The organism is Siccirubricoccus deserti, from assembly GCF_014283215.1.
GTDB lineage: Bacteria > Pseudomonadota > Alphaproteobacteria > Acetobacterales > Acetobacteraceae > Siccirubricoccus > Siccirubricoccus deserti.
On record NZ_JACOMF010000020.1, the window covers coordinates 1 to 56,849 of the forward strand.

The 56,849-nt window shown below is 70.4% G+C and carries 47 protein-coding genes, 1 tRNA gene and 2 pseudogenes; 16 read left to right on the forward strand and 34 right to left on the reverse strand.

Going from position 1 to position 56,849, the window contains the following annotated elements:
• Nucleotides 1-402: 402 nt before the first annotated feature.
• Together H7965_RS16325 and H7965_RS16330 are read right to left on the reverse strand one after the other, a co-directional pair.
• Nucleotides 403-765 carry a hypothetical protein gene (locus H7965_RS16325; RefSeq protein WP_186771659.1) on the reverse strand — a complete coding sequence of 121 codons (363 nt, stop codon included), beginning with the start codon at nucleotides 763-765 and terminating at the stop codon, nucleotides 403-405.
• Between the two features lie 10 nt (nucleotides 766-775).
• Nucleotides 776-922 (reverse strand): hypothetical protein, encoded by a 147-nt coding sequence (locus H7965_RS16330; RefSeq protein WP_186771660.1) that lies wholly within the window; start codon nucleotides 920-922, stop codon nucleotides 776-778.
• 121 nt (nucleotides 923-1,043) lie between these two features.
• On the opposite strand from H7965_RS16330, the gene H7965_RS16335 reads away from it, so the two are divergent.
• Complete coding sequence (locus tag H7965_RS16335) at nucleotides 1,044-2,189, forward strand: glycosyltransferase (RefSeq protein WP_186771661.1); 1,146 nt, start codon at nucleotides 1,044-1,046, stop codon at nucleotides 2,187-2,189.
• 10 nt (nucleotides 2,190-2,199) lie between these two features.
• Here the strand turns inward: H7965_RS16335 and H7965_RS16340 are convergent, their stop codons facing one another.
• From H7965_RS16340 to H7965_RS16375, 8 genes are read right to left on the reverse strand one after another with little or no spacing between them, the layout of a single operon-like run.
• Nucleotides 2,200-3,594 carry an alpha,alpha-trehalose-phosphate synthase (UDP-forming) gene (locus tag H7965_RS16340; RefSeq protein WP_186771662.1) on the reverse strand — a complete coding sequence of 465 codons (1,395 nt, stop codon included), beginning with the start codon at nucleotides 3,592-3,594 and terminating at the stop codon, nucleotides 2,200-2,202.
• On the reverse strand, nucleotides 3,591-6,365 hold the full coding sequence (gene treY, locus H7965_RS16345) for a malto-oligosyltrehalose synthase (RefSeq protein ID WP_186771663.1): 2,775 nt from the start codon (nucleotides 6,363-6,365) through the stop codon (nucleotides 3,591-3,593). Before treY ends, H7965_RS16340 begins: the two co-directional genes overlap by 4 nt.
• A complete protein-coding gene (gene malQ / locus H7965_RS16350; RefSeq protein WP_186771664.1) occupies nucleotides 6,362-8,389 on the reverse strand; it encodes a 4-alpha-glucanotransferase in 2,028 nt (675 codons plus the stop codon). The genes treY and malQ overlap by 4 nt, the downstream gene beginning before the upstream one ends.
• A 33-nt stretch (nucleotides 8,390-8,422) precedes the next feature.
• Nucleotides 8,423-10,186: a malto-oligosyltrehalose trehalohydrolase gene (gene treZ / locus H7965_RS16355; RefSeq protein ID WP_186771665.1), complete on the reverse strand. Its 1,764-nt coding sequence runs from the start codon at nucleotides 10,184-10,186 to the stop codon at nucleotides 8,423-8,425.
• The gene (gene glgX, locus H7965_RS16360) at nucleotides 10,183-12,288 is read right to left on the reverse strand and encodes a glycogen debranching protein GlgX (protein ID WP_186771666.1); all 2,106 of its coding nucleotides are present in this window, start codon (nucleotides 12,286-12,288) and stop codon (nucleotides 10,183-10,185) included. The genes treZ and glgX overlap by 4 nt, the downstream gene beginning before the upstream one ends.
• Before the next feature lies 1 nt (nucleotide 12,289).
• Nucleotides 12,290-14,446, reverse strand: a complete 2,157-nt coding sequence (gene glgB / locus H7965_RS16365) for a 1,4-alpha-glucan branching protein GlgB (RefSeq protein WP_186771667.1) — start codon at nucleotides 14,444-14,446, stop codon at nucleotides 12,290-12,292.
• On the reverse strand, nucleotides 14,443-17,694 hold the full coding sequence (gene treS / locus H7965_RS16370) for a maltose alpha-D-glucosyltransferase (protein WP_186771668.1): 3,252 nt from the start codon (nucleotides 17,692-17,694) through the stop codon (nucleotides 14,443-14,445). Before treS ends, glgB begins: the two co-directional genes overlap by 4 nt.
• Nucleotides 17,694-21,077, reverse strand: a complete 3,384-nt coding sequence (locus tag H7965_RS16375) for an alpha-1,4-glucan--maltose-1-phosphate maltosyltransferase (RefSeq protein WP_229682645.1) — start codon at nucleotides 21,075-21,077, stop codon at nucleotides 17,694-17,696. Before H7965_RS16375 ends, treS begins: the two co-directional genes overlap by 1 nt.
• Nucleotides 21,078-21,430: 353 nt before the next feature.
• Here H7965_RS16375 and H7965_RS16380 point away from each other — a divergent pair, with 353 nt between their 5' ends.
• Entirely contained in the window at nucleotides 21,431-21,622 is a 192-nt protein-coding gene (locus H7965_RS16380; protein ID WP_186771669.1) for an AtzG-like protein, read from the forward strand.
• Nucleotides 21,619-23,004: an AtzE family amidohydrolase gene (locus tag H7965_RS16385; RefSeq protein WP_186771670.1), complete on the forward strand. Its 1,386-nt coding sequence runs from the start codon at nucleotides 21,619-21,621 to the stop codon at nucleotides 23,002-23,004. Before H7965_RS16380 ends, H7965_RS16385 begins: the two co-directional genes overlap by 4 nt.
• A 20-nt stretch (nucleotides 23,005-23,024) precedes the next feature.
• Here the strand turns inward: H7965_RS16385 and radC are convergent, their stop codons facing one another.
• Nucleotides 23,025-23,867 carry a RadC family protein gene (gene radC / locus H7965_RS16390; protein WP_186771671.1) on the reverse strand — a complete coding sequence of 281 codons (843 nt, stop codon included), beginning with the start codon at nucleotides 23,865-23,867 and terminating at the stop codon, nucleotides 23,025-23,027.
• Nucleotides 23,868-24,057: 190 nt separating this feature from the next.
• Nucleotides 24,058-24,864 (reverse strand): type I methionyl aminopeptidase, encoded by an 807-nt coding sequence (gene map, locus H7965_RS16395; protein ID WP_186771672.1) that lies wholly within the window; start codon nucleotides 24,862-24,864, stop codon nucleotides 24,058-24,060.
• 408 nt (nucleotides 24,865-25,272) lie between these two features.
• Between map and H7965_RS16400 the strand changes: the two genes are divergently transcribed.
• A complete protein-coding gene (locus tag H7965_RS16400) occupies nucleotides 25,273-26,268 on the forward strand; it encodes a Bug family tripartite tricarboxylate transporter substrate binding protein (RefSeq protein WP_186771673.1) in 996 nt (331 codons plus the stop codon).
• A gap of 135 nt (nucleotides 26,269-26,403) precedes the next feature.
• Here the strand turns inward: H7965_RS16400 and H7965_RS16405 are convergent, their stop codons facing one another.
• The 4 genes from H7965_RS16405 to H7965_RS16420 are packed head-to-tail and all read right to left on the reverse strand — an operon-like array spanning nucleotide 26,404 to nucleotide 30,490.
• Complete coding sequence (locus H7965_RS16405; protein ID WP_186771674.1) at nucleotides 26,404-27,450, reverse strand: patatin-like phospholipase family protein; 1,047 nt, start codon at nucleotides 27,448-27,450, stop codon at nucleotides 26,404-26,406.
• Between the two features lie 53 nt (nucleotides 27,451-27,503).
• A complete protein-coding gene (locus H7965_RS16410) occupies nucleotides 27,504-28,298 on the reverse strand; it encodes a 3-hydroxybutyrate dehydrogenase (protein ID WP_186771675.1) in 795 nt (264 codons plus the stop codon).
• Nucleotides 28,299-28,332: 34 nt separating this feature from the next.
• Complete coding sequence (locus tag H7965_RS16415; protein WP_186771676.1) at nucleotides 28,333-29,787, reverse strand: dihydrolipoyl dehydrogenase family protein; 1,455 nt, start codon at nucleotides 29,785-29,787, stop codon at nucleotides 28,333-28,335.
• Nucleotides 29,780-30,490, reverse strand: coding sequence for a TVP38/TMEM64 family protein (locus tag H7965_RS16420; RefSeq protein WP_186771677.1), 711 nt, complete (start codon nucleotides 30,488-30,490; stop codon nucleotides 29,780-29,782). Before H7965_RS16420 ends, H7965_RS16415 begins: the two co-directional genes overlap by 8 nt.
• A gap of 248 nt (nucleotides 30,491-30,738) precedes the next feature.
• On the opposite strand from H7965_RS16420, the gene rpmH reads away from it, so the two are divergent.
• From rpmH to yihA, 5 genes and pseudogenes are all read left to right on the forward strand, one after another.
• A complete protein-coding gene (rpmH, locus tag H7965_RS16425) occupies nucleotides 30,739-30,873 on the forward strand; it encodes a 50S ribosomal protein L34 (RefSeq protein WP_186771678.1) in 135 nt (44 codons plus the stop codon).
• A 20-nt stretch (nucleotides 30,874-30,893) separates the two neighbouring features.
• Nucleotides 30,894-31,277, forward strand: coding sequence for a ribonuclease P protein component (gene rnpA, locus H7965_RS16430; RefSeq protein ID WP_186771679.1), 384 nt, complete (start codon nucleotides 30,894-30,896; stop codon nucleotides 31,275-31,277).
• Nucleotides 31,274-31,492 (forward strand): annotated as a pseudogene (yidD, locus tag H7965_RS31985) (membrane protein insertion efficiency factor YidD); the annotation flags it as partial. The gene rnpA and the pseudogene yidD, both read left to right, overlap by 4 nt.
• 151 nt (nucleotides 31,493-31,643) lie before the next feature.
• Nucleotides 31,644-33,461 (forward strand): membrane protein insertase YidC, encoded by a 1,818-nt coding sequence (gene yidC / locus H7965_RS16440; protein ID WP_186771681.1) that lies wholly within the window; start codon nucleotides 31,644-31,646, stop codon nucleotides 33,459-33,461.
• A 7-nt stretch (nucleotides 33,462-33,468) separates the two neighbouring features.
• On the forward strand, nucleotides 33,469-34,161 hold the full coding sequence (yihA, locus tag H7965_RS16445) for a ribosome biogenesis GTP-binding protein YihA/YsxC (RefSeq protein ID WP_186771682.1): 693 nt from the start codon (nucleotides 33,469-33,471) through the stop codon (nucleotides 34,159-34,161).
• A 238-nt stretch (nucleotides 34,162-34,399) separates the two neighbouring features.
• Here yihA and H7965_RS16450 read toward each other — a convergent pair whose 3' ends face one another.
• Nucleotides 34,400-35,539, reverse strand: a complete 1,140-nt coding sequence (locus H7965_RS16450) for a GGDEF domain-containing protein (protein ID WP_186771683.1) — start codon at nucleotides 35,537-35,539, stop codon at nucleotides 34,400-34,402.
• Nucleotides 35,540-35,721: 182 nt separating this feature from the next.
• Here H7965_RS16450 and argB point away from each other — a divergent pair, with 182 nt between their 5' ends.
• Complete coding sequence (argB, locus tag H7965_RS16455; RefSeq protein WP_186771684.1) at nucleotides 35,722-36,603, forward strand: acetylglutamate kinase; 882 nt, start codon at nucleotides 35,722-35,724, stop codon at nucleotides 36,601-36,603.
• Nucleotides 36,604-36,761: 158 nt separating this feature from the next.
• Here argB and panC read toward each other — a convergent pair whose 3' ends face one another.
• Nucleotides 36,762-37,586, reverse strand: a complete 825-nt coding sequence (gene panC, locus H7965_RS16460; protein WP_186771685.1) for a pantoate--beta-alanine ligase — start codon at nucleotides 37,584-37,586, stop codon at nucleotides 36,762-36,764.
• A 73-nt stretch (nucleotides 37,587-37,659) separates the two neighbouring features.
• On the opposite strand from panC, the gene H7965_RS16465 reads away from it, so the two are divergent.
• From H7965_RS16465 to H7965_RS16480, 4 genes are all read left to right on the forward strand, one after another.
• A complete protein-coding gene (locus tag H7965_RS16465) occupies nucleotides 37,660-38,859 on the forward strand; it encodes a class I SAM-dependent rRNA methyltransferase (RefSeq protein WP_186771686.1) in 1,200 nt (399 codons plus the stop codon).
• On the forward strand, nucleotides 38,856-39,248 hold the full coding sequence (locus tag H7965_RS16470) for a DUF3293 domain-containing protein (protein ID WP_186771687.1): 393 nt from the start codon (nucleotides 38,856-38,858) through the stop codon (nucleotides 39,246-39,248). Before H7965_RS16465 ends, H7965_RS16470 begins: the two co-directional genes overlap by 4 nt.
• A 412-nt stretch (nucleotides 39,249-39,660) precedes the next feature.
• Nucleotides 39,661-40,092 (forward strand): DUF2231 domain-containing protein, encoded by a 432-nt coding sequence (locus H7965_RS16475; protein WP_186771688.1) that lies wholly within the window; start codon nucleotides 39,661-39,663, stop codon nucleotides 40,090-40,092.
• The gene (locus H7965_RS16480; protein WP_186771689.1) at nucleotides 40,092-41,375 is read left to right on the forward strand and encodes a PQQ-dependent sugar dehydrogenase; all 1,284 of its coding nucleotides are present in this window, start codon (nucleotides 40,092-40,094) and stop codon (nucleotides 41,373-41,375) included. The genes H7965_RS16475 and H7965_RS16480 overlap by 1 nt, the downstream gene beginning before the upstream one ends.
• 421 nt (nucleotides 41,376-41,796) lie before the next feature.
• Here the strand turns inward: H7965_RS16480 and H7965_RS16485 are convergent, their stop codons facing one another.
• The 7 genes from H7965_RS16485 to H7965_RS16515 form a co-directional block, all read right to left on the reverse strand.
• On the reverse strand, nucleotides 41,797-42,216 hold the full coding sequence (locus tag H7965_RS16485) for a DUF6525 family protein (protein ID WP_186771690.1): 420 nt from the start codon (nucleotides 42,214-42,216) through the stop codon (nucleotides 41,797-41,799).
• 432 nt (nucleotides 42,217-42,648) lie between these two features.
• Nucleotides 42,649-42,724: transfer RNA gene (locus H7965_RS16490), tRNA-Lys, on the reverse strand.
• A gap of 203 nt (nucleotides 42,725-42,927) precedes the next feature.
• Entirely contained in the window at nucleotides 42,928-44,076 is a 1,149-nt protein-coding gene (gene rodA / locus H7965_RS16495) for a rod shape-determining protein RodA (protein WP_186771691.1), read from the reverse strand.
• Nucleotides 44,073-45,932 carry a penicillin-binding protein 2 gene (gene mrdA / locus H7965_RS16500; protein WP_186771692.1) on the reverse strand — a complete coding sequence of 620 codons (1,860 nt, stop codon included), beginning with the start codon at nucleotides 45,930-45,932 and terminating at the stop codon, nucleotides 44,073-44,075. Before mrdA ends, rodA begins: the two co-directional genes overlap by 4 nt.
• On the reverse strand, nucleotides 45,929-46,462 hold the full coding sequence (locus H7965_RS16505; RefSeq protein ID WP_186771693.1) for a rod shape-determining protein MreD: 534 nt from the start codon (nucleotides 46,460-46,462) through the stop codon (nucleotides 45,929-45,931). The genes mrdA and H7965_RS16505 overlap by 4 nt, the downstream gene beginning before the upstream one ends.
• 163 nt (nucleotides 46,463-46,625) lie before the next feature.
• Nucleotides 46,626-47,489, reverse strand: coding sequence for a rod shape-determining protein MreC (gene mreC, locus H7965_RS16510; RefSeq protein WP_186771694.1), 864 nt, complete (start codon nucleotides 47,487-47,489; stop codon nucleotides 46,626-46,628).
• A 33-nt stretch (nucleotides 47,490-47,522) separates the two neighbouring features.
• The gene (locus H7965_RS16515; protein WP_186771695.1) at nucleotides 47,523-48,566 is read right to left on the reverse strand and encodes a rod shape-determining protein; all 1,044 of its coding nucleotides are present in this window, start codon (nucleotides 48,564-48,566) and stop codon (nucleotides 47,523-47,525) included.
• Between the two features lie 257 nt (nucleotides 48,567-48,823).
• Here H7965_RS16515 and H7965_RS16520 point away from each other — a divergent pair, with 257 nt between their 5' ends.
• Entirely contained in the window at nucleotides 48,824-49,066 is a 243-nt protein-coding gene (locus tag H7965_RS16520) for a hypothetical protein (protein ID WP_186771696.1), read from the forward strand.
• 124 nt (nucleotides 49,067-49,190) lie between these two features.
• Here the strand turns inward: H7965_RS16520 and aqpZ are convergent, their stop codons facing one another.
• On the reverse strand, nucleotides 49,191-49,976 hold the full coding sequence (gene aqpZ, locus H7965_RS16525; protein WP_186771697.1) for an aquaporin Z: 786 nt from the start codon (nucleotides 49,974-49,976) through the stop codon (nucleotides 49,191-49,193).
• Nucleotides 49,977-50,155: 179 nt separating this feature from the next.
• Between aqpZ and H7965_RS16530 the strand changes: the two genes are divergently transcribed.
• Nucleotides 50,156-50,617, forward strand: a complete 462-nt coding sequence (locus tag H7965_RS16530) for a RidA family protein (protein ID WP_186771698.1) — start codon at nucleotides 50,156-50,158, stop codon at nucleotides 50,615-50,617.
• Nucleotides 50,618-50,631: 14 nt separating this feature from the next.
• Here the strand turns inward: H7965_RS16530 and H7965_RS16535 are convergent, their stop codons facing one another.
• From H7965_RS16535 to H7965_RS16560, 8 genes and pseudogenes are all read right to left on the reverse strand, one after another.
• Nucleotides 50,632-50,886: a GNAT family N-acetyltransferase gene (locus H7965_RS16535; protein WP_186771699.1), complete on the reverse strand. Its 255-nt coding sequence runs from the start codon at nucleotides 50,884-50,886 to the stop codon at nucleotides 50,632-50,634.
• A gap of 2 nt (nucleotides 50,887-50,888) precedes the next feature.
• Nucleotides 50,889-51,101, reverse strand: coding sequence for a hypothetical protein (locus tag H7965_RS16540; RefSeq protein ID WP_186771700.1), 213 nt, complete (start codon nucleotides 51,099-51,101; stop codon nucleotides 50,889-50,891).
• Complete coding sequence (locus H7965_RS16545) at nucleotides 51,098-51,829, reverse strand: metallophosphoesterase (RefSeq protein WP_186771701.1); 732 nt, start codon at nucleotides 51,827-51,829, stop codon at nucleotides 51,098-51,100. The genes H7965_RS16540 and H7965_RS16545 overlap by 4 nt, the downstream gene beginning before the upstream one ends.
• Nucleotides 51,826-52,341, reverse strand: a complete 516-nt coding sequence (locus H7965_RS31745; protein WP_315898696.1) for an FAD-binding domain-containing protein — start codon at nucleotides 52,339-52,341, stop codon at nucleotides 51,826-51,828. Before H7965_RS31745 ends, H7965_RS16545 begins: the two co-directional genes overlap by 4 nt.
• Entirely contained in the window at nucleotides 52,239-53,228 is a 990-nt protein-coding gene (locus H7965_RS16550; RefSeq protein WP_315898695.1) for a deoxyribodipyrimidine photo-lyase, read from the reverse strand. The genes H7965_RS31745 and H7965_RS16550 overlap by 103 nt, the downstream gene beginning before the upstream one ends.
• A 583-nt stretch (nucleotides 53,229-53,811) precedes the next feature.
• Nucleotides 53,812-54,108, reverse strand: a complete 297-nt coding sequence (locus H7965_RS30960) for a DUF2075 domain-containing protein (RefSeq protein WP_261394250.1) — start codon at nucleotides 54,106-54,108, stop codon at nucleotides 53,812-53,814.
• Between the two features lie 86 nt (nucleotides 54,109-54,194).
• Nucleotides 54,195-55,247 (reverse strand): annotated as a pseudogene (locus H7965_RS30965) (DNA/RNA helicase domain-containing protein); the annotation flags it as partial.
• A gap of 590 nt (nucleotides 55,248-55,837) precedes the next feature.
• Entirely contained in the window at nucleotides 55,838-56,680 is an 843-nt protein-coding gene (locus H7965_RS16560; RefSeq protein ID WP_186771702.1) for a DMT family transporter, read from the reverse strand.
• Nucleotides 56,681-56,849: the final 169 nt, after the last annotated feature.

The following is a 56,849-nucleotide window of genomic DNA, read 5'->3' on the forward strand; positions in this document are numbered from 1 at the left end:
CGCTGACCAGCGCCTTCAGCTCGGCCGGCGACAGCGCGTCAGGATCGGCGGGCGGGACCATGCGCCCGAGCGAATCAGACCAGCCGCCACCTGGGAAGGGCAAACTGCACCCTCGCCACAGGTTTTGCCCCTCTTACTGATTCCCGGCCTAACAGGCTGTGGAACAACGAGGGCGGGGTGCGAGCGTCACCTCTCCGTCATGGCCGGGCTTGACCCGGCATCGAGGGCGCATCGCCCTCTTCCGCAGCCTGCGAATACTAATGGCCTTTGTTCCTGGCCGATCAACCGCCCCCGCGATCGACGCGCGGCTTGCTCCGCAAACCTTGGCTACGCGCCATCCGGCGCGGCGCCCCTTCGGGTGCTCGGGATGAATGGAGTATCCATGCCGTTGGCATAAGCCGCTCAAGGCTCGCCGAGGATCGCCTCCAGCGGCCAGGGGATCGGTTCCCCCTCCACCAGGAATTCCACCTCCGCCTCATCCTCCCCATCCCAGGCGCGCGACAGCGCCAGGGCGATCACCGCCAGCCAGGCGGAGCCGCCGAGTGCGGCGGTGACATGCGCCTGCAGGGTGCCGCGGTCGTCATGCAGCCGGCGCACATGGCGGGTCCAGATCAGCTCACCCTGGCTGCCCACATTGTCCATGGCCTCGGCGGTCAGGATGCGCAGCATCTCCCGCACCCTCCCGTCGGTGCGGATCAGCCGGGCGAGGCGCCACGGCTCTTCCTCGGTATTGTAGGCGGTGTATTCGGGTTCGATCGGGACCATGCACGCCACCTCATTGCGACGGCGGGGCGGCGTCGAAGCCGTCCGCCAGGACCCCGCGAGGGGCGATGAACTCGTAAGGACCGCGCGGCAGGAACTGCCCGGTACCGGGCTTGGCCTGGACCAGGCCGCCCCGCCCCGCCAGATCGTATCCCGCCATGGCCTCGCCCCCACAACCAGGGCGATGATGCCGTCCTGCCGGCTCGCGCGCAAATCAGGAGATGCGCTGGGCACCCACTGCAACCGGCGGCAATGTGGCGTCGTCAAATCTGGAACGAATGATGGAAATTGCAGCGCAGCTTCTGGTCGGATGCTGGCTGGCAGCAAGCCTGCTCGCCACGCTGGGGTGCGCCTGGACGCTGCATCTGCTCGGCCGCAGGCAGCCGCAGCCGATGGCCGAGCCTCCGGTCCTGGTCGTCGTGCCGGTGCGCGGCAGGACTGGGCTGGCGAACTTCCTCGCCGGCCTGGCGATGCAGGACTGGCCGGCCTGGCACGTCGCCTTCGCGGTGGAAGCGGAGGATGACCCGGCCTGGGCCATGCTCGGCGCGGCGCTGCCCGGGCGGAGCACGGTGGTCGTCGCCGGCGCGGCGGAGCGGCGCAGCCAAAAGCTGCACCAGCTGCTAGCGGCGCTGCCGGCGCTGCGGCCGGAGGATGCGGCGCTGGTGACGCTGGACGCCGATACCGTGCCGCCGCCCGGCCTGCTGCGTGCCCTGCTCCGGCCGGTGCTGACCGGCCAGGGCGATATCGCCTCCGGCTATCGCTGGACCCTGGCGGCGCCGGGCGCCGGGGTGGCGGCGCGCTGGCTGGCGCTGATCGACAGCGCGATCGCCACCTTGCCGCGCTGCGCCCGTTGCAACCTGTGCTGGGGCGGCGCCACCGCCATCAGCCGCGCGGCGCTGGCACGGCTCGACCTGCCGAGGCTGTGGGACCGCGCGGTGTCGGATGATCTTGTCCTGACCCGGGCGGCGCGGGCGCTGGGGCTGGTGATCTACGCGCCGCTGGATGTGCGGCCGCCAAGCGCGGTGGCCCCGGGCCTGGCGGAGGCACTGGCGTTCGGCATCCGGCAGTACCGCCTGCTGCGGCTGCACGCACCCCGAACCTGGGCGCTGGCTGGGGCTGTGATGCTGCCGCCGCTGGCCGGCGGGGTCGCGGCGCTGCTCACCGGCAATGTCGTGGCCCTGGCCGCGGCGCTGTTGCTGCAAGCGGGGCGGGTCTGGCTGAGGGGCCGTATCGCCGCGCGGGTGCTGCCGCGGGATGCCGCGATGCAGGACGGCCGTTGGCGGCCCTGGCTGGCACCGGGCGCGCTGCTGCTGAATCTTGCCGCCTGGCTCGGCAGCGGCTTCGGTCGCGGTATCACCTGGGCCGGCAGGCGCTACCAGTTGGATGCGGCCGGCAATGTCGTCGGGCTGCGCCGCGCTCCGCGGTAGGCCAAGGCCCTCAGGCGTGGCCGGCGGCCGGCAGCGCCGCGAGTTCGCCCGGCACCAGCGCCTCCAGGAAGGCCTCGCCCCAGGCCTCCGGCGAGGTACCGGCGATCGCCGCCCAGGCCGCCTCCCAGCGCTCCCGCCGCTCGGCCAGCGGCATGTCGAGCGCCCGCTGTATCGCCTCCGCCATGCCCTCCGCATCATGCGGATTGACCAGCAGCGCGGAGGAAAGCTGCGCGGCGGCGCCGGCGAAGCGCGACAGCACCAGCACGCCGGGGTCCCGCGGGTCCTGCGCCGCGATGTATTCCTTGGCGACGAGGTTCATGCCGTCGCGCAGCGGCGTGACCATGCCAACCCGCGCCATCCGCATGAAGCCGGCCACCGTATCGCGGGTCTGCGACCGCGCCAGCAGCCGCAGCGGCAGCCAGTCCGGCTCGCCGAAGTCGCTGTTGATCGCCCCGGCGGCGAGGTCGATCTCCTGCCGCAGCCGGCGGTAGGCCAGGACATCCTCGCGTGAGGGCGCGGCGATCTGCAGCATTGCCAGGCTGCGGGCCGGCCGGCGGGCGATGGTGCGGCGAAAGGCTTCCAGCCGCTCCGGCAGCCCCTTGGTCGGGTCGAGCCGATCGACGCCGAGCACCAGCGCCTGGTCGCCGAGCGACCGGGCCAGCAGCCGGGCCGGCTCCGCCTGCACCTGCACGGCGGCCGTCCTGGCGAATTCCTGCGCCGCGATCTCGGCCGGGAACACTCCGAGGCGGATCGGTCGGCCGCCCAGTTCGAGCATTTGATCGGCCACCTGCGCCGCGCCGGCAAAGCCCTGCGCCGCGGCGGCGAAATTATCACGGTCAGTGGTGGTCTGGAAACCGATGAGGTCGGCCTTGAGCACATCCTCGACAAGACCGCGTATGCCGGGGGCGGTGGCCGCTGCATCGGGCGCCGGGAAAGGCACATGCAGATAGAAGCCGGTCGGCCCCCGCATCCCACGGGCGCGCAGCGCCGCCGGCAGCGACAGCAAGTGGTAGTCATGCACCCAGATCCGGTCATCCTGCCGCAGCAGCGGCACCAGACTCTCGGCAAACCGGCGGTTGACCCGCCGATAGGTGTCGAGATCCTGGCGGCGAAACGCCATCAGATGCGGGAGCCCGTGCAGCATCGGCCAGAGCACGCCGTTGGAATAGCCGGTGTAGTAGCCGCCGTGCTCCGCCTCGGTCAGGTCGATGGTCGCGTAGCCGATGGCGCCGCGCTGCACCACATCGGGTCCGCCGGCCTGTTCGGTCACCGCGCCGCTCCAGCCGAACCACAGCCCGCCGCGCTGCTGCATCAACCCGAGCAGCGCGACCGCGAGACCTCCCGCCTGCCCGGCATTGCCCGCCGGCACCGGGACCCGATTGGAGACGACGACGATCCGGCTCATACCCCCTCCAGCAGCGCCACCGGCAGACGGGAGAGCAGTTCGGCAACCGGCAGCCGGTCGCCGGAAGCCTCGAACCCGGCGCCGGTCAGCACCTCACACCACGCGCGCGTGGCAGTAGAAGGCGGCAATACGAGTTCGGTTCCGCGCCATTCCGCTGCCGGTACCAGCGGCAGCGGCGCTTCGCCGAGCAGCGACGCCGGTAGCCGCGTGACAATGGCGATGGCGCAATCGCCGCGATGCCGCCGAGCGAAGGCCAGGACATGGGCGGCTTGCGGGCCTTCGACCGTCAGCGGCAGGTAGTCGCCCTCGGCGAAGACCGCTGGACGGGCCTGGCGCAGCGCCAGGGCGCGGTGCAGAATCGCCTGCTTCACCCTGCCATCCTGCCACTGCGGCATCAGCGCTGCCGGATCACCGGCCTCCGTCAGGGCTTGCACCCGCGCTGCCCAGTCGACCGGCCGCCGATTGTCCGGATCGACCAGGCTGAGGTCCCAGAATTCAGTGCCCTGGTAGAGGTCCGGGATGCCCGGCGCGGCGCAGCGCAGCACCAGCTGCGCCAGCCCGTTCACCGCCCCCGGCAGGGCGATGCGAGCGGCGAAATCGGCGATGTCCTGGCGCAGATGGCTTGGCCGGTCGGGCGCCATACAGGCGAAGAGGAAGTCGCGGCAGGCGGTCTCGTATTCGGTGTTGGGCACCGCCCAATCGGTCCGCCGCTTGGCCTCCCGCAGCGCCTTCAGCTGCCAGTCGGCGACGCGCTCCAGGAAGGCCTGCACCCCTGCCTCGTCCTGGGGCGAAAGGCCCAGCGGCCAAGCCGAGACCAGCGTCTGGTAGAGCATGAGCTGGGCGCTCGGCCCCGGTGCCGGGCCACCGGCGATGTCACGCCGCAGCGTGGCGTTCAGCCGCATCCAGCGGTGGACCGCCGTCGCCCAGGCCTCCGGCAGTTCAGACAGCACCGCCAGCCGTGCCCGGCAATCCTCGCCGCGCTTATGGTCATGCGTCGCCGTCGCCAGCAACGACGCCGGGAAGTTCTTCGCCCGGGCACGGGCCGAGCCGTGGAAGGATTGCGGCGTCACCGCGAAGCGTGCCGGGTCGCTGCCCACCTCATTGCGCGAGATCAGCCTGCCGTAGCGGTAGAAGGCGGTGTCCTCCACGCTCTTCGCCGCGGTCGGCGCCGAGAGCTGCTGGAAGCGCACCGCCGCCGCCAGCCTCTCCCGCCGCAGTGCCGGCGGCAGGCTGCGCAGGGCCTCGCCACCGAGCCAGCCGTCCAGCAGGTCGAGCAGCGGCAGCTCCGTCGCCCGCACGGTTCGGCGCGCCCCGGCCAGCGCCCAGTCCAGGATGCGCTTGTCATCGGCGCTGCGACCGGTGCCGGCGACATAGAGCCGGTAGACCGGAAAATGCACCAGCACCTCGGTGAGCGCGCGGCGCAGTGCCGTCAGGGTGAAGTCGCGCGTCGTCAGGTCGCGCATCGCCACGCGTTTCAGCGCCGCGGCGGTGGCGTTCAACTCGCTTGACAGGTTATCGCGCAGGATCTGCCGCCGCGCCTCGCGCGCCTCGGTGTCGAATTCCGCCGGGCGATGGGTCTCGCCGACCCAGAGCGCGGTCAGTGGCGCCTCCCCGGCAGGGTCGTGCAGCACGCCGCTGGCCTCGTCCATGAAGTCGTAGCCGGTCGAGCCGGCGACCTGCCAGTCGGTGCGCAGCGCCTCGAAGGGCGCCAGGATCTTCTCCACCCAGATCAGCGGTGTCAGATCCGGGCGCAGCGCCTGCATGCTGCGGTGCAGCTTCCGGCAATAGCCGCGCGGATCGGCCAGCCCATCGACATGGTCGATCCGCACCCCGTCGATAACGCCTTCGGCGTAGAGCCGGAACACCAGGGCGTGGATCGCGTCGAATACCGCCGGTACCTCCACGCGCAGGCCGGCGAGCGAGGTAATGTCGAAAAAGCGGCGCCAGTTGATCTCATCCGCCGCGGCCCGCCACCAGGCCAAGCGGTAGTGCTGGCGTTCCAGCAGCCGGTGCAGCCGGTCGCGCCCCTCGTCCTCCCGCGCGTCGAAGGCGGCGAGGATGGCGGCGATCACCGGCGTGCCGGCCAGCGCCCGCAGTTGCCGCGCACCCTCGTCGGCCGCTTCCCGCGCCGCCCCGCGGTCCCGCAGGTGCAGGCCGATGCGGCCAAAATGCTGCGCCAGATCCTCCAGCGCCGGGTCGCCGGCGGCGCGCAGCACATGGGTGTAGTGCTGCGGCGCGATCGGGAACCAATGCTCGAAGTAGCGCACGTGGAAGCGCCCGGTCGCCGCATTGAAATCCAGCGCCAGGTCGCCGGAGGCCAGCACCTCGCCATAGGGTGCGCCGAGGAAGGGCGCCAGCAGCTTGTTCTGCAGGCTGCGGTCGGGCGGCTCCCAGTCGATGTCGAAGAAGCCGGCGAAGCGGCTCTGCCGGCCCCATTCCAGCACATCCAGCCACCAGGCATTGTCAGAGCCGCCGACCCCCATATGGTTCGGCACGATATCGAGGATGAGGCCGAGGCCAGCCGCATGCAGCGCATCCACCAGCCGCCGCAGCGCCAGCTCGCCGCCGAGTTCCGGGTTGACCTGGCCGTGGTCGACGATGTCGTAGCCATGGGTCGAGCCGGGCCGCGCCTTCAGCACCGGCGAGGCATAGACGTGGCTGATGCCAAGGTTGGCGAAATACGGCACCAGCGGCACCGCATCGTCGAGGGTGAAGCCGGCATGGAATTGCAGCCGCACGGTGGCGCGCGGCGGAGTGGCGATGGTGCTCATCCTTCGGCGCTGCGGGTGCTGGCGAAGGCCTGCAGCCGGGTGACCACGGCGGGATCATCCAGCAGATGCGCCGCCTCGCCCGGCAGCCGGCGGCGCCAGTTCGGGTGGCCTTCGGTGGTACCGGGCAGGTTGGGCTGCTCCACCATGCCGAGCGCATCCTCCATCGGCAGGATCGCCAGCGCGCAGTTCGCCTGGCCGACATGCGCCATCGCAGCTTCCAGTACCGGCCCGGGCTGGTCGGGCGGTGGTTCGTCGGCGGTGGCGGAACCGCTCTCGAGAAAGGCGCGCCACAAGGCGCTGCGGTCGTCGCCGCGCCGGGCCGCCTCCTGCCGAGGCAGGTCGGGGTCCGGGAACAGGCCGAGCTTCTCCCGCCAGACGATGTCGCGGCCCTGCCACCAGCCCACCACCGTCGGCAGGTCATGCGTCGTGGTCATCGCCACGGCCTGCGCCGACCAGTCGCGCGGCGGACGGAAGCCGCCGTCGGGCTGCTGCTCGAACCACAGCACGCGCATGCCGAGCACGCCGGCGGCATCGAGCCGGGCGTGGAACCCCTCCGGCACGGTGCCGAGGTCCTCGCCGATAACCAGCGCCCGATGGCGATGCGATTCCAGCGCCAGCAGCCGCAGCATGTCGTCCAGCGGATAGGTCAGGTAGCCGCCATCCGCCGGCCCCATGCCGGGCGGCACCACCCATAGCCGCTGCAGCCCCATCACATGGTCGACACGCACGCCGCCGGCGTGGCGGAAGGCGGCGCGGAGCAGTTCGAGGAAGGCGCTGAAGCCGCCCGCCCGCAGCTGCAAGGGCGAGAAGGCGGTCAGCCCCCAATCCTGGCCACGCGGCGAGAACACATCGGGTGGGGCGCCTACCGTCAAGTCGGGCAGGATCTCCTGCTGCCGGGACCAGGCATGGCTGCCGCCGCCATCGGTGCCGACGGCGAGGTCGGCGATCAGCCCGACCGCCATGCCGGCATCGCGCGCCGCCCGCTGCGCCGCCTCGCAGGAGCGGTCGGCCAGCCATTGGCAGAAGGCGTGGAAGGCAACCTCGCCCGGATTGTCGCGGGCGAAGCGCTGCACGCCGGGGCTGTCCGGCGTGCGGTACTCCTCCGGCCAGTGCTGCCAGTGCCAGGCACTGCCATCGCGGGCGAGCATGGCGGCATGCAGTGCCTCGAACCGCGCATGCTGCTCCAGCGCCGAGCCGGCTTCGCTGCGGTATTCGACGAAGCCGGGGTGGTCGGCCGCGGACTCGAACAATTGGCGCAGCCGGGCAAACTTGCGCTGCGCGGCGGAATGCCAGTCGATCAGCTCGGCGTCGTCGACGGAGGTGTCGCTCGCCCCATGACCGAGCGCCGCCGAGGGATCGGCCAGCAGGACATTGCGGAACAGCCTGGTGGAGGGTGCATAGGGACCGTATTTGCCCGGGTCGGCGGCAAAGAGCGCATGCGCCGGGCTGACCGCGACACCGCAGGCGCCCCGGCCCGCCGCAGCCCGGGCCAGCGCCGCGACGCCTCCGAAATCACCGATGCCCATGTCGCCCGGACGCCGCAGCGAATGGATCTGCGCCGCCAGTGCCCAGGCGCGCGCACCCTGCCTGCCGCAGAGCTCGTCCAGGCTCATGCAGCGCGACGGCGCCGCGGCGATCGTGCAATGACCGCCGTCGAGTTCCAACCGGTGGTAGCCGGGTTCGTGCAGCGCCGGCAGCCGCGCCTCACCAGACCAGCCCCGTTCCAGCCTGCCCTCGCGCTGCGTGCCATCCTCCAGCCGCAGGCGGAAGTGGTGGCCAGGTGTGGCGCCGGGGATGGCGGCACCGTCATTCCCGCAAGGCAGGGTCAGCAGCGGCGGCAGCAACTGCGCCATTGCATCCAGTTGCGCCTGCGCCTCCCGCGCATCATCCGGCAGGCCGAGTGCGCGGAGAATGGCGTGCAGCGTCTCCGGCGCCAGTTCGCGGCGCTCGCCATGCACATCCTGCCAGGCGGTCTGGATGCCGGCCCGTGCCGCCAGCGCCCGCAGATCTTCGTCCGAACTCATCGCGTCCTCGTCATTGCCGGGGTGCCGCCCGGCTCAGGCTTCGAACAGGGCGACGGTGCAACGCGGCAGGAGGGTTCCGGTGCGCAGCGCCTCGGCCGCGCCACCCGCGGATTCGAACAGCACTTCCCCCAAGGCAGTGGCCTGTGCCGGTTCGGCGCCGAGGTTGCAGGCGATCAGCAGCCGGGCTCCGTCGCCGAGCCGCCAGCGCGCGACCACGGCCTGTGGCCCGACCGCCGAGGCACCGGCGGAGCGTGTGCCGGGCAGGCGCGGGATGATGCGGGCGTGACGCAGCATCAGCAGACGGCGATGGCGGTCCAGCACTTCGGCATGCGGCGGGGCGGCGGCCTCCGCCGGGTCGGGCCGGGATCGCTCATAGGTTTCGGCGGCATTGGGGTCAGGGATACGGGCGCGGGTCGCCGGGTCCTGGAAGCTGGCGAATTTGGCGAATTCATTGCGCCGCCCCTCGCGGACCAACGGCGCCAATTCCGCATTGTGGTCGGTGAAGAACAGGAAGGGCGCGCTGGCGGCCCATTCCTCGCCCATGAACAGCAGCGGGATCTGCGGCGAGAGCAGCAGCAATGCGGTCGCCGCGGCCAGGCTGGCCGGATGCGCCAGCGCGTTGAGGCGTTCGCCGAAGGCCCGGTTGCCGATCTGGTCGTGGTTCTGGAGGAACAGGACGAAGGCCGTGGGCGGCAGGTCGGCCGAAGGTTCTCCGCGCGGCATGCCGAGATGGCCGGAATGCTGCCCCTGGAACAGGAAGCCCTCGGCCAGCACCTTTGCCAGCTTCTCGGCGCCCGCCTCGCAGAAATCCTCGTAATAGCCCTCGCGCTCGCCAGTCAGCAGCGGGTGCAGCACGTTGTGGCCGTCATCGTTCCATTGTGCGTCGAAATCGCCTTTCGGCCGCAGGTGGCGTGCGGCGTTGCGCTCATTCTCCAGCACCAGATGGACCTCGCGCCCGCCTGTCTCGCGCCGGATGCGAGTGGCGAGCGTGTCCAGCCAATCCGCTTCGGCAATGGCGTGCACCGCATCGAAGCGCAGCCCGTCGAAGCGGTACTCGTTCAGCCAGAGCAGCGCGTTCTCCTCGAAATAGGCGCGCACCGCCGGCTGGCGGAAATCGATGGCAGCGCCCCAGGGAGTGTGCACGCCCTCGTTGAAGAAGCGCTTCGCATAGGCGTGGAGGTAGGCGCCATCCGGGCCGAAATGGTTGTAGACGACATCGAGGAACACCATCAGGCCGAGACCATGCGCAGCATCGATCAGGGATTTCAGCGCCTCCGGCGTGCCGAGCGTCGCATCCGGCGCATAGGGCAGCACGCCGTCGTAGCCCCAGTTGCGCGCGCCAGGGAAGGCGCCGATCGGCATCAGCTCGATGGCGGTGACGCCGAGGTCGCGCAGCCGCGGCAGCTCCGCCTCGACACCGCTAAAGCCGCCGAGCAGCCCCGCATGCACCTCGTACAGCACCACCTCATGCCACGGCCGGCCCGCCCATTCCGGGTGGCGCCAGGCGTAGCCGCGTGGATCGACGACCACTGAGGCATCATGCACGTCACCCGCCTGCTGACGCGACGCGGGATCAGGCACTGCCAGATCGGGTGAGACGCGGAAGCGGTAGCGCGCGCCAGCCCCGACCGGGGCCTCGACGACGAACCAGCCATCGCCCTCCGGCGTCATTGGCAGTGGCGTGGCGCCCTCGATCTCCAGCAAGGGCGCCGCATCCGGCGCCCAGAGGCGGAAGCGCGTGCGCTGCGCATCCAGCAAGGTCGCGCCCCAGCGGGTCGGCTGGACGAAGCTGGTCATGGCGCCTCCAGCCGCGCCGCGAGCAGCACCACGCTGCGCGCCTCGACCGTCACCACGGGACCACCCGCCGGCTCGATGCCACTGTCAGGTGCGGCGGTATCAAGCTCGATGTGCCAGGCATATTCCGGCGTGGGCAGGCTGAAGGGCTGCGCCGCGCTATCGGCGTTGAGCAGCAGCAAGGTGATATCGACACGGCCATCCGGCGCGGCAACCGCGCGCCTCAGCGCGAGAGTGCGTGCCTCCGGCTCTCCCCATGCTTCCGGTGTCATTGGCTGGCCATGCTGATCGAACCAGGCGATATCGCTCAGCCCCGGCGCCGGTTCCTGGCCACCATGCAGGAAGACGGCCGGCCGCAGCGGCGGCAGGCTCTGGCGCAGCTCGATCAGCCGGGCGACGAAGCCTTGCAGCTGCTGCGCCTCCGGCGTCGCGGCGCGCTGCCAGTCGAGCCAGCTGATTTCGTTGTCCTGGCAATAGGCGTTGTTGTTGCCGCCCTGGGTCCGCATCACCTCATCGCCCGCCTGCAGCATCGGCGTGCCGGCGGAGGCGAACAAGGTCGCCAGCATCGCCCGCGTCACCGACTGCCGCGTGGCGTTGATCTCGGGATCCTCGGTCTCACCCTCCTCGCCCCAGTTGCAGCTCTGGTTGTCGGCGTGGCCGTCGCGGTTGTCCTCGCCATTTGCCTCGTTGTGGCGCTGCTCATAGGCGGTGAGGTCGTAGAGCGTGTAGCCGTCGTGGCTCGATATGTAGTTGACGCTGGCCCAGGGCCGGCGGCGGCGCCGGTCGAACAGCTCGGCCGAGCCGGTCAGCCGCGCCGCGATCTCCGCCCGCATGCCCGCGTCGCCCTTCCAGAAGCGGCGGATGGCGTCCCGGTACTTGTCGTTCCATTCGGCGAAGCCGGGCGGGTGGTTGCCGACCTGATAGCCGCCCGGGCCGATGTCCCATGGCTCCGAGATCAGCTTCACCCTGGACAGCACCGGATCCTGCCGCACGGCGTCGAAGAAGCCGCTGCCGGGATCGAAGCCAGGTCCCTCCCGCCCCAGGATGGTGCCGAGGTCGAAGCGGAAGCCGTCCACGTGATACTGCTCGACCCAGTAGCGCAAGCTGTCCATCACCATCTGCAGGACGCGCGGATGGTTGATGTTCACCGTATTGCCGGTGCCGGTGTCGTTGATGTGGTAACGCTCCTCCCCCGGCACCAGCCGGTAGTAGGAGGCATTGTCGAAGCCGCGCCAGGACAGCGTCGGCCCCATCTCGCTGCCTTCGCAGGTGTGGTTGTAGACGACATCGAGGATCACCTCGATGCCGGCGGCATGCAGGCGGCGCACCGCCACCTTCAGCTCGTTGCGCATCCAGGGTTCGACCAGGTAGCGCGGTTCGGGGGCGAAGAAGCCGAGCGTCGAGTAGCCCCAGTAATTCCGCAGCCCCTTCGAGACCATGAAGCGGTCCTGCAGGAAGGCATGGATCGGCAGCAGCTCGATCGCGGTAACGCCGGTGCGCAGCAGGTGGTCAATGACTCGCGGATCGGCCAGGGCGGAGAACGTGCCGCGCTCCCGTGCGGGGATCTCCTCCCGCCGCATGGTCAGGCCGCGGACATGCGCCTCGTAGATCACCGTACGGTCCCAGGGAACGCAGGGGCTGCGGTCGTCGCCCCAGGCGAAGCTGTCGTCCACCACCACCGCCTTCGGCATCGCCAGTGCGCTGTCACGGCGGTCGAAGGACAGGTCGGCGCGGGCGGCGCCGACGCGGTAGCCGAACAGCACGTCGGACCAGCGCACCTCGCCGGCCAGCTGCTTGGCATAGGGGTCGAGCAGCAGCTTGTGCGGGTTGAAGCGGTGGCCGCGCCGCGGCTCATACGGCCCGTAGGCGCGGTAGCCGTACTGCTGGCCGGGCCGGGCTTCCGGCAGGTAGCCGTGCCACACCTCGTCGGTGCATTCCGGCAACGGCAGGCGCGCGATCTCGCGCCGCCCCGCCGCGTCGAACAGGCACAGCTCGATACGCTCCGCATTGGCGGAGAAGACGGCGAAGTTCACACCCAGCCCGTCCCAGGTGGCGCCAAGCGGGTCTGGCCGGCCTGGCGCCAGGCGGGTCGGTATGGGGGGCATGCTAGTCCCGTGGCAGGAGGATCAACGTCGCCAGGGGCGGCAGGAAGAGTTCGAGCGATTGCGCGAACCCATGGCTGGCGACCGTCTGGGCGGCGAGCAAACCGCCGTTCCCGCTGTTGGTTCCGCCATAGGCTTCCGCATCGGTGTTCAAGACCTCGTGCCACGCGCCGCCACGCGGCACGCCGATACGCCAGCCGTAGCGCGGCAGCGGGGTGAGATTGCAGACGACAAGAGCCGGAGGATCATCCGGCCCGCCGAAGCGCAGCCAGGCGAAGACGCTGTGCGCCCGATCGTCCCCGATCACCCAGCGGAAACCCTCTGGCACCGCATCGCCGCGATGCAGCGCCGGCACCGCGGCGTAGGTGGCGTTAAGGTCGCGCACCAGCCGCTGGATGCCGCGATGCGGTGCGCCGTCCAGCAGCGGCCAGGGCACCGAGCTGTCGTGGTTCCATTCGGTCCACTGGCCGATCTCGCCGCCCATGAACAGCAGCTTCTTGCCGGGATGCGTCCACATGAAGCTGAGATAGGCGCGAAGGTTGGCGAATTGCTGCCACTGGTCGCCCGGCATCTTCGAGAGCAGCGACTTCTTGCCGTAGACCACCTCGTCGTGGCTGAGCGGCAGGATGAATCTCTCGCTCCACGCGTAGACCAGGCCGAAGGTCATCGAATCATGGTGGTACCGGCGATGGATCGGGTCATGCTCGATGTAGTGCAGGGTGTCGTGCATCCACCCCATGTTCCACTTGTAGGAGAAGCCGAGCCCGCCTTCGGCCACGGGGCGGCTGACGCCGGGCCAGGCGGTGCTTTCCTCGGCGATGACCACGGCACCGGGGAAATGCTCCGCCACCACCTGGTTCAGTTCGCGCAGGAAGGCCACGGCCTCCAGATTCTCGCGGCCTCCATACTCGTTCGGCACCCATTCGCCGTGCTTGCGCGAATAGTCGCGGTACAGCATGGAGGCCACCGCATCCACCCGCAGCCCATCGACATGGAAGTCGCCCAGCCAGTGCGTCGCGCTGGCCAGCAGGAAGCCGCGCACCTCGTCACGGCCGAGGTTGTAGATCGCGGTGTTCCAGTCCTGGTGGAAGCCCTCGCGCGGGTCGGCATGCTCGTACAGCGGCGTGCCGTCGAAGCGGTAGAGCCCATGCGCATCGGTCGGGAAATGCGCCGGCACCCAGTCGAGGATCACCCCCAGCCCCTCGGCATGGGCGCGGTCGACGAAGCGGGCGAAGCCGGCGGGCGAGCCGAAGCGCGCACTTGGCGCGAACATCCCGAGCGGCTGGTAGCCCCAGGAGCCGCCGAAGGGATGCTCGGTGATCGGCATGAACTCGAGATGGGTGAAGCCCATCCCGCGCGCATAGGGGATCAATCGCTCGGCCAGCCCATCCCAATCCGGCGACTCGCCATCCGCATCGCGCCACCACGACCCGGCATGCACCTCATAGATCGAGATCGGCGCATCGGCGGCATGGCGCGCGGCCCGGGTCCGCATCCACTCGCCATCACTCCATTCGACCTGGGCGGGGTCGAAGACGCGCGATGCCGTCGCCGGCGGCGGCTCGGTCGCCAGGGCGCAGGGGTCGGCCTTCAGCGGCAGCATCGCGCCATCGGCGGCGAGGATCTCATACTTGTAGATCGAACCCTGCACGAGACGCGGGATGAACAACTCCCATACCCCGGCCTCGACCCGGCGGCGCATCGGGTGCCGGCGGCCGTCCCAGGCATTGAAGTCGCCGACAACGGAAACGCGCGTGGCATTCGGCGCCCAGACCGCGAAGCGCACGCCGGCGATGCCGTCGATCGTCACCGGCTGCGCGCCGAAGACGCGGCCCAGGCCGAAATGGCGGCCCTCGGCGAAGAGATGGAGGTCGAGCGGGCCGAGCAGCAGGCCGAAACTGTAGGGATCCTCGGTCTCCTGCACGCCAGCGGGCCAGTCGATGCGCAGCACATAGGGAACCGCGCGCGACAGCCGCCCGGCGAACAGCCCGGCCGGGTGCAATTGCTCCAGCCGGCCGATCTCGGTGCCATCCGCGCGGTCGAGCACGGTGACGCCGCGCGCGCCGGGCTGCAGGGTGCGCAGCGCATCGCCCTGCAGCCCGAGCAGGGCGAAGGGATCACCGTTACGGCCGGCGATGAGCGCTTCCAGCTCAGGCGTCATGGCACCAGCCTTTCGGCGATGGCGGCAAGGCCGCGCAGCGGCACGCCGATCCAGTCGGGCCGGTTGGCTGCCTCGTAGCGTACCTCATAGGCGGCCTTCTCCAGCAGGAAGAGGTCGAGCAGCGCGGCTTCGGTGCCTTCCGGTACCCATCGGGTCGCGGCGGTGGCTTCGACGGCACGGTAGGCATCGAGGAAGGCGCGCGATGCCTCCTGCTGCCAGCGCGCGATCAGCGCGGCGCGCCGCTCGGACGGCGCGGCGACGGCGGCGGCGGAGGCCTCGGTCGTGGTTGCCACCGCCGCTGCGTAGTCGAGGCTTCGCAGCAGCCCGGCGACGTCGCGCAGCGGGCTGCCCTTGGCGCGGCGTTCCGACAAGGGGCGCGCCGGCTCGCCCTCGAAGTCGACGATCACCGCGTCGCCCTGCGCCACCAGCACCTGGCCGAGGTGGAAATCACCATGCACGCGGGTCTTCAGCGCGCCATCGGCAGCGCGCGCCAGGGCCTGCACCACATCACGCAATGCCTCCTGCCGCGCCTGCAAGCTGCGCACCATCGGCATCAGCTCATCGGGCAGCACCATGCGGCCGCTGAAGAGATCCAGCGCCGGTTCGAGCTGCTCCAGCGCGCCTCTCGCCCAGCCCTCATGGTCGGTGGCGGAGGCGAGCTCAGGGGCAAAGGCGGCATCCTCGCTCGGTCGTGCGAGGGTGGCGTGCAACTCGCCCAGCCGCTGGCCGAGCGCCTTGGCGAAGGCGAGGTAGCCGGCGAAGGGATCCTCGGGCGGCGCGTCGGTCAGCGCCGCCTCATCCACCGCACGCTGCAGCCAATCCTGCGTCCAGCCCCAGCCATCGCCCTGGTTGCGGACGAAGCCCTGCACGATCATCAGCAGATGCGGCGTACCATCGGGCGCCACGCGCACCACCTCGCCGAACAGCGGCGGCGCGTTCGCATAGCCGGCCTCGGTCAGATGGCGCGTCATCTCGGCCTCCGGATGGATGCCGGGGTTCACCTTGCGGATGATCTTGATGACAAACTGATCCCCATAGATGAGCGAGGAATTCGACTGCTCGGCCGACAGCCGCCGAATCTCCGGCGCATCGGGCAGGGTGACCTCCTCGAGCCGTGCGCTGGGGATGAAGCGGATTTCGCCTTCCTCGGTCGGCAGCACGGTACGGGCGCGCAGCGCGGAGATCACCGCAGGCGGCATGCGTCCATCGGCGAAAGCATCCGTCAGATAGCCGACGCGGCGGACCTGGCGCAGCCGCGACAGCGCAAGCTGCGCGGCGAGCGGGCCAACACCCTCGCTTTCCTCCACGCCGGCCAGCGGCAGTGCGTAGCGTTCGGTGCGGCCGGCCAGCGTCACCTCGACCTCGGCCATCACCACTGCGCCGTGCGCTTCCGGCAGCGCGGCGATGGCGGCGAAGCGCGCGGATTCCAAGGTTTCGCCTTTGGCGGCGAACCAGCGGCGCTTCGGCAGGTACTCGGGCAGTACCTGCCGCTCCAGCTCGCGCCGCACGCTGGCGCTGAGCAGCTCCTTTACATCGGCGGTCAATACGAGGGTCCTCAAATCGGGCAGCGGCTCAGGCGAGGGCGTATGCCAGGGCGGCAGCGCCTGCTCCACCGCCAGGACGAACCAGTAGAATCCGTAGGGCGGCAGGGTCAGCAGGTAAGGCAGCTGGCCGATCGGTGGAAAGCCGGTGCCGCCCAGCATCTCCACCGGCACACGGCCGGCCCAGCCGGCAAGGTCAAGCTCCACCGCCTGCGCCGAGCGGGAGAGATTGAAGACGCAAAGGATGGTATCTCCCTCATATTCGCGCAGATAGGCCAGCACCTTGCGGTTCGCCGGGTAGAGCAGCCGCATCGCGCCGCGGCCGAAGGCTTGGCTGCGTTTGCGCACGCTGAGCATGCGGCGCATCCAGTTCAGCAGGCTGTGCGGGTCGCGCGCCTGGGTCTCGACGTTCACCGCGGGAAAGCCGTACAGCGCATCCTGCAAGGGCGGCAGCACCAGCGCCGCGGGATCGGCCTTGCTGAACCCGCCATTGCGGTCGGGTGACCATTGCATCGGCGTCCTGACGCCGTCGCGGTCGCGCAGGAAGATGTTGTCTCCCATGCCGATCTCGTCGCCGTAGTAGATCACCGGCGTGCCGGGCATCGACAGCAGCAGCCCGTTCATCAGCTCGATCCGGCGGCGGTCGCGCTGCAGCAGCGGCGCCAGGCGGCGGCGGATACCGAGGTTGATGCGCGCCCGCTTGTCGGCGGCATAGGTGGACCAGAGGTAGTCGCGCTCCCGGTCGGTCACCATCTCGAGCGTCAGCTCGTCATGGTTGCGCAGGAAGATCGCCCATTGGCAGCCTTCCGGGATGTCCGGCGTCTGGCGCAGGATGTCGGTGATCGGGAATCGGTCCTCCTGGGCGATCGACATGTACATCCGCGGCATCAGCGGGAAGTGGAAGGCCATGTGGCATTCGTCGCCGTTGCCGAAATACTGCTGGGTGTCCTCCGGCCACTGGTTGGCCTCGGCCAGCAACATGCGGTCCTTGAAGCCCTGATCGAGCTTGGCGCGGATGGTCTTCAGAATGGCGTGGGTCTCGGCCAGGTTCTCGTTGTTGGTGCCCTCCCGCTCCACCAGATAGGGCACGGCGTCGAGCCGCAGCCCGTCGACGCCGATGTCCAGCCAGAAGCGCATGACGTTCAGGATTTCCGACAGCACCCGCGGGTTGTCGAAGTTGAGGTCCGGCTGATGGCTGTAGAAGCGGTGCCAGAAATAGGCGCCGGCCACCGGGTCCCAGGTCCAGTTGGATTTCTCGGAGTCGACGAAGATGATCCGCGTCTCGGGATATTTCTGGTCGGTATCGGACCAGACGTAGTAGTCGCGGTGGCTGGAGCCGGGCCGGGCGGCGCGGGCGCGCTGGAACCACGGGTGCTGGTCGCTGGTGTGGTTCACCACCAGCTCGGTGATGACGCGCAGGCCGCGGGCATGCGCCTCCCGCACGAAGCGGCGGGCATCCTGCAGCGTGCCATAGCTCGGGTTCACCGTGCGGTAGTCGGCGATGTCGTAGCCGTCGTCGCGCAGCGGGCTCGGGTAGAAGGGCAGCAGCCACAGCGTATCGACACCAAGCTCGGCGATGTAGTCCAGCTTCTGCAGCAGGCCGGAAAAATCACCAATGCCATCATCATTGGCGTCGAAGAAGCTCTTCACATGCAGCTGGTAGATCACCGCGTCGCGGTACCAGTGCGGGTTGGACGGCAGCGCCATCAGAGGTCACCCTCCGGCCGCACGCGCCATATGCCGAAGGGCAATTCGCCGGGGTCGAGGCGCAGTCGCTGCGCCTTGCCCTGCCAGGTGAAGCGGTGGCCGCGCATCAGATCCTCGGCGGCCAGCGCAGCGGAATCCGGCAGCCCCCATTCCCACAGCGGAAGTTCGATGTCGGTCTCCTGTGCGTTGTGCGGGTCGAGGCTGACGGCGATGAGCAGCACATTGTCACGATCCGGCGTCGCCTTGCGGTACCAGATAACGTTGGGGTTTGAAGCCTGGTGGAAGGCAAGGCCGAGATGCGTCTGCAAGGCCGGATTGGCACGGCGTATGGCGTTAAGACGAGTGATCTCGTCGACGATGTCGCCAGGCGCGCGGTCCGGCCGGGCGCGGATCTCGTATTTGTCGGAATCGAGGTACTCCTCGCGCCCAGGCATCGCCGCCGCCTCGCACAATTCGAAGCCCTGCTGCATACCCCAGAGGCCGGAGAGCGTCGTCGCCAGCGCGGCACGGATCAGGAAGCCGGGCCGACCGGAGCCCTGCAGGAAGATCGGGTTGATGTCCGGCGTGTTGACGAAGAAATGCGGCCGGAAGAACTCGCGTGGCGGACCATTCGCCAGCTCCTCCAGATACTCGATGATCTCGGCCTTCTCGTTGCGCCAGGTGAAGTAGGTGTAGGATTGCGAAAAGCCGATCTTGGCCAGCCGGTACATGATCTTCGGCCGGGTGAAGGCCTCGGCGAGGAACACCGCATCCGGGTGACGGCCGCGTACCTCGGCGATCATCCATTCCCAGAAGGGGAAGGGCTTGGTGTGCGGGTTGTCGACGCGGAACAGCCTCACGCCCTCCTCGCACCAGAACAGCACCACGTCGCGCAGCGCCAGCCACAGGCCGGGGATCGCCTCCTCAGTGTAGAAATCGACATTGACGATGTCTTCGTATTTCTTCGGCGGGTTCTCGGCATAACGTAGCGACCCGTCCGGCCGCCAGTCGAACCAGCCCTTGTGGTCACGCAGCCATGGGTGGTCGGGGCTGCACTGGATGGCGAAATCGAGGGCGATCTCCAGCCCATGCTCCACCGCCGCCGCGCGCAGCCGGCGGAAGCCCTCGATGCCGCCAAGCTCGGGGTGCACCGCGTCGTGCCCGCCTTCCTCCGAACCGATGGCGTAGGGGCTGCCGGGATCATCCGGCGCCGGGGTCAATGTATTGTTGCGGCCCTTGCGGTTGGTCCGGCCGATCGGATGGATCGGCGGGAAGTACAGCACGTCGAAGCCCATGCGGCGGATGTGCGGCAGGCGCCGCGCCACGTCGTCGAAGGTGCCATGGCGGTCCGGGCTGCCGCTCTGGCTGCGCGGGAAGCATTCGTACCAACTGGCGAAGCGCGCGCCCTGGCGTTCGGCGTCCAGCGGCAGCTCAGCGCTGCGGCTGCGAAAGGGACGGTCGTCAGCCTCGGCCATCAGCGCGGCGGTGGCATCATCCAGCAGCAGCGCGCGCTTCTCTTCATCCGAAGCGGCCTCGATGCGCGCAGCCAGATCGCGCAGCGCACCGCCGGCGCGCTCGCCCGCCGCGAAGACCAGCCGCCGGCCCTCCTCCAGCTCCAGCGCCGTCGCCACCCCGGCGGCGTGCTTCTTCCGCAGCTCGTCGCGGAAGGTGGCGAAGGCATCGCGCCAGGCCTCGATCATGAAGACATGCCGCCCGACGCGCTCGAGCGGGAAGCTGGCGCCCCAGCGGTCATTGCCGAGCGGCTGCAGCCGGCGCTGCTGCCACTCCGTCATATCGGCGGCGCGCCAGAGCAGCGCGGCGCCGAGCTGGTCATGGCCGTCGCAAAGGACGTCGCAGCGCACCTCGACCATTTCGCCGACCGACCGCTTCACCGGAAAGCGGCCGCCCTCCACCACCGGCTCGATCGCCTCGATGCCGATGCGCGGCGCTGCGGTGGCGGCCAGGGTGGTGTCCAGCTGGCCGTCGGCATCCCGTGGGGCCCGGCGGATGGCGGGCAGCGGCGCGGCGTCGAACAACAGCGCCTCGCCGGGCGCCAGGCTGAGCGCCTCGCCGGGGCGCAGCAGCGCCTCGCCATTCGGCCAGCGCGGGCGAAAGCGGGTGATACCGCCGGGCACGGCAGGCATCAGCGCCGCCGCCGTCACCGCACGCGGCCGGACCAGATCGGCATTCGCCATCACCAGGCTGGCGCTGCTGGCCATCCGGGCGTCGGCGCCCTCGGCCCGCAGCAGCGCCACCGCAGCGGCACCAAGCCCCGACAGCGGCCGCAGTTCGGCCGGGCCGAGCCGCCGCTCCGCCAGCACTGCATTCGCCGCGCGGATGTCCGCATGCCGCCCGTTGGCCGGGCGCTGCACCAGCCGCGCCCAATCCTCCGGCCGGTCGCGCACCGGATCGAGCGGCCGGCGGGCGCCGTACTCGAAGCCCATCGGCAGCAGCATCCCGGCGCCGATGCCGGCGGCCAGCCGCAACTGCCGCGCCGCGGCGCGCTCGGCCAGGAAGGCCGCGGCATCGGGTCCGGCGATGCGCGGGCCAAAGGGGGCCTCCAGGGTGGTGATGGCGGGCGCCACCTGCGCCAGCCGCGCCGCCTCATCGAGGAACCAGCCCTGGCGGAAATCCCACCACGCCGCGCTGTCGAACACCGCGGCGAAGCCGCCCTCCGCCAAGGGCGGCACCGCATCGGCAGGCACGCCCGGCGTCCAGCCGAGGAAGCGTGCCTCCGGCAACGCCGCCGCCAGCCGTCCCCACACCCAGGCCGGCACCCGCGCCAGCCCTACGCAGCGGAAGCCGGTGATGCCCGCGGCGACGAAGCGGCGCAGCCGCGCCTCCCACCAGGCGAAGAGTTCTTCGGCCACCGCCGGGTCGTTCCAGCGCAGCCAGCCGGTGCCGCGCTCGGCCGGGGGCACCCGCGGGTCGGGCAGGTCGTCCACCGCCCCGGCGACCCAGGCCGCATGCGACCTGGGCAGCACGCCATCCACCGCCGCCCGGTCAAGGATCAGGTCAAGGTAGAGCGCCAGCCCCTGCGCCCGGGCCTTCTCCGCCAGGATGCGCAGCGCCTCCGCCGAATCGCCCGATGCTTCGAGGATGGGGTGCGGCGCATCGGGGTCGGCGATGTGCAGCAGGTTGCCGCTGGCGCCGGCGGCGAAGGGCGGCGCCAGTAAGGCGATGTCGAAGCCGAGCCCGGCGACATGCGCGAACAGCGCGTCCCAGGCCGGCAGTGGGCCGACCAGAAGCGGATGCACGAGGTAGAGCCGCGGCACCCGCGCCGCTTCAGGCATGGCCTCGGCCGGCGCCCCGGACGGAAGGCCAAGGAGCGTCTCCGGCAGGACGGCCACCGGCGCCGACAGGTCGGCGACCGGCGCCACTGGCCGATCGGGCGCCAGCGCCACGGAAACATCCGAACTCGTCACAGCGGCCTGCTCCGGCCGGGCTGCCGAAGCCACCTCCGACGATGCCATGGACGGAGCCGGCGGCACCTCTTTCCCCGGTTTGGCCTTGGCGCGTGTTGCCACCTTCGGCCCCGTCTTCGGCCCGTTCCCGCGTTTCGCCGCCATTCGCTATCCCGTATCGATGTCCACCGCGAAACGCAGAGGAACCACGACCGTCATTTGGATGTGGTTCACGGATGCGTGATTTGAGAGGTAGCCGGTCCGGTTTCGGCTCGTCAGGTGCGGTGCGACGGCGGCATCGATGCTGGCATGATTGCCGCATGATGGTGCTGACCGAGATTGGAGGACATCGCATGCTCGACCCTGAGACATTCGACCCGGCAGCGCATGTCGCGGCCGCCGGCCCGGCAGTGGGGCTTGCGTTGGACGCCGCAAGGCAGGCGCGGGTCGCCGCCGCCCTGGCCCTGGTGATCCGCATCGCCGCCCCGGCCCTTGCCGTCAGCCTACCAATCGAGGCCGAGCCGGCGCCGGTGTTCCAGCCATGAACGCGTTGGAGACCGCCGCGGGGATCCGGGCGCGGAAGGTCAGTGCCCGCGCCGTCACCGAAGCGGCACTGGACCGCGTCACCCGCCACAACTCCAGGATCAACGCCTTCACCGCCGTGCTCACCGAGCGTGCATTGGCCGAGGCTGATGCCCTCGACGCGCGCCTCGCCGCCGGCGAGCCCCCCGGCCCCCTGGCCGGCGTGCCCTTCGCCGCGAAGAATCTGTTCGACCTCGCCGGCATTCCGACCACCGCCGGCAGCAGGATCCGCCGGACCGCGGCGCCGGCCACACGGGACGCCTTTCTGGTGCGGCAGTTGAGCCGCGCCGGGGCGATCTGCCTCGGTGCGCTGAACATGGATGAGTTCGCCTACGGCTTCACCACCGAGAACTCCCATGACGGGCCGGCGCGGAACCCGCATGACCTGTCGCGCATCGCCGGGGGCTCCTCCGGCGGCTCGGGCGCGGCGGTGGCGGCGGGGCTGGTGCCGCTTTCGCTCGGGACCGACACCAATGGCTCGATCCGGGTGCCGGCGTCGCTGAACGGCATCTTCGGGCTGAAGCCGACCTATGGACGGTTGTCGCGGCACGGCGCCTTCCCCTTTGTCCATGCGTTGGACCATGTCGGCCCCTTTGCCCGCAGCGTCGCCGACCTCGCCGCCGCCTATGACGCGCTGCAGGGGCTGGACCCGGAGGATCCGGCGCAGAGCCCCGCCATGCCGGAGGCGGTGATGCCGGGCCTCGGCAGCGGCATCGCCGGGCTGCGGGTCGCCCGGCTCGGCGGCTGGTTCGGGCGACAGCAATCAGCCGCGGTACAGAGCGCGGTGGCGGCGGTTGCCGCCGGGCTCGGCGCCGACACGACGGTGGAATGGCCGATGGCCGAGGCGGCCCGCGCCGCTGCCTTCCTCATCACCAGCTCGGAAGGCGCGGCGCTGCATCTGCCGACCCTGCGCAGCCGGCTGGAGGATTACGAGCCGCTGATCCAGGACCGGCTGCTGGCCGGGGCGCTGCTGCCGGCGGCCTGGGTCAACCACGCCCAGCGGGTGCGGGCGGTGGCACGCGACACGATGCGGAAGCTACTGGCCGATTGGGATGTCCTGGTCGCCCCGGCGACGCCGGTGGCGGCGACGCCGATCGGCCAGGAGATGCTGGAGCTGGATGGGGTGCAGGTGCCGCTCCGCCCCTCCATGGGGCTGTTCACCCAGCCGATCTCCTGCCTCGGTCTGCCAGTGGTGACAGTGCCGGTGCCGCGGGCGGATGGCGTGCTGCCGGTCGGGGTGCAGCTGATCGGCAAGCCCTGGACCGAGGCACGGCTGTTCCGGACCGCGGCGGCGCTGGAGGCCTCCGGCATCTGCGCCGCGCCGGTGGCGGCGGGGTTCGGGTAGATCGGCTCCTGCGGCCGACGCTACAGCAGCCCTTCGCGGCGAAAGGAAAGCTGCCGGCCATTGCCGATGATGAGGTGGTCATGCACCACGATGCCGAACACCTTGGCCGCCGCGGCAATCTCCGCGGTCATGTCGATGTCGGCACGGGATGGCGAGGGGTCGCCGCTCGGGTGGTTGTGGACCAGGATCAGCGCCGTCGATTGCAGCTCCAGCGCCCGCTTCACCACCTCCCGCGGATAGACCGGGGTGTGGTTCACCGTGCCGCGGGCCTGCGCCTCATCGGCGATCAGCCGGTTCCTGCTGTCGAGGTAGAGCACATGCACATGCTCCACCCGTTCGCGTGACAGTGTGGCGGTGAGGTAGCTGATCAGCCGGTCCCAGCTGTTCAGTACCGGCTGGTCGATCACCTCGGCCCGGGCCAGGCGCAGCGCCGCGCCCTGCACGGTCTTCAGCGCGGCGATACCGGCCTCGCCCAGGCCCGGTATGGTGCGGAGCTCCAGCGCCGGAGCGGCGATCGCATTGGCGAAGCTGCCGAAGCGGCCGATCAGCGCGCGGGCGATCGGCTTGGTGTCGCGCCGCGGCAGGGCGACGAACAGCACGACCTCGAGCAACTCGTGGTCAAGCAGGGCGTCCGGGCCGGCGGCGAGCAGCTTCTGCCGCATCCGGGCGCGGTGGCCGAGATAGCCGGGCGGCGGCTCCTCCGCCTCAGCCGGCGCCGGCGCGGGGGTGACGACCGCCTCGGGCAGGGTGCCGCGGCGGGAGTCCAGTGCCAGCGCGGGCTGGAAGCCGAAGGGTGCCTCGGCCAGGCCCTGCCCGGAGCCGCGTCTTGCGGCCCTGGCCTTGCGGTCCACGGTATCGTCCATGGTTCATCCCCAGAACCGGACGAGTGTAGGTGAATGCCGGGAATGCACCAGGGGTTGCAAGGCGCCCGGCTACCCGAGTTGCTCCGGCCGAACACCACCCACCCCATGATCCGCCTCGGCGCAGCACGCCGGGCGGCCAGGACAGGCGGGGTGGAGGCAAGGCGGTACGGCCCAGGCCGGGCCGCCGAAGTCAGGTCGCGTAGGGCGGCCGGTGCAGCCCGGCGGGGGAGAGGGTGAACACCTCCACCCCCGTCTCGGTGACGCCCACCATATGCTCGAATTGCGCCGAGAGGCTGCGGTCCCGCGTCACCGCGGTCCAGCCATCGTCGAGGATCTTCACCTCCGGCCGGCCGGCGTTCACCATCGGCTCGATGGTGAAGAACATGCCGGGGGTGAGCTTCGGCCCCTCGCCCGGGCGGCCGAAATGCAGCACGTTCGGCGGCTCATGGAAGCGCCGGCCAATGCCATGGCCGCAGAAGTCGCGCACCACACTGAAGCGATGCCGCTCGACGAAGCTCTGGATGGCGTGGCCGATGTCGCCCAGGGTCGCCCCTGGCTTCACCGCGCCGACACCGAGCATCAGCGACTCATAGGTGACGTCGAGCAGCAGCCGCGCCTTGGTCGAGGGCTCGCCGGCGACGTACATCCGGCTGGTGTCGCCGTGCCAGCCGTCGAGGATCACCGTCACGTCGATATTGACGATGTCACCCTCGGCCAGCACCCGCTCGCCCGGAATCCCGTGGCAGACCACATGGTTGATGGAGGTGCAGATCGACTTCGGATAGCCGCGGTAGCCGAGCGGCGCCGGGACCGCACCATGCGCCAGCGTGTATTCGTGACAGATCCGGTCCAGCTCGCCCGTGGTGACGCCGGGGCGGACATGCGGGGTGATCATGTCGAGAGTTGCGGCGGCCAGGCGCCCGGCGCGGCGCATGCCGGCGAAATCCTCCGGCGAATGAACGGTAATGCGGCGTGCGTCGCCGCCGTGCTGCTCCATGGGATCCGGCTGTCTCTGCAAATAAGGGTTCACCCCAAGATGCGCTGTGGGGGAACCCGGTGCAAGCCAGTCCGCCATCGGGCTGACACGAAGCTGACAGCAAGGCTACGCCAGGCACCCGGGCGCAACCCTGGCCGGCGCAAACCCGGGGCACCATGGCTTTGCAGCTAGCCGAACCGAGGTTGGCGATAATCCGGACGAAGGTAAAAACTATCACACTTTAGGAATGATACGCCGCCCTGGCTTTCCGGCCGCGCCGGCGCCGCAGCGCGTTGACGGCGCAGCCCGGCGCCGGCATGTCCCGCCCCTGGGCGGGTTCGGCGATGCCCCACCGCGTCACGATGCGGTTCACTGGCCCGTACCGTCCCGAAGGGCCGGGCGGGCGCAAGAGATGTCAGGAAGCGGACGATGAAGATTTCGGATTTGGCGGCCCCGGCAGTGTCCCGCCGCGCGATCATGGCACTCGGCGCCCTTGCCGCCACCGGGGCGGCGGCCCAGACCGCCGGCTACCCCAACCGCCCGATCCGGATCATCGTTCCCTACACGCCCGGTGGCACCACCGACATCGCCACCCGTCTGGTCGGCGAGCCGCTGTCGAAGGTGCTCGGCCAGCCGGTGGTGGTGGAGAACCGCCCCGGCGCCAACAGCATTGTCGGCGCGGCTGCCGCCGCGACCAGCCCGGCCGATGGCTACACCATTGTCATGGTGCTACCGGCGCATGCGGCCAATGCGACGCTGCAGGCCGGCAAGATGCCCTTCGACGCGATCACCAGCTTCACCCCGCTGTCGCTGGTGGTGACGGCGCCGCTGGTGCTGGCCGGCAGCAAGCATGTGCCGGCGCAGACGCTGCGCGACTACATCGAATACGCCAGGAAGAACCCAGGCCGACTGAACTACGGCTCCAGCGGCATCGGCGCCACCGCCCATCTGGCGATGGAGCAGCTGAAGATGCAGACCGGCATCAAGATGGAGCACATTCCCTACCGCGGCACCCAGCCCGCGCTGCAGGACCTGATGGCCGGCAATATCGGACTGATGTTTGACACCTATTCGACGCTGAAGCCGCAATTCGAGGGCGGCAACATCCGCCCCCTCGGCATCGCCACCGCGGAACGCCCGGCCTTCGCGCCGGATCTGCCAACGGTCATCGAGGGCGGGATCGAGAATTTCGTGGCGAGTTCCTGGTGCATGCTGTTGGCCCCGGCCGGCACGCCGCAGGAGATCGTCGACCGGCTCGCCACCGAGGTCGGCAAGATCGTCCGCGAGCCGGCAATGGCCAAGCGGCTGCAGGACCTCGGCTTCGTTGTGGAAGGCCGCCCGCCAGCGCAGACCGGCGAATTCCTGCGCGCCGAGGTTGAGCGCTGGGGGTCGGTCATCCGCGCGGCGAATGTGACCATCGAGTAGCGCGGATCGCACCTTCCCCGTCATGCATGGGCTCGGCCCGCGCATCCTAATCCGCCGTGAAAACAGCAGCTTGGGTGATCGGGCCATGACGGGCTGCGGGGGGCGCTCCCGCCTGACCGAGGTATCCAGGGCCGGCTACAGGAAGCGCTGGATATCGAGCGTGCTCTCGCGGCCCAAGGCGGCGAAATGCGTCTCGAGGAAGCGCTCCGCCGCCTCCCGGCCGTAGCGCCGCAGGGTTTCGAGGAATTCCCAGTCGCCATTAAGCTTGGTCGAGAGCTTGAACTCCCGCATCCGCTCCTCATCCTCGATCACGTGCAGGAAGATGCGGCGGTAGCGCGGCTGCTCCAGCCGACCGGCGTCGAGCAGCCGCTGGACGAAGTCGATCGCCCGCATTTCCGACATCAACGAGGCATTGAAGCTGATCTCATTCAGCCGGTTCATGATGTCGGAGGGCGTGGTCGGCAGTTCCGCCCGCATGATGGCGTTGATCTGCACCAGCACGATGTCGGGCGCGCCGCGCTCATGATACAGCGGCCAGAGCGCGGGGTTGCCGAGATAGCCGCCGTCCCAGTAAGGCTCGCCATCGATCTCCACCGCGCGGAACACATTGGGCAGGCAGGCGGAGGCGAGGATGACGTCGGTCGTCACCTCGGTGCGGCTGAAGACGCGCGGCTTGCCGGTCCGCACATTGGTCGCCGAGATGAACAGCCGCGTCGCCTTCGGGTCGCGCTTCAGCCGCGCCTCGTCGAGGTTGTCGGCGATCACCTGGCGCAGCGGATTGAACTCCACCGAGAAGGGATTGAACTGGTAGGGCGAGAACACCCGGGTCAAGGTCTCGAAGGTCTGGTAGGCGAAGGAATAGGTCAGGTCGTGGCCCCAGATCGCCTTCTCGAATGGGGTGTTTCGCAAGGGGCTGACCGCCAGCCGCAGCGCCACGTCGCGCCACAGCTTCGCCAGCGCGGCGATGGCGCCAGCCCTTCCGCCCTCGGCCAGCCCCTGGACGAAGATCGCCGCATTGATGGCGCCGGCCGAGGTGCCGGAGACGCCGTCGATGCTCAGTCGGTCGTCCTCCATCAGCCTCTCGAGCACGCCCCAGGTGAAGGCACCATGGGTGCCACCGCCCTGCAGCGCGAGATTGATGCGCTTGGGCGCGACCGGCAGGGCGACCGCCGGGGCCGGCATCTCCCCCGACCTTCCCTTGGGCGGCGCGGTCGCGCCGTCCGCTGGATCCCGCATCAGGAGGCGAACCAGCCGCCATCGATCGAGAGCGCGGAGCCGTTCACCCCGCCACTGTTCGGACCGACGAGATAGAGCGCCATCTGCGCCACCTCCTCCACCTCGATCCAGCGCTTGGAAGGCTGGTGCTCCAGCAGAAGATCCTTCAGCGCCGCCTCCTCAGAGACGCCATGCTGCTTCGCCAGTGGCCCGACCTGCGCCTCGGCCAGCGGGGTGCGGACGAAGCCTGGGCAGATGGCGTTGCAGGTGATCGGCGTGCGGGCGATCTCGAGCGCTACCGTCTTGGTCAGCCCGACCACCGCATGCTTGGCCGAGACATAGGCTGACTTGTTCGGCGAGGCGACCAGCCCATGCGCCGAAGCGATGTTGACGATCCGGCCCCAGCCACGTGCCTTCATTCCCGGCAGCGCCGCCTTGATGGCGTGGAAGTTGGAAGTGAAGTTGATGGCGATGATGGCGTCGAACTTATCCTCGGGGAATTCATCGACCGGCGCGACGAATTGGATGCCGGCGTTGTTCACCAGGATATCGACACTGCCGAGCGCCGCCTCGGCGTCCTTCACCATCTGCCGCACCGCCTCGGGCTTCGACAGGTCGGCGGCGGAATAGGGCGCGTCGCCACCGCCCATGGCAGCGCCGACCTCGGCGCGGGCGCGGGCGATCTCCTTCGGCTTGCCGAAGCCGTTCAGCATCACCCGGGCACCGGCCTTGGCATACATCATCGCAATGCCTTGGCCGATGCCGCTGGTGCTGCCGGTGATCAGCGCGGTGCGGCCGGCAAGAACCTTCTCCATATCGTCGCTCCTCAGCATTGTCGGGGATGAAGGCTCAGGGCAGGTGCCTGAGCAAGGCAACAACGCGCTTCACGCCAGCGGACAGCAGCTTCGGCGCATAGTACTCGCCAGCGGCGCGCTTCGCCGCCTCGGCCAGGGTCGGATAGGGCAGCACCAGGCCGGCCAGCGCCGAGAGCGGCAGGCGGCGGCCGATCATCAGCCCGAACATGCCGGCCATTTCGCCGGCCCGCGGCGCCAGCACGCCGGCGCCAACCAGCCGGCCACGGCCATCCACCACCAGCTTCACCAGACCTTCCGGCCTGGCTTCGGCGATGGCGCGGTCGTTCTCCCCCAGCGGCCAGCGGTGGACCGCGAGGCCGGCGATGCCCCTCTCCCGCGCCTCCGCCTCGGTCAGCCCGACCTGGGCCAACTCGGGGTCGGTGTAGGTGACGCGCGGCAGGGCCGCGTAATCCACCCGGGTGAAGGGCAGCCGGAACAGCATCGAACGCACGACGATGCCGGCATGCTGGCTGGCGACATGGGTGAAGGCGCGCGGGCCGATGCCCTCAGGGTCGGCGATGTCGCCCACCGCCCAGACCCGGCGGTTGGAGGTGGAGCGCAGGTCGGCCTGCGTGGCAACGCCGCGTGGCGAGGCGGCAATACCGCCGGCGGCGAGGTCGAGGCTCGCCAGCCGCGGCGCCCGGCCGATCGCCAGCAGCAGATGGGTGCCGGCGATGCGGCTGCCATCCTCCAGCACCGCGACGACGCCGGCCTGCGGCGTCTCCGACCGCGCCTCCAGCGGCTCGACCGCCACCACCTTGGCGGCCTCGCGGATCTCGACGCCGTCCCGCAGCAGCGCGGCGCGGAGGCCCTCGACCAGCTCCGCATCCTCCCGCGGGGCGATGCGCGGCGCCGCCTCCAGCACTGTCACCAGGCAGCCGAGCCTTGCATGCGCCTGCGCCATCTCAAGGCCGATAGGCCCGCCGCCGAGGATGATGAGGTGGCCCGGCGGCTCCTCCAGTTCGAACAGCGTCTCGTTGGTCAGCCAGGGCACGCCGTCGAGGCCGGGGATGTCGGGGATGACGGCGCTGCTTCCGGCGGCGATGACGCAGCGACGGAAGCGCAGCTGCCGGCCGCCGACCTCCAGCGTATCGGGCGTGAGGAAATGCGCCGAGGCCTCGATGACATCGACCCCCATGCCACGGAACCGCTCGGCGCTGTCGTTCGGGGCGATGCGCTCGATGGCGCCGCGGACATGGGCGCGGACCCCGGCCCAGTCGATTTCCGGCGGCGGCAGGCGGATGCCGAAGCGGGCGGCGGCGCGCGCCTCGGCCGCCGCATGCCCGGCGGCGAGCAGCGCCTTCGAGGGCACGCAGCCGTAATTCAGGCAGTCGCCACCCATCCGCCCGCGCTCGATCAGCGCCACCTTGAGCCCGAGGTTGTTGCAGATGGCGGCAACAGACAGCCCTGCGGCGCCCGCACCAATCACCGCGACATCGACATCAGGCATTCATCTTCCCCTTACGGCCACGCCACCAGATGCCCAATAGCGACAGCGCCGCCAACCCCAGCAGCGGCAGCAGGATGCCAGGGGAGAAGATTACCGAGAGGTCGGGCCGGCCGCCGGCGTCGAAAACCTGGCCCAGCCCGGCGCCGATTCCGGCGAAAACCGCGGTGCCGGGGATGATGCCGAGGAAGGTGGCCGCGGCGAAGGGCGGCAGCGCCATCCCGGCCAGCGCCGGCGCCAGATTGACCAGCCAGAACGGCACCACCGGGATCAGCCGCAGCGACAGCAGGTACCAGAAGCCCTCCCGCGCCAGGCCCTCCCGCACCCGCCCCAGCAACGGCCCGGCCCTGGCCGCGAGGGTGTCGGCCAGGGCATAGCGGGCGGCGACGAACAGGACGCAGGCGCCGATCGTGGCGCCCGCCACCGCCGCGGCGGCGCCGAGCCAGGGGCCGAACAGGAAGCCACCGGCCAGGGTCATCACCACCGCTCCCGGCAGCGACAGCGCCACAACCACCACATAAAGGGCGACATAGGCCAGCACCGCCAGCACCGGCGATGCGGCGACGAAGCCGGCCAGCACCGCCCGCTGCGCCGCCAGCGACTCGAAGGACAGCACCCGGTGCAGGCCGAGGGCATAGGCGAGGCCCAGCGCGGCGAGGACCAGGGCGAGCGGCCAGAGGCGGCGCCAGGCGGCAGACAGGGGCATGACGGTCTCCGCTTCGCGGCGCAGCATGCAGGCGTTACGCCCCGCGGGCACGGCCGGCAATGGGGCGCCCACGGGCCGATCCGGCGCGCCACCACCACGTTGCGCCACCCGCCGCGATTGACGGCCCCCCTGCCCGGTCCCTATAGGTGCCCGCCTTCGCCGGGGCCCGATCGCAAGGGGCCGCCGGCCGTTCGCGATGCGCCCACCACCGGGCGCCGCGGGCGTATTCCCCTGTCGGAGACAGTGCCGTGAAGCGTACCTACCAGCCCTCCAAGCTCGTCCGGAAGCGCCGGCATGGCTTCCGCTCCCGCATGGCGACGGTCGGCGGCCGCAAGGTGCTGGCGACGCGCCGCGCCAAGGGCCGCGCCAAGCTCAGCGCCTGACAGCGACGGGGGATCTCGCCATGCCGGGCCGTCTACCCCGGCTGACCCGGCGCGGCGAGTTCCTTGCCGCCGCCAGGGCGGGCCGCAAGGCCGCCCGGCCGGGGCTGGTGCTGCAGGCGCTGCCGAAGCCCGGCGGCGTGCTGCGCTGCGGCTTCACCGCGACCAAGAAGATCGGCAATGCCGTGGCCCGCAACCGTGCCAAGCGCCGGCTGCGCGAGACCGCGCGGCTGACCCTGGCCGCACCCGCCACGGCCGAGGCCCTGTCCGGCTGGGATCTGGTGCTGATCGCCCGCGACGGCACCGCCACCCGCCCCTGGGACAAGCTGCTCGGCGACCTCCGCGGCGCGCTGCGCCAGGCGGGCGTGGGTCCTGGCACCATGCCGGGGGCCGAGGTGGCGCCGTGAGCGCCCCGGCCCAGGCGCTGCGCGGCGCCGTCATCGCTTATCAATGGACGCTGCGGCCCTTCATCGGCAGCCATTGCCGCTTCCATCCCTCCTGCAGCCATTATGCGCTGGAGGCCCTCGCCACCCATGGCGCGCTGCGCGGCGCCTGGCTCTCCGGCCGTCGCATCCTGCGCTGCAACCCCTGGCATCCCGGCGGCTACGACCCGGTTCCGCCGCCCGCCCCTGCCGAACGCGATCCGCGCCCGACCTCCGCGCCACCCGGCGCCGGATCGGCCGCCGGGTCACCTGACCGCCTCCCGGTCCGGACCGCCACGCCCTGCGGCGCGGCGGTCGTCGGACCGCCCGAACAAGGCTGATCAACGTCCCATGGACAACAAGCGCCTCCTCGCGGCGATCGCCATTTCCATCGGCATCCTGCTGACCTTCGAGCTGTTCAACCGCCCGGCCCGCGAGGCCCAGCTGGCGCAGCAGCGGCAGCAGGCCGAGCAGGTACAGCAGTCGCAGCAGGCGGCGCCACGCCCGGTCGGGCCGCTCGGCGCGCCGACCGATGCCTCTCCTGCCGCCGGCACGCCCCGCGCCCCGGGTGCGCGGCTGCCGGTGGACGGGCCGAAGGTACAAGGCACCATCAGCCTACGCGGCGCCCGGCTGGATGACCTGGTGCTGCGCGACTACCATGAGACGGTCGACCGCGCCTCCCCGCTGGTGCGGCTGCTCGCCCCGCGAGAGGGCGCCGCGCCCTACTACGCGCAATGGGGCTGGACCGCGGCCGATGGCCGCACCCCGGTGCCGGGCAACGATACCGACTGGCAGGCCGAGGGCGGCCGCCTTGCCCCCGGCAACCCGGTGACCCTGCGTTGGGACAACGGCCAGGGGCAGGTCTTCGAGATCGGCTTCGCGCTCGATGAGAATTACATGTTCACCGCCGAGCAGCGGGTCCGCAATACCGGCGCCGAGGCGGTGCAGTTGCTGCCCTGGGCGCGCATCCGGCGCGAGAGCACGCCGCCGACCCAGGGCTTCTACATCCTGCACGAAGGCTTCGTCGGGGTGCTGGATGGCCGGTTGCGGGAGATGTCCTTCTCCAGCGCCAAGGACGAGGCCGGCAAGCGTGCCGGCACCGCTTTCGACCTCGAGGCGCCGGGCGGCTGGTCCGGCTTCACCGACAAATACTGGCTGACCGCCCTTGCCCCGGTCGACCAGTCGGCCCGCTACCGGGTCAGCTACCGCGCTGTGCCGGAAACCGGCCCAAGGGGTCAGGAGGACCGCTGGCAGGTGGATTACACCCTTCCGGCGCCGGTCGAGGTAGCGCCGGGGGCGACCGCCGCCCGCCAGGCGCTGCGGCTCTTCGCCGGCGCCAAGGAGGTGCATCTGCTGGACGCCTATCGCGACCGCCTCGGCATCCCCGATTTCGACAAGGCAGTGGACTTCGGCTGGTTCTACTTCCTGACCAAGCCGTTCTTCCATGTGTTGCACTTCCTCGGCGTGAACCTTCACAATTTCGGCGTCGCGATCCTTGTTTTCACGCTGGGTTTGAAGATCCTGTTCTTCCCGCTCGCCAACAAGGCCTACAAGTCGATGAGCCGGATGAAGGTTCTCGGCCCGAAGATGCAGGAGATCCGCGAGCGGCATAAGGACGATCCGGCCAAGGCGCAGGCCGAGATGATGGCGCTCTACCGGACAGAGAAGATCAACCCGGCCTCCGGTTGCCTGCCCATCCTGATCCAGATCCCGGTGTTCTTCGCGCTGTACAAGGTGCTGTTCGTTACCATCGAGATGCGGCACGCGCCCTTCTTCGGCTGGATCCACGACCTCTCGGCGCCCGACCCGACAAACCTGTTCAACCTCTTCGGGCTCATCCCCTGGGACCCGATGACGTTGACCCATTATCTGCATATGCCGGCCTGGGCGCTGATCATGGGCGTGACCATGTATCTGCAGCAGAAGCTGAACCCGCAGCCGCCGGATCCGATCCAGGCCAAGATCTTCCAGTGGATGCCGGTCATCTTCACCTTCATGCTGGCCAGCTTCCCGGCCGGGCTGGTGATCTACTGGTCCTGGAACAACCTGCTCTCCATAGGCCAGCAATGGTACATCATGCACATGGACGCCAAGCGCGGCGGCGCCAGGCCCGCGGTGCCGGCACCGGTCGCGCCGCCCCCGGCGGCCGCCAAGCCGAAGAAGGGGTGAGCCGACAATGACCGGGGGTCCCGACCGGCCGCCGGACGCCGTCCCCAACCTCTCCGAGGCGCGGACGGAAGAGGATCGGGCGGCTTTGCTGGAAGCCGGGCGGCTGCTGTTCGCCCGGCCCTGCAACTTCTTCTACGCCGCGCAGCGGATCGACCAGCTGCCGCCGGTCGGCGGGCCGGAGGTGGCCTTCTGCGGCCGCTCCAACGTCGGCAAATCCAGCCTGCTGAACGCGCTGACCGGGCAGAACGCGCTGGCCCGCGTCTCCCATACCCCGGGGCGGACGCGGCAGCTCAATTTCTTCGACCTTGGCGAGGGACGGCTGACCCTGGTGGACATGCCGGGCTATGGCTACGCCCAGGCGTCCAAGAGCCTGAAGGCCGATTGGCAGGGGCTGATGTTCGATTTCCTGCGCGGCCGGCCGACCCTGCGGCGGGTGCTGCTGCTTCTGGATGCGCGGATCGAGACCAAACCCTCCGACCGCATGGCGATGGAGCTGCTGGACGACGCCGCGGTCTCCTTCCAGATCGTGCTGACCAAGGCCGACGACGCCAAGCCCTGGTGGCTGGAGCAACGTCGGCGCGAGGCGGAGCAGCTGGCACGCAGCCACACCGCGGGGCACCCGCTGGTGCTGGTGACGAGCGCCTCGACCGGCGCCGGCATGCCGGAGCTGCGGGCGGAGCTTGCCGCGCTGGCGGCATAGAGCCTGATCGCTGGAGGTTGAAACAACCGGAAGCGTGAATCGCGCGACCAACGAAGCTGGAGCCTGATTGCTTCGGCGCGAAGCAAGCAGATCCCTGTTTGCTGAGCGGATTCACGCCCCAGGGCGTTCATGCCCCGCCGCGATCCAGGGCGAAGCGGCGGCGCGTCACGCCAGTTCGCTGGCGGCCCGGCCGCCCTTCGCGCCCCGAGGCCAGGGCCCGTGGAGGCGGGCGCCCGCCTCAGGCGACCTCGGCCAACCTGGCACGATTGCGGCCATCGCGCTTGGCCATGTAGAGCGCGGCATCGGCCCGGGACAGCAGAATCTCCGGCGTCGCCGAATCGGCTTGGTCCAGGCTGGCGACGCCAATGCTCACCGTCACCCGGCTGCCGCAATGCGGGATGGCCAACGCCTCCACGGCCAGGCGCAGCCGCTCCGCAACCAGCATGCCCGCGCGGCCATCGGTGTCCGGCAGGATGACCGCCAGTTCCTCCCCGCCATAGCGGGCGATGATATCGCCGGGCCGGTGCTCCGCCTTCGCCACCGCCTGGGCCACGCGCCGCAGGCAGGCATCGCCGGCGATATGGCCGTGGGTGTCGTTGTACTGCTTGAAACGATCGACATCGACCAGCAGCAGGCACAACCGGCCGGAATTCCACCGGGCCCGGCTCCATTCCCGCGCCAGCGCCTCGTCGAAGCCGCGGCGGTTGAGCAGCCCGGTCAGGGCGTCGGTGCGGGCCATCGCCACCAGCCTGGCGTTGGCGGCCACCAATTCGGCATTGGTGCGGCCGACCTGCTCGACCAGCCTGCGGCGCTCCTCGGCCGAAACCAGCTGCGCCAGCGTCTCTGCAGCCCTCGTCCAGCCGATCCAGATGGACGCCACCAGCACCATGGCGGTGAAGGCGGCGGCACAGGTGTAGAGTGTCCCGCCGACCACAAGGCAGGCGCCCACCATCGGCAGCAGACCCAGCACTGGCACGCCATAGCTGGCTTCCGGCACCGGGCTGTTGCGCCGCGCGGCGTTGGTGAAGAACCGGCTCTGCGCAATGATGATGACCAGGTGGGTCAGCACATCGGGCTCGGTCACCACCACCAGCGCCACCACGCCCCAGTGCGCGCCGGTGGCCCAGGCGCCGAGCGCGTAGCGCCGGGCCCACAGACGCGGTGGATCCGCCGCCGGCCGGCGGTGATAGGCATGGGCCAGGCCCAGCCGGGCGCCGAAGATCACCGGCACCGCCATTGCCCATCCGAGCAGCCAGACGGCGTCGGTGCGCCAGTAGGCGAAGCCGCCCAGCGCGGTCATGGCTAGGCCGCCGAACGCCAGGATGAGCGTCTGGCGAAAAACCATGTCGGTGCGCTGCCAGGCGACGGCGTCCGTCATGGACGCAAGCCGCGCATCCTGCCGCATCCTGGTCCTGCCCCCCGCCATGCGACCTCACGCCGCGCAGATGCCGGCAATGCCGGTCTGCCACGCGGTGCCGGCGAGGTGTCCAGGCCGCCGGCGCCTTGACCCTCATCGCCCTGCACCCTAAGCCGCGCGCAAGTTCAGCGAAAGCCCGGCCGATGTCCGACGTCACCGACCCGATGCAGATCATCTCCGGCGCCCTGCCCTTCCTGAAGCGCTACGACGACCAGATCGTGGTGGTGAAGTACGGCGGCCACGCCATGGGCGAGGAGGCGACCGCGCTGCGCTTCGGCCGCGACATCGCGCTGCTGGAGCAGGTCGGCGTCAGCCCGGTGGTGGTGCATGGCGGCGGCCCGCAGATCAACGCCATGCTGAAGCGGCTGAACGTGCAATCCCATTTCGTCCAGGGGCTGCGCGTGACCGATGAGGCGATGCTCGACGTGGTCGAGATGGTCCTCGCCGGCCCGGTCAACAAGCAGGTGGCGGAGGCGATCACCCGCGCCGGCGCCATCGCAGTGGGCATCAGCGGCAAGGATGGCGGGCTGATCCGTGCCCGCAAGCTGACCCGCACGGTGCGCGACCCCGGCTCGAACATCGAGCAGGTGCTCGACCTCGGTTTCGTCGGGGAGCCGGAGGCGGTCGACACCCGCGTGCTGAAGCTGCTGATCGGTTCCGATATCGTGCCGGTGGTGGCGCCGGTCGGCATCGGCGCCAATGGCCAGACCTACAACATCAATGCCGATACCGTGGCCGGCGCCATCGCCGGGGCACTGGGTGCCGAGCGGCTGCTGATGCTGACCGACGTGCGCGGCGTGCTCGGCCCCGATGGGGCGCTGATCCCGGAGATGACGGTGGCCGAGGTGCGGGCCGGCATCGCCGCCGGCTGGATCTCGGCCGGGATGATCCCGAAGGTCGAGACCTGCATCTACGCCATCGAGCAGGGAGTGAAGGGCGCCGTCATCCTCGACGGAAGGGTACCGCATGCGGTGCTGCGCGAGCTGTTCACCGATGGCGGGGCGGGAACGCTGATCAAGCCGTAGCAGGCTGCCGGAAGGCACCCTTGGGCTTTCGAGAGGGGCGGAGCCCCTCTCGCGCTCTCCCGCCGAAGGCTGAAGGGGCTTTGGAACCGAGGGAGGCTACAGGGTTTCGGAGGCCTTGCCGCCCTCGATGAGGGGGAAGGGGGTGAGGTGAACCTGCCCTACCCCGCACCGACCGCGATATTGTCCAGCAGCCGGACGGTGCCGAGCTTCGCCGCGGCGATCAGCCGGCCCGGCGCCTTATCCGTCTCGCGCAGCGTCTCCGCCTCGACCAGCGCCAGGTAGTCCACGCCGAAGCCCGCGGCGGTCAGCGACTGGCGCGCCTCCGCCAGGGCGGTCGCCGGCGCGGTGCCGGCCAGCATCGCCGCGGCCGCGGCCTGCATCGCCCGGTGCAACCGTGGCGCCAGGGCGCGGGCAGCCGGATCGAGGAAGCGGTTGCGGGAGGACATCGCCAGCCCATCCGCCTCCCGCACCGTCGTCCCGCCGACAATCCGCACCGGCAGGTCGAGGTCGGCGACCATGCGGCGGATCACCTGATACTGCTGCCAATCCTTCTCGCCGAACACCGCGACGGTGGCGCCGGTCTGGCTGAACAGCTTGGCGCAGACCGTGGCGACGCCGCGGAAATGGCCAGGGCGGGCGGCGCCCTCCCAGCCTTCGGAGGGGCCGAGCACCTCGATGGTGGTGGCCCGGCCGGGCGGGTACATCACCTCGACGCTCGGCAGCCAGGCGAGGTCGCAGCCGGCGGCCTCCAACTGGGCCAGATCACCAGCCTCGTCGCGGGGGTAGCGGGAGAGATCCTCCTGCGGGCCGAATTGCAGCGGGTTGACGAAGATCGAGGCGGCGACACGCGGCGCCTCCCGCCGTGCTGCGGCGATCAGCGAGAGGTGGCCGGCGTGCAGCGCCCCCATGGTCGGCACCAGGGCCAGCGGGCCGAGCTCGGCACGGGCGGCGCGCAGGCTGGGCAGGTCTCGGACGATCTTCATGCAATTCTCCTGCAGGCCATGTGCGGCAGAGCGCGTTGCGCCGCAAGCCCGCGGGGGCCATGGTCCGCCGCCCATGACAGACCCCAGCACCGCGCGCCCCCTCCTCCGCCTGCTGCCCGGCCATGACCGCCGGGTGAAGGCGGGCCATCCCTGGGCCTTCTCGAACGAGATCGCCATGACACCGGCCGCCAAAGCCCTACCGCCCGGCGCGCCGGTGCGGCTGGAAGGCGATGACGGGGTCAGGCACGGCACCTGGCTGTTCAACCCGCACAGCCTGATCGCTGCCCGCCGGCTGGACGCCGATCCGGCCGCGCCGCTCGACGCCGGCTGGTGCCGTGCCCGGCTCGGCGCCGCGCTGGCGCTGCGGGAAAAGCTCTACCCCGGCACGCCCTATTACCGGCTGGTGCATGCCGAGGCGGATGGCTTGCCCGGCCTCGTCATCGACCGCTACGGCGATGCGCTGGCGCTGCAGGCGAATACCGCCGGGATGGAATGGCTGACGCCGGCGCTGGTCGAGGCGCTGGAAGGGCTGCTCGCCCCCCGCCTCATCATCGCCCGCAACGATGCCTCGGTGCGGGGGCTGGAAGGGCTGGCGGAGGAGGTGAAGCCGCTGCGCGGCACGCCCGGGCCGGTGCGGGTGGAGGAGGCCGGGCTCGGCTTCTCCGTCGACCTGCTGGCCGGGCAGAAGACCGGCTGGTTCTTCGATCAACGGGAGAACCGCGCACGGGTGGCGCGGCTGGCGGCCGGGGCGACAGTGCTGGACGCCTTCTGCCATACCGGCGGCTTCGGCCTGGCGGCGGCGGCGGCCGGGGCGGAGCAGGTGACCCTGCTCGACCGCAGCGCCCCGGCGCTGGAGCTGGCGCTGGCGGCGGCGCGCGACAACGGGCTGGCGGAGCGTGTCTCCGCCACCCGCGGCGAGGCGCTGGAGACGATGGAGCGGATGGTCGGCAGCCGCACGCGCTTCGACATCGTCGTCGCCGACCCGCCGGCCTTCGCCAAATCGCGCAAGGACCAGCCGGCGGCGCTGCGCGGCTATGGCAAGCTGGCAAGGCTGGCGGCCGGGCTGGTGGCGCCGGGCGGGTTCCTCTTCATCGCCTCCTGCAGCCACCACGTCAGCCCCGGCGAATTCGCCGATGCGGTGATCGGCGGGCTGGTTCGCACCCGGCGGGAGGCGAAGCTGCTGGTGCAGAGCGGCGCCGGGCCGGACCATCCGGTGCATCCGCTGCTGCCGGAGAGCGCCTATCTCAAGGGGCTGCTGTTCCAGCTCGGATGAGCACCGCCCCTGCCCGGCTGCAGGCGGCCTATCGTCGCAGCATCTACGCGGCGGCTGGGGCCGAGGCGCGCATCGGCCGGCGCAGCCCGGCGGTGGATGCGCTGCTGCGCCGGCTCGGCGCGCGCCAGGGCGGCTTCGTGACGGCGTGGAATCCTTACAGCCGACGCATGCCACCAGGATGGAATGCACGGATGCTCGCGCGTCTGCGCACGGCGGCACGGAGACTGCCCCAGGCGGAAGGCGAAGGCGGCCATGGAAGGTGGCGGGAACGGCACCTGCTGCTCGCCGGAGATCCGCATCGGCTGACGGTGCTGGCGCGGCGGTTCCGCCAGGCGGCGATCGTGGTGGTGCGCGAGGACGCGCCGGCGCGGCTGGTGGTGCTGCGGTAAGCCAGCGGGTTCAAGGGTCAACTGGAGGGTGGGGCCGGCGGCGGCCAGCCCCCGACTTTCTTCCCTCGGGCCATGCCGGGCGGCCAGTGATCACGCCGCCGCCGGCCCACCCGCCGCATCGGCGAATTCGAATATTCCCGAACTCCGAAGCAGTGCCAGAGCAACTGAGCGCAATACGCTTTGGGGTATTGGAGCGCCTCGGTAATAGAATTTCTGATGATCGTTACGGCTCGGCGTTTTGCACAGCCTCGACCCGGAGCGGTCCTCCGCAAGGCGAGCGTTGTCATTGGCTGCCCCGCGGTGGCCTGCCCGGGCAGCGGAATGCGTCATCCGGAACTTACTGACTGTGGCTTCGTTGGCCGCTCACGCTATGCCGCGCGCGCGGCTGGACCGTGCAGCAAGAGGACCCGCCGTGTCTGCCACCTTTGCCCCAGCTCTGCAGAGGCCGCTCCATCCGCTGCACGCCATCCTGCTCGCCTTTCCGCTACCGCTGTTCTTGGGCGCGCTGCTCAGCGATCTCGCCTACTGGAAGAGCTTCCATGTGCAGTGGGCCAACTTCTCGTCATGGCTCATTGCCGGCGGGCTGCTCGTAGGCAGCTTTGCCCTGCTCTGGGCGCTGATCGACCTGATCCGTAGCGGAACGGCACGCCGGAGGCGCGCGGCCATCTACTTTGTCGTGCTGCTCGCCATGTGGGTGCTCGGTCTGGTTAATGCCTTCGTGCACGGCAAGGACGCCTTCGCGATCATGCCAGAGGCGCTCTACCTGTCGGCGGTCGTGACGCTCCTCGCGCTCGTCGCGGCCTGGATGGGGTATTCCGGCTACCAGTCCAGGGGAGTGGTCTGATGCATCCGGCCTTCCTGGTCGCCGTGGCAGCCGTTGCGCTTGCAGGCTGCGACGGCGAACCCGTTGCAGAGCAGCGGGGCTCCGACCCACAGCTGCCCGCCCCACATCGCGGCCTGCTGCCCGACATGGCTATCCCGCGGCCAGCCGCCTGGGGCAGCGATCTCCCGACCGTGCCGCAGGGCTACAGGATCCAAGCCATCGCCACGGATCTCCGGATTCCGCGGCAGACGCTGGTGCTGCCCAATGGCGACATCCTGGTGGCGGAGGGAGCGGGCGGCAACGCGCCTGCTCTCCGCCCGAAGGATATCATTGCGGGGTACATCAAGAGCCTGGGCAAGACGTCGGTGCCCGGCGGCAATCGGCTGACGCTGCTGCGTGACGCCGATGGCGACGGCACCTACGAAACGCGGGGCGCCTTCGCCGACAATCTCAACGCGCCCTACGGCCTCGCCTTGGTCAATGGCGTTCTCTATGTCGCCAACCAGGATGCGCTGGTGCGCTTCGACTATCGTGACGGGCAGACCGAAGCGAGTGGGCCGCCGACGAAGGTCACGGACCTGCCCTCGGCCATTAACCATCACTGGACGAAGTCGCTGGCCGCCAGCCCCGACGGCCGGTTCCTGTATGTCGGCATCGGCTCGAACAGCAACATCACTGAACGCGGAATGGAAGCCGAGGTCGACCGGGCCATGATCTGGCAAATCGACGCGGAGACGGGCGCGCACCGGCCCTACGCCACTGGCCTCCGCAACCCGACCGCCCTCGCCATCCAGCCTGGCACAGACCGGCTCTGGGCGGTCGTGAACGAGAGGGACGAGATCGGTCCCAACCTCGTTCCGGACTATCTGACCTCGGTGCGCGAGGGCGGCTTCTATGGTTGGCCTTACAGCTACTGGGGCCAGAACCTGGACACGCGCGTGCGGCCACAAGACCCGGAGAAGGTCGCCGCGGCGATCCGTCCAGACTACGCCCTCGGGTCGCATGTCGCCGCGCTGGGCTTGGCGTTTTCGAGCCAAGCCGTGGGTCCGCAGTTCACCGAGGGCGTCTTCGTCGGCGAGCACGGGAGCTGGAACCGCACCGAGCCTGTCGGCTATCGGGTTGTCTTTGTGCCGTTCCGCGACGGCCGGCCCGCCGGCGAGCCGATCGACGTCGTGTCCGGCTTCCTGACCGGCGACGGCAATGCCCGCGGCCGGCCGGTCGGGGTCTCGGTGGATCCGCGGGGCGCCCTGATCGTTGCCGACGATCTGTCGAACACAGTCTGGCGGGTGACCGTAAGCCGGTGACCTTGTCGCTCGGGGCATAGCCCGAGGCGACAGGAGCCCTACGCGTGCCGCCGGGGATGTAAGGCAAAGCGATGTCGGGCGGCCAAAGCCCTGGCCCCACCCAACCCAGGCCCCTCCCATGACCCACTGCCGGTGCGACCGCAAACGTGAACCGCCGCATCCCGCCCGAAGCGGACCAACGAGCAGGCGTACCAGCGATGGAGGGGTTGAACTGGGCTTAGGCCGCTTTGCAGACCAAGCATGGCGGAGCACGTCGGCGCATCCCCTTCAGAGCGGAGGCTGCACCGGTCGAACAACTCGCCTTCGAGAGTGACAAAGAACGCGATGAACCTGCTCTCGCTGCGAGAAGCGGCGGGGCACCACCACACATCGATGCACCAAGGTGGAGGCGCGTAAGGACCGGGTCGCTGCCGCCCTGCGTTCAGCGGCGGGAGCGGCGGCCTGGTGGGCGCTTCGCCGGTGACTTGGACCGCGTTGCCGTTGGGGCGGTGAGAATGGGCTCGGCTGCGGGGATGCCATCTGTCCCAACGTAACGCTGGAGCGTCGCGCCGGCGGCGACGTGCGGAAAGGCCTGGGCGCCTTTCGGCCATGTTCTCGCGAAGGCAGCCACCTCGGCGTGATCTTGTCTGCGGATGGTCTGGACGAGAAAGAACGCCGCCTGGGCCGGCCGCAGCCGCTGCTGGCGCAGCAGGTGATGATGCCATTCGCGGGTGCGCAGGGGACACCAATCCACCAAGGCTTCCTGCAGGGCTCGGCGTACCTCGACCGGTAGTTCCTCATACGCCCGGTAGGCATCACCCTTCAGCTTGCTGTAGGGCTTGGTCGCCGTGCTGTTGTCCATACCTGCCTTCTACCGAAGGGAAGACCTCCGGAAAACCGTAGCGCCAACCGCTTGGTGCTCGGCACCTATGCCGCCACGCTAGACTAGGTCGCGGTTCTGCCCGTGGCTAGTCGCCCCCAAAAACCGTCCGGCAACGCCATTTCCCCTCCGCATGAGGGTGAGAAACGACATCCAGGCCACCCAGCAGCCAAGCGCGTCAGCCAGTCAGCAGGTTACGCAAGGGAGCCAAGGGAAGACGCTTACCCGAAGACCCTGACCGAGCCGCCCATTTGGAACCACCCGGCGTCGCCGACCCGACCAAAGGTCAGCTTCCCACCCAGGCGCTCGTTCGCCAGGGCGCTTGGCATAACCTGGGGTTGCGAGGAACAGGTAGCGGCCGACCGGGGAAACTCCCAGGGAAACAGGGAAACCGGCGCTGCTAAGCCCTTGAAATGGTGGGCGCCGTAGGATTCGAACCTACGACCCGCTGATTAAGAGTCAGCTGCTCTACCAACTGAGCTAGGCGCCCATCCGTGGGCGCTTCATAGCCGCCGCCACGGCTTTGTCTACCCCTTGATGCGCAATCGTGCTCCCCGACGCCCCGAAACCGCCGCAGCGCCATCCCGTACCCTGCCCGATGCCGGGCTGCGGCGGGCCGCGTCCAGATGAGAATATACTTCGCCGTAACGCGGCTTGGCCCGGGCATCGCGGCATTCGGGCCCATGATCCGCCCTACTCCCGCGCCGGCCCGAACTCGGCGTCCCGGTGCACGAAGACCGACAGCAGCAGCCCGAACCCCAACATCGTCGTCAGCATCGCCGACCCACCATGCGAGATCAGCGGCAGCGGCACCCCGCCCACCGGGATAGATCCTGTGACCATCGCCACGTTCACGAAGACATAGAGGAAGAAATTCGTCCCCAGCCCTACCGCCAGCAGCCTCCCGAACTGGTGCCGGCAGCGCAGCGCCACGGCGAAGCAGAACAGCACCACCAGCGCCAGCAGCCCCAGCACCACCAGCGCCCCTACCAGGCCGAATTCCTCGGCGATCATGGTGAAGATGAAATCGGTCTGCTTCTCCGGCAGGAAGTTCAGGTGCCCCTGCGTCCCCTGCAGGAACCCCTTCCCCCACAACCCGCCAGAGCCCAGCGCGATCTTCGACTGGATGATGTTGTATCCCGCCCCCAGCGGGTCGCTCTCCGGGTCGAGGAAGGTGGTGATCCGGGCCCGCTGGTAATCGTGCAACTGCCGATAGGCGATCGGCGCCGCCAGCCCGGCCCCGGCCAGGATCAGGGCGAATTTCCATATCCGAACGCCAGCGGCGAAGAATACCGCCCCACCCACCATGGCAGTGATCAGCCCGGTGCCGAGGTTCGGCTGCTTCAGGATCAGCCCGACCGGCACCAGCACCATCAGCACCGGCGGCACCAGGAACAGCGGATTGCCGATCCGCTCCCAACTCGCCCGCTGGAACCAGGCGGCCAACCCCAGCACCAGCATGATCTTCATCAGCTCGGACGGCTGCAGCTGCAGCGGGCCGATGTCGATCCAGCGCTGCGCCCCCTTCCCGACATTGCCGTGCAGCAGCACCAGCACCAGCAGCGCCACGCCGCCGAGGTAGCCGACCCAGGCGAAGCGGGCGACAAAGCGGATGTCGATCAGTGCGATGCCAAGCATCAGCACCAGGCCGAAGCCGAAACGGATGGCATGCTTCGCCGCATAGGCCTCCGGCCCGCCACCGGCCGAGTACAGCGCCACATAGCCCACCGCGGCGACGGCGCAGAGCAGCAGCACGAAGCTCCAGGGGATCAGCCAGAGCTTCTGCAGGATCCCGGCGCCACGATCCCGCGTCAGCAGCCGGCGCTCGAAGGTCCCGCTCATGGCTTGGCCTCGGCCATCCGCGGCCCCGGCCCGGTGCGGAAGCGGTTCATCACCTCCACCATCACGTCCCGCGCCAACGGCGCCGCGGCGCCGGAGCCGCTCATGCCATGCTCCACCACCACGCTGACGGCGTAGAGCGGGTTGTCATAGGGCGCATAGGCAACGAACAGCGCATGTGGCCGCCACTCGCGCGGCTGGTTCTCCACCTTGAATCCCCGCTCCCGCTGTTCCCGCGTCACCCGCCGCACCTGCACCGAGCCGGTCTTGCCCGCCATCATGCCGAGCGCCGGCGGCAGGCGGCTGGTGCGGGCGGTGCCGCCCTCCTCGTTCACCACCGCCCACATGCCCTCTCGCATCAGCCGCAGGTCTCGCTCGGGGATGCCGAGGCTGGGCCAATCCTCCGCCCTGGTGCCGCGCACTGGCCGGCCGCCGATGCTGTGGGTCAGGTGCGGCTGCACCGCCCGGCCGGTGGCCAGCCGCGCCGCCATGGTGGCGAGGCTGAGCGGCGTCAGCTGGTAGAAGCCCTGGCCGATGCCATGCACCACGGTATCGCCCAGCGCCCAGGGCTTGCCCTGCGCCTGCCGCCAGGCCCGCGTCGGCACCAGCCCGCGGCGGGTCCCCGGCAGCTCGATCTCGAGGTCGACGCCGAGGCCGAAGCGGTTGGCCATGGCGGCGATGCGGTCGATGCCGGTGCGCTTGGCAAGTTCGTAGAAATAGACATCGCAGGAAAGTTTGATGCCGCCGCGCATGTCGACGCCGCCGTGCCCCTGACGGTTCCAGCAATGGAAGCGGCTGTCGCCGAGATCCATGTAGCCCGGGCAGCCCACCCGCTCGCCCGGGGTCACCACCCGCGCCTCCAGCGCCGCCAGCGCCACGATCATCTTGAAGGTGGACCCCGGGGCGTAGAGCCCATTGGTTGTCTTGTTGATCAGCGGCGTCGCCCGGTTGCGGGTCCATTCCCGCCATTGCGCGGCGGAGACGCCGGCGTTGAACAGGTTGGGGTCGAAGGAGGGCTGCGAGGCCATCGCCAGCACCTCGCCATTGCGGGCGTCCAGCACCACCACGCTGGTGCCCTCCTCGATCCTGCCGCGGATCGCTTTCTGCAGTTCGGCATCGGCCGAGATCTGCACATCCAGGCCCGGCACGCCCTCCCGCCGCTCCAGCTCACGGATCACCCGCCCGACGGCGTTGACTTCCAGCTGCACCGCCCCGGCGCGGCCGCGCAGCGCCTGGTCGTGATGGCGTTCCAGCCCGGCGCGGCCGACACGGATGCCGGGCAGTTCCAACAGCGGGTCGCCATCCATGTCGCGCTCCGCCGGCGGGGCGACATAGCCGACCATATGCGCCAGATGCTCGGCTTCCGGGTACAACCGCGTGGTGCCCACGTCGATCAGGATGCCGGGCAGGTCGGGCGCGTTGACCTCGATGCGCGCCATCTCCTCCCAGCTCAGGAATTCCCGCACCGTGACGGGGATGAAGCGGCGACGGCGGCGCAGCTCGCGCTCGATCCGTGCCCGCTCATGCTCCTGCAGCGGCACGATGCGGGAGAAGGTCTCGAGCGTGGCGCCGACGTCCTGGGTCTGCTCGGCCACCAGCAGGGCGCGCCAGTTCAGCTTGTTGCCGGCGACGACCCGGCCCTCGCGGTCCAGCACCCTGCCGCGCGGTGGCGGGATCAGTCGGGCGGAGACGCGATTCTCCTCGGCCAGGGTCGCGTAGCGCTCGCCCTCCTCCGACTGCAGCCGGTACAGCCGGGTCGCCAGCAGGCCGAACAGCCCAAGCTGGCCAAAACCCAGCGCCACCGCCCGGCGGGTGAAGATCCCGCGCCGCTGCTGCTCCTCCCGCCGCACGCCTTTCATCCGGCGCTCTCGGCGTGGATCATTGCCTTCTGCACCACACTGAGCAGCCCGGCGAGCACCGGGTAGAGGCCGGCGCTCAGCATCACCTGCACCACCCCCGGCATCGCCGGCGGCACCCGCCAGCCGAGCAGTGCCTGCAAGGTCCAGCCGAGCGCCGCAGCTCCAGCGGCAAAGCCGCAGAAGGCCAGCCAGACCGCCAGGAAGGATTGCCGCGCCAGGAAGCGCCGCCAGCGGGTGGCGAAGCCGTAGACCACCAGCAAGATCAATACGCCGGAGCCAAGCGGCGCCGCGCTCAGCAGGTCCAGCAGCAGTCCGAGGCCGAAGACCGCCGGCGGCGGCATCGCCGCGGGGCGGAACACCGACCAGAAGAAGATACAGGGCAGCGCCGCCGCCGCCACCACCCCAGGCATGCCGACCGGTACCGCCGCCAGCGCCAGCAGCAGCGCGGTCGAGGCGCTGGGGAAGGCGGCGCGGGCCAGCGCATCCACCTGCCGCAGCAGCCCGGGCGAGGGCTCAGGGCGGCCTTTCATTCTGGCGTGCAGATAGGCTGGCACATCCCTGTCCTCAATCGTCGGGTCGGGCGCATCCGCGTCTTCCGGCCAAGCCCATGGATAGGCGGCGCGCAACTCTGCGCCCTGCCGCCGTCAGCGGCCGCCACATGCCGTCACCGCCGCCGACCGGCATCATTCTGGCCTACCGCCGCACCCGCGGTTCGGGCCGGCTCACGGAATCCGGTGGCAAGATGCCATTGAGGCCGTAGTCGAACAGCCGCACCAGATCCAGCCGGTCGAGCCGGGCGAAGAGCTCCACCTCCGGCGCCCCCGCCGCACTCCAGCGCACCACCCCAACCGGCAGACCGGCCGGGAAGGCCCCGGCCTCGGCGCTGGTGACGACACGGTCGCCCTCGACCGGCCGCGCCCCTTCCGGCCAATGCTGCAACCTTGGCCGGGCGCCGTTGGTGCCGACCATGATGGCACGCGCCCGGCTGCCCTCCAGCGTCACCGGAATCCGGCTGTTGATGTCGGTGGCCAGCAGCACGCGGGCGGAACGGCTGCCGACCTCGGTCACCCGCCCGGCCAGGCCACGCTCGTCCAGCGCCACCTGGCCCTTGCGCAGGCTGTGATGCGGCCCGGCGGCGAGCAGCACGGCGCGGGCATAGGTGCCGCCGCCATCGGCGACGACGCGGGCGGTGGTGAAGGCCGGCGCCGCTTCCGGCACGAAGGCAAGCTGGCGGCGCAGCAGGGCATTCTCCGCCTCCAGCGCCAGCGCCGCAGCTTGCCAGCGACGCAGCCGCTCGTTCTCCTCGGTCAGCCGCAAGTTCTCGCGCCGCAGGTTGAGCAGCGCCTCGGCCTCCCGTGCCGCCTGCTGCGCCGCCGCCACCGGCTGCTGCAGCACCGCCCAGATTGGCGTCAGCAGATCCGCCAGCGCCACCCGGGCGCGTTCGGCCAGCAGCGCATCGGACTTGCCAAGCAGCATCATGCCGAATGCCGCGGCGATCAGCACGGGCAGGCTCAGACGGGCGAGCGCCAGGCGGAGCGGGATGCTCAGACGGATCATGCGGCCTCCACCATGGGTGGACCGGGGCCCCTATCAATACATCGAAGTGAGAACCTGGCGAAGCCGCTTCATCTCCTCGAGTGCCCGCCCGGTGCCAAGGGCGACGCAGGACAGCGGCTCCTCCGCCACCACCACCGGAAGGCCGGTGGCGGCGCGCAGCACCTCATCCAGCCGGTGCAGCAGGGCGCCGCCACCGGTCAGTACGATGCCCTTGTCGACGATGTCGGCGGCAAGCTCGGGCGGGGTGTTCTCCAGCGCCACCTTCACCGCCTCGACAATGGCGGTGACCGGCTCGGACAGGCTCTCGGCGATCTGCCGCTGGGTGACCACCACCTCGCGCGGCACGCCGTTCATCAGATCGCGGCCCTTCACCTCGGTCACCGGGCCTTCCTCGCCATAATCAGGGGCGGTGGCGGCGCCGATCTCCATCTTGATCCGTTCCGAACTGCTCTCACCGATCAGCAGGTTGAAGTGCCGGCGGATATACGAAATGATCGCCTCATCCATCTTGTCGCCGCCGACCCGGACGCTGCGCGCATAGACGATGCCGCCGAGCGAGATCACCGCCACTTCCGTGGTGCCGCCGCCGATGTCGACGACCATCGAGCCGCTGGGCTCGGTCACCGGCAGGCCGGCGCCAATCGCCGCCGCCATCGGCTCCTCGATCAGCAGCACCTTGCGTGCCCCGGCGCTCTCGGCGCTCTCCTGGATCGCGCGGCGCTCCACCGCGGTGGAGCCGGAGGGCACACAGACGATGATCATCGGCGAGGCGAAGCTGCGGCGGTTGTGCACCTTGCGGATGAAGTGCTTGATCATTTCCTCCGCCACTTCGAAATCGGCGATCACGCCGTCACGCAACGGGCGGATGGCGGCGATGTTCCCAGGCGTGCGGCCGAGCATCATCTTCGCCTCCTCGCCCACCGCCAGCACCTGCTTGCGGCCGCGGATATCGGCGATGGCGACGACGCTCGGCTCGTTCAGCACGATGCCCCGACCCTTCACGTAGACCAGCGTATTGGCGGTCCCGAGGTCGATGGCCATGTCGGCCGACAGAAAGCCGAACAGGCGAGAAAACATGCTGAGGCAACCTTCCAGCTCGGGCGACTGAGCCCATGGCGCACGCCCGGCCCCTCCGGGACCGGCGATCACCGGCTCCGTGAGTTCACATCTTTGCGGGCAGCGGACAGAGGCGGTGGATTACCGCCCCCTTGCCCGGCGCTCAAGCATTCTGTCCATGGCACGGCCGATTCCGCCGCAGCCGCTGAACTCGCTTCCGCAACTTTCCGTTTCGCCGGGCGTTGGACCGCCGCAAACCGGCTACGGAGAAGGACGCCATGCGCAAACTGAGCCTTGGATTGCTGACCCTTGCCGCCCTTGGCCTTGGCGCCTGCGGCTACTCGACCGGCGACCGGGCGGTCTCGGGCGGGTTGCTCGGGGCCGGCGCCGGGGCCGGCATCGGCGCACTGACCGGTGGTAGTGCCGGCACCGGAGCGCTGCTCGGCGGGGCCGCCGGGGCCGCGGGCGGGGCGCTGACCAGCGGCCGGGACGTCAACCTCGGGCGGCCAGCCTGGCGTTGAGGCCGGCCTGAGGCGCTCCCGAAGACGCCCGAATGGAAACAACGCGTAAGATCAAGTGATGAAGCCGGAGGCCGACCCCGGCCTTTGGGGGGCCGAGCCCCCCCACTCCCTGGCCACCGGTCGGCTATCGCGGTTCCCGCATCGGCATCGGCGCCATCGATTCTGGCGTCGCCAGCTTCGCCGCTTGCGCCGCCGCGGCGCGGTCGAGTTCATCCTCCGTCGCCTCGGCCGCCATCCAGCGGTGCAGTAGTCCGCCGCACACCGCGCCCAGGATCGGCGCCACCCAGAACATCCACAACTGCTGCAGCGCCAGGCCGCCGAGCACGAAAGCGGGGCCGGTGCTGCGGGCGGGATTCACGCTGGTATTGGTCACCGGGATGCTGATCAGGTGGATCAGTGTCAGGCACAGCCCGATGGCGATCGGTGCGAAGCCCACCGGCGCATGCGCCGAGGTGGAGCCGAGGATGACCAGCAGGAACACGGCAGTCAGCATCGCCTCCACCAGGAAGCCGGAGATCATGTCGTATTTGCCGGGCGAGGCCTCGCCGAACCCGTTCGCCGCCAACCCCTTCACCGCCAGGTCGAAGCCCGGCTGGCCGGAGGCGATGGCCCAGACCATGAAGGCGCCTGCGGTGGCACCGATCACCTGGGCGGCGATGTAGGGCAGCGCCTCAGCGGCACGGAACCGGCCGGCAACGACCAAGCCACAGGTGACCGCCGGGTTGAGGTGGCAGCCGGAGACATGGCCGATGGCGAAGGCCATGGTCAGCACCGTCAGGCCGAAGGCCAGCGAGACGCCGACCAGCCCGATCCCGACTTCGGGGAAGCTGGCTGCCAGTACGGCGCTGCCGCAACCGCCAAGCACGAGCCAGAAGGTCCCGATGCACTCGGCAACCAGTTTTCGTGACACCTGCGATGCTCCCACCCGACACAAGGCCAGGATTGAACACCGATCCGCGCCGGTTGCGTCGATCACGAGAGCTTGCAAGGCGCCGAAGTAGGTGCCGCGGTGGCATCCGACGCGGCGGCTTGCTTTCGGGCGGCGCGGCTGCGACAGCGCCCGTGCAACGGAATGCAGGGAGACGCCCCATGGGCAGGATCGAAGCGCGGCTGACCGACCTCGGCATCACCCTGCCGGCCCCGGCGGCGCCCGTCGCCAATTACATCCCCTTCAACGTCACCGGGCCGCTGGTGGTGATCTCCGGCCAGATCCCGCTGCGGGACGGCAAGATCGCTTACGCCGGCAAGCTCGGTAGCGGCGTTTCCATCGAGACCGGGCAGGCGGCGGCGCGGCTCTGCTTCGTCAATCTGGTGGCGCAGCTGAAGGCGGCGGTGGGCGACCTTGACCGGGTGACGCGGGTGGTGCGGCTCGGTGGCTTCATCGCCGCGGGGCCGGAGTTCACCCAGCATGCCCAGGTGATGAACGGCGCCTCCGACCTGGCGGTGGAGGTGTTCGGCGAGGCCGGGCGGCACGCCCGCACCACCATCGGCGTCCCTTCCCTGCCCGGCGATGCCGCAGTCGAGGTCGAGGGCATGTTCGAATTCGCCTGAGCCTGCGCGCCCGGCTACAGGCGCTTGGCCATCAGCGTGACCGGGCCCTTCGGCCGCGTCAGCGTCTCCGTCGCCGCCCAGCCAAGCCGGGCATAGAGCCCCGCCGCGCCCGCGGTGTAGAGGTGGAGCCGCGTCCAGCCGAGCGCCAGGGCGGCCGCCTCCACCCGCCCGACCAGGGCCCGGGCGATGCCCTGGCCGCGGCACTCCGGCTGCACCCAGACGCCGGCGAGCCACGGGAACAATTCGGCCCGCTCCGGCAGGTCTTCCATGGTCAGCGAGGCGGTGCCGAGGTCAGCGAGGCGGTGCCGAGCGGCACGCCCTCCCGTTCCGCCACCAAGGTTAGTGGCGGCGCCGGGCCGGTGGCGGCGCGCACCGCCGCTTCCGTCGCCACTAGGCTGTGTCCCTCCGCCGCCCACCAGGCGGCATGCAACCAGCGGGCGACAGTGGCGGCATGTGGCGTCTCCGCCACCGGGCGGATGGTCACCACGGCAGATCCACCCAACTCAGATGCCCGCCCTTGCCAGCGCCGGTGTCAAGGAACACCGCCTGCCCGCCCAGCGCCCCCTCCTGCACATAGGGCCGGCCGTCGGTGGAGCGGCGGTCGTGGCCGCAGTACAGGGTATGGCCAGCGGGGATGCGGTCCACCCAGTCGTGCAGCCGTTCCGGGAAGCCATCCGGCTGCATCCGCCCGGTCACCTGACCGAACAGCGCGCGAGACAGGATCGGGTCGGGCTTGCCAGCGCCGGCCTCGGGCGGGGATGGCTGCTGCAGCATCGCGGGGTGCCAGCCGGCGTGCACGAACAGCCAGCGGCCCAGCCGGAGCCAGGCCGGCGCCGCGGAAATCTCTTCCACCGCCCGTGCCGCCAGCGACGCGCCATCCGGCGCCGCCCGCAGCTGCGCCAGGGTGCGGCCGAGCCCTTCGCCCGGAACCCGCACCTTCTGGCCGAGCAGCGCGCGGCGCAGCTTGTGGTCGTGGTTGCCGAGCAGGAAGCGGCCCCGCCTGGCATCCAACAGGCCGAACATCAGCCGCAGCACGCCGGGGCTGTCCGGCCCGTGGTCGGTCAGGTCGCCGAGCTGCAGCAGGAACAGCCCGAGCGCCTCGGCCCCCGCCACGGCATGGGTGAAGGCGGTCGCCTCGCCATGCACATCGGCCACCACACGCAGGCCCTGGAAGCCACGTGACCTGAGGTCGGCCAAGGCCGGATCCGTCATCCATCCTCCCCTGCCGCCCGGTCGCCGATGGCGGCGAAGGCGGCCAGCGCCCGGGCGCGGCCCGCGGCATGATCCACCACCGGCAGCGGGTAGCTTCGCCCGAGTGCGACGCCGGCACCATGCAAAACCGCGGCGGGCGCCTCCCATGGCCGGTGCAGCCAGCGGTCCGGCAGCCGCGCCAGCTCGGGCACGAAGCGGCGGACGTAAGTGCCGGAGGGGTCGAATTTCTCGCCTTGCAGCACCGGGTTGAACACCCGGAAATACGGCGCCGCGTCGCTGCCGCTGCCCGCCACCCATTGCCAGGAGGCGCTGTTGGCGGCGAGGTCGGCATCCACCAGCGTATCCCAGAACCAGGCGGCGCCGGCCTGCCAGGGTTGCAGCAGGTGCTTCACCAGCAGCGAGGCGGCGATCATCCGCACCCGGTTGTGCATCCAGCCGAGCTGCCAGAGCTGCCGCATGCCGGCATCGACGATCGGGAAGCCGGTCTGGCCGCGCTGCCAGGCGCGCAGCAGCGCTGCATCCCTCTGCAGGGAAAGCCGGTGAAGCGCGGGCGCAACGGCTGCTCCGGCATCGTCGGCCGGTGCCACAGCAGATGATAGGAGAACTCCCGCCACAGCAACTCCGACAGGAAGGGCGAGGCGTCGGCGGGCTCAGCCGGCAGCGCCGCGCGCACCGCGTGCCAGAGTTGGCGTGGCGAGACCTCGCCCCAGTGCAGATGCGGCGACAGACCGGAGGTGCCGGCCAGCCCGGGCAGGTTGCGCCGCGCCGCATATTGCGCCACCGGACCGGCGACGAAGCGGGCCAGCCGCGCCGCGCCGCCGGCCTCGCCCGGCATCCAGGCGGCGGGAAAGGCAGCGGCCCAATCCGGGTCGCGCGGCAGCAGCGCCCAATCCGCCAGCACTTCGCCGGGTGGGGGCGATGGCATTGGATGCAGCCGCGCCGGCGCAGGCAGCGGCGGGTCCGGCTCACCCAGCGCGGCGACCGCCCTGGCAAAGGGCGTGTAGACCGCATAGGGCTGGCCGCTGCCGCTCTTCACCCGTGCCGGCTCGTGCAGCACCGCGCTGGTGGCGAGGCGCAGCCGGCGGCCGTCCGCCGCCAGCGCCTCCGCCACCCGCTGGTCGCGCTCCCGCGCCCAGGGTTCATGAAGCCTGCCGGCCAGCACCTCCGCCGCGCCCACCGCCTGCGCCAGGGCAGGGATGATGATCTCCGCACTGCCCCGCGCCAGCAGCAGCGGCGCGCCGCGCGCGGCGAGATCGGCGCCGAGCGCCGCCAGGGAATGGTGCAGCCACCAGCGCGCCGCGCCGCCCGGTGTCCAGGCGCCCGCGGCGGTTTCATCCAGCACATAGACCGGCAGCACCGGACGGTCGGCGATGGAATCGAGGGCGGGGTTGTCGGCCAAGCGAAGGTCCTGGCGGAACCAGAGAAGCGCGGGGTCCTGCATGCACTGGATCTAGGGCGCTTCGTCGATTGCACGAGCCGGCGCGGTGCAACGCATGCGAACCGATGCGTCGCTGTGGCGTCACCATGCACCACTTGAACCGGCGTGACGCGCTTGCGGCGGGTGCAAGCCTTGGCCTTGTTGCCGTCCGGCCAGGCCGCGCGCAGTGATGCAACGTGAGCGACACACAGGCCACCCATGGCCGTTTCGACCACCTCCTGGGTCGGCCGCGCCGGCGTACCGACCCGTTCCGTGGCGCCGGTACCGGCGGCGCCAGCCCGGGCTTCCAGCGGCTGCGCCCGCTGATCGGCGACCATGTGAGTTCCGGCGTGGCGCTGACATCGGCGCTGTTGATCGGCGACCGGCAGATCATGACGGTGGCCGATAGCGTGGTGCGCATCGCCTCCCGCGGCGGCACCATAGCCATCACCCCTGGCGCCAGGGCAGCAGAGTTCCACCATCGGCGCCGGCGGGCTGAATGTCGCGGCGCCCGCGGCGGTCGTACAGCCGGACATCCTCGCCACCTCCGGCGTGACCCACATCATTATGCAGGTACTGTATTCCCAAGGGCGGTGAGGAGATCGGGGGGTGGCCCCCCGGTCTCGGCTGCAGGGAGTTCAAGGGGGCGGGCACCGCAGGCGAGAAGATGAGCGGCGATGGCATCCATCTCCGCGGCCGGGCGCGTCCTGTCATGGAATGGATCGCCGGCGGGTGAGCCGGGTGGGATCCAGATGATGGTCTCATAGCGGGCGCGAGTGAGCAGGACGCGGTAGGTGTTGCGGATGAAGGCGTGGTCCTTGTGCGCCTGCTGCCATCCATTGCCGGAGAAATTGCGTGCCATCCAGCGGCCATCGCCGCGGATGAAATCGCGCCCCAGGCGAGGCCCACCACATCCAGTTCGAGTCCCTGGCAGGCGTATTCCGTCGCCGCCGCTTCCAGCGCATCGGAGGCGCGGATGTCGGGCCAGCGCAGCAGGAACCAGTCGGGCACATCCTTCGCCACCACCTCGGCGCCGAGTCCCTCGGCGCGCAGGCGCCTTGCTCCGGCCGCGCGCACCAGCCCGGCACGGCGTTGGCCGCGGGCCAGGTGACGCAGCCCCGCGCGCAGCGCGCCGAGGTCGCGGGTCAGGAAATACGGCAGCGCCTCGGCCGCCTCGGCGATCCGCCGGGCCTCCGCGGCATCACCCTCCAGCACCGCACTAACCCAGGCGGCGCCGGCGGTTTCGCGGACGCTGCGCAACGGCACGGTGAGGTCGAGATCGTCATCGATCATCAGCCATGGCGGATGGCCATTCGCCAGCCGCTGCACCGGATCTGACGCCCACAGCACCCGCGACGCCGCCGCAGCCCGCCACGCGGCATTGGCGCCAATGACGCGGCCCCATTCCCGCAGCCCCGCCTCGCCGGTGTTGATCTCCTGGCCATTGCCGATCAGTGCCACCACCACCGACCAGCCCGGACGGCGGCCCATGATCTCCAGCGTATGCGCCGGCTCGCTCATGGTGAGCCTGGAGCGCTTGTTCTGCGTGCCGGTCAGCGATTTCGCCTCATCCCAGGCGCGTTGCGCCTCGTCGAAGACGATCAGCCGCTCGGGCGGCAGCCGCGCCGGATCGGTAGCGCAATCCTCGAGGAAGCGGTGCACGTTCTGCAATGCGACCTGGGTGCGCCGCCGGGCCTCGTCCCGGCTGCATTCGCCGCGGGCAACAGCATCGCGGGCCAGCGCCACGCGCAGCACCTCGACCAGCGGCGCATTGCCGGTGAGGAAGGCGGCGCCATCCTGCCGTGCCGGGCCGAACACCGCATTCAGCCCGCAGAGCGTCTTGCCGGCCCCGGGAATGCCGGTGACAAACACCACGATCTTCGCCGCCTCGGTGCGCGCCCGCTCGATCTGTCGGGCGATGGCGCGGGCAGTGCGGGTGAGATTGCCGGCATCGGCGCGTGCCTGGGCGATCTCCTCCACGCCATTGCGGGCGTAGAGCATCGTCGCCGCCTCGACGATCGTCGGCACCGGCCGGTACGGAGCTTCGAGCCAGGCGGCGCCGTCCAGCGGCACCGCCGGCCTCGGCAGCGTCGCCTGCACCCAGGCAATCAGCCTGCCCAGCGCTTCGGCACCGCAGACCAGCGGCTCGGTCGGGTGGGTCGGCAGCAGCCAGGGCTGGGTGGGCGGCGCCCAATCGCCATGGCCGGCGACCAGCACCGGCACGATGGCATGGGCACGGCTGCCGGCATGGAAGTCCCGCAGGTCGAGCGCGTAATCCTCCGCCTCGGCCAGCGCTGCGCGGGTCGGTGCAGCCGTCTTGTATTCCAGGCAGAAGATGGCGCGGTCGGTCAGCACCACCGCGTCGATGCGCTTCTCCAACCGCAGCAGATCGAACTCCAGCGCGATGGTCCAGGCCGCGCCACCGGCCTCGGCCACGGCCTGGCGCAGCGACGCCAGCTGCGCATGCCAGGCGAGGTCCTGGTCCGCCGTGCCGGAGAAGCCGCGCGCCTGCTGCGCCGAAGCGAGGCGGCCGACGGTATCGGCCGGGTCGCGCGCCAGCAGCTCCGCCCCGGTGCAGGCGAACCATGCCCTCACCGCGACGCGCGCGCCGGCCAGGTTGCCAGCAGCAGGCTTCCCCCCATCAGGCCGAAGCCCAACACATGCACCACCGAAACCGCCTCCCCCAGCAGCACCACCGCCGTCGTCGCCGCGCTGGCCGGCAGGAAGGCGGTGAACAACCCGGCCACCCCCGCCGGCACCCGCCGCAGCCCGGCATACCAGAGCAGCAAGCATATTACGCTGGCGGTCAGGCTGTGGAACACCAGCAATCCGGCCAACCTCGGCTCGGCCAGCGCCACCGCGGCGCCGAGGCCGGGCAGCGCGCAGGGCAGCAGCACCAGGGCGCTGAAGGCCTGCATCCAGAAGCTGGCGGTGATCACCGGCATCTGGCCGGCCAAGCGCTTCGCCAGCAGCACATAGGCTGCCTCGCCCAGCACGCCGCAGAACACCAGCGCATTGCCGAGCGGGCTTCCGCCAGCACCGCCATCCAGCCGGGCGAGGGTGATTGCCGCCATGCCGCCCGCCGCCAGCGCCGTCGCCAGCCATTGCCGCGGCGCCAGCCGTTCCCGCAGCCAGACGGCGCTGCCGAGTGCCACCACCGCCGGCAGGGTGGCCAGCACCAGTCCGCCCTCCAGCGCCGTGGTCAGCCGCAGCCCCGCCAGCAGCCCGGCATTGTAGATCGCGGTGCCGAACACCGCCTGCAGCGCCAGGTTTCGCAGCGCCGCCCGCCCCGGCCGAACCCGGCCCTCCAAAGCGCGGGCCAGCGGCCACAGCACCAGGCAGGCCAGGATGCAGCGCAGGCAGGCGATGAGCGGGATCGGCAGCGCCTCGGCCAGCAGCTTGGCGACCCCGACATTGGCGCCGACCAGCGCCATCGACGTGGCCAGTTGCAGATAGGCGAGCGACAGGCGGCTGATCCTCCCACCGCTGCATACGGCCTGATGGCCTGCCGGTGGAACCACTGGTTGCGCGAAGCGTCCCGCCGATCGGCAGGGCCGGCGCTTGCGCCCGGTCGCCCTCTGCCGCTTTCCTGACCGCCGCCGC

Coding starts and splice junctions, on each gene's coding strand:
- H7965_RS16325 (WP_186771659.1), bottom strand. CDS start 765: ATGGTCCCGATCGAACCCGAATACACCGCCTACAATACCGAGGAAGAG.
- H7965_RS16330 (WP_186771660.1), bottom strand. CDS start 922: ATGGCGGGATACGATCTGGCGGGGCGGGGCGGCCTGGTCCAGGCCAAG.
- H7965_RS16335 (WP_186771661.1), top strand. CDS start 1,044: ATGGAAATTGCAGCGCAGCTTCTGGTCGGATGCTGGCTGGCAGCAAGC.
- H7965_RS16340 (WP_186771662.1), bottom strand. CDS start 3,594: ATGAGCCGGATCGTCGTCGTCTCCAATCGGGTCCCGGTGCCGGCGGGC.
- treY (WP_186771663.1), bottom strand. CDS start 6,365: ATGAGCACCATCGCCACTCCGCCGCGCGCCACCGTGCGGCTGCAATTC.
- malQ (WP_186771664.1), bottom strand. CDS start 8,389: ATGAGTTCGGACGAAGATCTGCGGGCGCTGGCGGCACGGGCCGGCATC.
- treZ (WP_186771665.1), bottom strand. CDS start 10,186: ATGACCAGCTTCGTCCAGCCGACCCGCTGGGGCGCGACCTTGCTGGAT.
- glgX (WP_186771666.1), bottom strand. CDS start 12,288: ATGCCCCCCATACCGACCCGCCTGGCGCCAGGCCGGCCAGACCCGCTT.
- glgB (WP_186771667.1), bottom strand. CDS start 14,446: ATGACGCCTGAGCTGGAAGCGCTCATCGCCGGCCGTAACGGTGATCCC.
- treS (WP_186771668.1), bottom strand. CDS start 17,694: ATGGCGCTGCCGTCCAACCCGCACTGGTACCGCGACGCGGTGATCTAC.
- H7965_RS16380 (WP_186771669.1), top strand. CDS start 21,431: ATGCTCGACCCTGAGACATTCGACCCGGCAGCGCATGTCGCGGCCGCC.
- H7965_RS16385 (WP_186771670.1), top strand. CDS start 21,619: ATGAACGCGTTGGAGACCGCCGCGGGGATCCGGGCGCGGAAGGTCAGT.
- radC (WP_186771671.1), bottom strand. CDS start 23,867: ATGGACGATACCGTGGACCGCAAGGCCAGGGCCGCAAGACGCGGCTCC.
- map (WP_186771672.1), bottom strand. CDS start 24,864: ATGGAGCAGCACGGCGGCGACGCACGCCGCATTACCGTTCATTCGCCG.
- H7965_RS16400 (WP_186771673.1), top strand. CDS start 25,273: ATGAAGATTTCGGATTTGGCGGCCCCGGCAGTGTCCCGCCGCGCGATC.
- H7965_RS16405 (WP_186771674.1), bottom strand. CDS start 27,450: ATGCCGGCCCCGGCGGTCGCCCTGCCGGTCGCGCCCAAGCGCATCAAT.
- H7965_RS16410 (WP_186771675.1), bottom strand. CDS start 28,298: ATGGAGAAGGTTCTTGCCGGCCGCACCGCGCTGATCACCGGCAGCACC.
- H7965_RS16415 (WP_186771676.1), bottom strand. CDS start 29,787: ATGCCTGATGTCGATGTCGCGGTGATTGGTGCGGGCGCCGCAGGGCTG.
- H7965_RS16420 (WP_186771677.1), bottom strand. CDS start 30,490: ATGCCCCTGTCTGCCGCCTGGCGCCGCCTCTGGCCGCTCGCCCTGGTC.
- rnpA (WP_186771679.1), top strand. CDS start 30,894: ATGCCGGGCCGTCTACCCCGGCTGACCCGGCGCGGCGAGTTCCTTGCC.
- yidC (WP_186771681.1), top strand. CDS start 31,644: ATGGACAACAAGCGCCTCCTCGCGGCGATCGCCATTTCCATCGGCATC.
- yihA (WP_186771682.1), top strand. CDS start 33,469: ATGACCGGGGGTCCCGACCGGCCGCCGGACGCCGTCCCCAACCTCTCC.
- H7965_RS16450 (WP_186771683.1), bottom strand. CDS start 35,539: ATGACGGACGCCGTCGCCTGGCAGCGCACCGACATGGTTTTTCGCCAG.
- argB (WP_186771684.1), top strand. CDS start 35,722: ATGTCCGACGTCACCGACCCGATGCAGATCATCTCCGGCGCCCTGCCC.
- panC (WP_186771685.1), bottom strand. CDS start 37,586: ATGAAGATCGTCCGAGACCTGCCCAGCCTGCGCGCCGCCCGTGCCGAG.
- H7965_RS16465 (WP_186771686.1), top strand. CDS start 37,660: ATGACAGACCCCAGCACCGCGCGCCCCCTCCTCCGCCTGCTGCCCGGC.
- H7965_RS16470 (WP_186771687.1), top strand. CDS start 38,856: ATGAGCACCGCCCCTGCCCGGCTGCAGGCGGCCTATCGTCGCAGCATC.
- H7965_RS16480 (WP_186771689.1), top strand. CDS start 40,092: ATGCATCCGGCCTTCCTGGTCGCCGTGGCAGCCGTTGCGCTTGCAGGC.
- H7965_RS16485 (WP_186771690.1), bottom strand. CDS start 42,216: ATGGACAACAGCACGGCGACCAAGCCCTACAGCAAGCTGAAGGGTGAT.
- rodA (WP_186771691.1), bottom strand. CDS start 44,076: ATGAGCGGGACCTTCGAGCGCCGGCTGCTGACGCGGGATCGTGGCGCC.
- mrdA (WP_186771692.1), bottom strand. CDS start 45,932: ATGAAAGGCGTGCGGCGGGAGGAGCAGCAGCGGCGCGGGATCTTCACC.
- H7965_RS16505 (WP_186771693.1), bottom strand. CDS start 46,462: ATGAAAGGCCGCCCTGAGCCCTCGCCCGGGCTGCTGCGGCAGGTGGAT.
- mreC (WP_186771694.1), bottom strand. CDS start 47,489: ATGATCCGTCTGAGCATCCCGCTCCGCCTGGCGCTCGCCCGTCTGAGC.
- H7965_RS16515 (WP_186771695.1), bottom strand. CDS start 48,566: ATGTTTTCTCGCCTGTTCGGCTTTCTGTCGGCCGACATGGCCATCGAC.
- H7965_RS16520 (WP_186771696.1), top strand. CDS start 48,824: ATGCGCAAACTGAGCCTTGGATTGCTGACCCTTGCCGCCCTTGGCCTT.
- H7965_RS16530 (WP_186771698.1), top strand. CDS start 50,156: ATGGGCAGGATCGAAGCGCGGCTGACCGACCTCGGCATCACCCTGCCG.
- H7965_RS16535 (WP_186771699.1), bottom strand. CDS start 50,886: ATGGAAGACCTGCCGGAGCGGGCCGAATTGTTCCCGTGGCTCGCCGGC.
- H7965_RS16545 (WP_186771701.1), bottom strand. CDS start 51,829: ATGACGGATCCGGCCTTGGCCGACCTCAGGTCACGTGGCTTCCAGGGC.
- H7965_RS30960 (WP_261394250.1), bottom strand. CDS start 54,108: ATGGCACGCAATTTCTCCGGCAATGGATGGCAGCAGGCGCACAAGGAC.
- H7965_RS16560 (WP_186771702.1), bottom strand. CDS start 56,680: ATGGCGCTGGTCGGCGCCAATGTCGGGGTCGCCAAGCTGCTGGCCGAG.